Annotated in this window: 52 protein-coding genes, 1 tRNA gene, 1 pseudogene and 1 riboswitch (2 of these 55 only partly in view); of the genes and pseudogenes, 30 read left to right on the top strand and 24 right to left on the bottom strand. The window is 36.8% G+C overall.

Annotated features, from left to right (window positions below; genetic code table 11):
• Both L1994_RS01650 and L1994_RS01645 read left to right on the top strand, forming a co-directional pair.
• Positions 1–629 carry the 3' portion of a glycosyltransferase family 61 protein gene (locus L1994_RS01650; RefSeq protein WP_278099963.1) on the top strand. The gene continues 628 nt to the left of window position 1, outside the view, so 629 of the gene's 1,257 nt are visible here — the last part of the coding sequence; its start codon lies off the left edge, out of view; it ends in the stop codon at positions 627–629.
• Between the two features lie 82 nt (positions 630–711).
• The gene (locus L1994_RS01645; protein WP_278099962.1) at positions 712–1,656 is read left to right on the top strand and encodes a UDP-glucuronic acid decarboxylase family protein; all 945 of its coding nucleotides are present in this window, start codon (positions 712–714) and stop codon (positions 1,654–1,656) included.
• A 337-nt stretch (positions 1,657–1,993) separates the two neighbouring features.
• On the opposite strand, the gene L1994_RS01640 is transcribed toward L1994_RS01645, so the two are convergent.
• The 6 genes from L1994_RS01640 to L1994_RS01615 all read right to left on the bottom strand — a co-directional run bounded on the left by L1994_RS01640 (position 1,994) and on the right by L1994_RS01615 (position 7,823).
• Positions 1,994–2,173: a hypothetical protein gene (locus L1994_RS01640; RefSeq protein WP_479686808.1), complete on the bottom strand. Its 180-nt coding sequence runs from the start codon at positions 2,171–2,173 to the stop codon at positions 1,994–1,996.
• A 33-nt stretch (positions 2,174–2,206) separates the two neighbouring features.
• Positions 2,207–2,989, bottom strand: coding sequence for a class I SAM-dependent methyltransferase (locus tag L1994_RS01635; RefSeq protein ID WP_278099961.1), 783 nt, complete (start codon positions 2,987–2,989; stop codon positions 2,207–2,209).
• Positions 2,967–3,656 (bottom strand): class I SAM-dependent methyltransferase, encoded by a 690-nt coding sequence (locus tag L1994_RS01630; RefSeq protein ID WP_278099960.1) that lies wholly within the window; start codon positions 3,654–3,656, stop codon positions 2,967–2,969. The genes L1994_RS01635 and L1994_RS01630 overlap by 23 nt, the downstream gene beginning before the upstream one ends.
• A gap of 214 nt (positions 3,657–3,870) precedes the next feature.
• The gene (locus tag L1994_RS01625) at positions 3,871–4,809 is read right to left on the bottom strand and encodes a GDP-L-fucose synthase family protein (RefSeq protein ID WP_278099959.1); all 939 of its coding nucleotides are present in this window, start codon (positions 4,807–4,809) and stop codon (positions 3,871–3,873) included.
• A 62-nt stretch (positions 4,810–4,871) separates the two neighbouring features.
• Entirely contained in the window at positions 4,872–5,915 is a 1,044-nt protein-coding gene (gene gmd, locus L1994_RS01620) for a GDP-mannose 4,6-dehydratase (RefSeq protein WP_278099958.1), read from the bottom strand.
• An 81-nt stretch (positions 5,916–5,996) separates the two neighbouring features.
• Complete coding sequence (locus L1994_RS01615) at positions 5,997–7,823, bottom strand: ABC transporter ATP-binding protein (protein ID WP_278099957.1); 1,827 nt, start codon at positions 7,821–7,823, stop codon at positions 5,997–5,999.
• Between the two features lie 114 nt (positions 7,824–7,937).
• On the opposite strand from L1994_RS01615, the gene cfbC reads away from it, so the two are divergent.
• From cfbC to L1994_RS01600, 3 genes are read left to right on the top strand one after another with little or no spacing between them, the layout of a single operon-like run.
• Positions 7,938–8,762 carry a Ni-sirohydrochlorin a,c-diamide reductive cyclase ATP-dependent reductase subunit gene (cfbC, locus tag L1994_RS01610; RefSeq protein ID WP_278099956.1) on the top strand — a complete coding sequence of 275 codons (825 nt, stop codon included), beginning with the start codon at positions 7,938–7,940 and terminating at the stop codon, positions 8,760–8,762.
• Entirely contained in the window at positions 8,737–9,804 is a 1,068-nt protein-coding gene (locus L1994_RS01605) for a nitrogenase component 1 (RefSeq protein ID WP_278099955.1), read from the top strand. The genes cfbC and L1994_RS01605 overlap by 26 nt, the downstream gene beginning before the upstream one ends.
• Positions 9,797–10,912, top strand: a complete 1,116-nt coding sequence (locus tag L1994_RS01600) for a nitrogenase component 1 (protein WP_278099954.1) — start codon at positions 9,797–9,799, stop codon at positions 10,910–10,912. The genes L1994_RS01605 and L1994_RS01600 overlap by 8 nt, the downstream gene beginning before the upstream one ends.
• A gap of 2 nt (positions 10,913–10,914) precedes the next feature.
• Here the strand turns inward: L1994_RS01600 and L1994_RS01595 are convergent, their stop codons facing one another.
• The 8 genes from L1994_RS01595 to L1994_RS01560 form a co-directional block, all read right to left on the bottom strand.
• Positions 10,915–11,457 (bottom strand): NifB/NifX family molybdenum-iron cluster-binding protein, encoded by a 543-nt coding sequence (locus L1994_RS01595; protein ID WP_278099953.1) that lies wholly within the window; start codon positions 11,455–11,457, stop codon positions 10,915–10,917.
• A gap of 29 nt (positions 11,458–11,486) precedes the next feature.
• Entirely contained in the window at positions 11,487–12,086 is a 600-nt protein-coding gene (locus L1994_RS01590; RefSeq protein WP_278099952.1) for a CDP-alcohol phosphatidyltransferase family protein, read from the bottom strand.
• Between the two features lie 12 nt (positions 12,087–12,098).
• Complete coding sequence (locus L1994_RS01585) at positions 12,099–12,599, bottom strand: adenylate kinase family protein (RefSeq protein ID WP_278099951.1); 501 nt, start codon at positions 12,597–12,599, stop codon at positions 12,099–12,101.
• Positions 12,600–12,604: 5 nt separating this feature from the next.
• Positions 12,605–13,678, bottom strand: a complete 1,074-nt coding sequence (gene hisC / locus L1994_RS01580) for a histidinol-phosphate transaminase (RefSeq protein ID WP_278099950.1) — start codon at positions 13,676–13,678, stop codon at positions 12,605–12,607.
• Positions 13,679–13,713: 35 nt separating this feature from the next.
• Positions 13,714–14,865 (bottom strand): aspartate aminotransferase family protein, encoded by a 1,152-nt coding sequence (locus L1994_RS01575; protein ID WP_278099949.1) that lies wholly within the window; start codon positions 14,863–14,865, stop codon positions 13,714–13,716.
• Between the two features lie 55 nt (positions 14,866–14,920).
• Complete coding sequence (guaA, locus tag L1994_RS01570; RefSeq protein WP_278099948.1) at positions 14,921–15,838, bottom strand: glutamine-hydrolyzing GMP synthase; 918 nt, start codon at positions 15,836–15,838, stop codon at positions 14,921–14,923.
• A gap of 84 nt (positions 15,839–15,922) precedes the next feature.
• The gene (pyrG, locus tag L1994_RS01565; protein ID WP_278099947.1) at positions 15,923–17,500 is read right to left on the bottom strand and encodes a glutamine hydrolyzing CTP synthase; all 1,578 of its coding nucleotides are present in this window, start codon (positions 17,498–17,500) and stop codon (positions 15,923–15,925) included.
• 134 nt (positions 17,501–17,634) lie between these two features.
• On the bottom strand, positions 17,635–18,042 hold the full coding sequence (locus L1994_RS01560) for a PaaI family thioesterase (RefSeq protein WP_278099946.1): 408 nt from the start codon (positions 18,040–18,042) through the stop codon (positions 17,635–17,637).
• Positions 18,043–18,164: 122 nt separating this feature from the next.
• Here L1994_RS01560 and L1994_RS01555 point away from each other — a divergent pair, with 122 nt between their 5' ends.
• The 9 genes from L1994_RS01555 to L1994_RS01515 all read left to right on the top strand — a co-directional run bounded on the left by L1994_RS01555 (position 18,165) and on the right by L1994_RS01515 (position 27,991).
• Positions 18,165–18,392, top strand: coding sequence for a hypothetical protein (locus tag L1994_RS01555; protein WP_278099945.1), 228 nt, complete (start codon positions 18,165–18,167; stop codon positions 18,390–18,392).
• Positions 18,393–18,724: 332 nt separating this feature from the next.
• Positions 18,725–19,240, top strand: coding sequence for a DJ-1/PfpI family protein (locus tag L1994_RS01550; RefSeq protein ID WP_278099944.1), 516 nt, complete (start codon positions 18,725–18,727; stop codon positions 19,238–19,240).
• A 33-nt stretch (positions 19,241–19,273) separates the two neighbouring features.
• Positions 19,274–19,996: a glycosyltransferase gene (locus tag L1994_RS01545; RefSeq protein WP_278099943.1), complete on the top strand. Its 723-nt coding sequence runs from the start codon at positions 19,274–19,276 to the stop codon at positions 19,994–19,996.
• Between the two features lie 130 nt (positions 19,997–20,126).
• Positions 20,127–21,170 carry an HD domain-containing protein gene (locus tag L1994_RS01540; protein WP_278099942.1) on the top strand — a complete coding sequence of 348 codons (1,044 nt, stop codon included), beginning with the start codon at positions 20,127–20,129 and terminating at the stop codon, positions 21,168–21,170.
• Between the two features lie 327 nt (positions 21,171–21,497).
• Entirely contained in the window at positions 21,498–22,070 is a 573-nt protein-coding gene (locus L1994_RS01535; protein WP_278099941.1) for a YIP1 family protein, read from the top strand.
• A 637-nt stretch (positions 22,071–22,707) separates the two neighbouring features.
• Positions 22,708–24,729: a beta-propeller domain-containing protein gene (locus L1994_RS01530; RefSeq protein WP_278099940.1), complete on the top strand. Its 2,022-nt coding sequence runs from the start codon at positions 22,708–22,710 to the stop codon at positions 24,727–24,729.
• Positions 24,730–25,047: 318 nt separating this feature from the next.
• A riboswitch (TPP riboswitch) is annotated at positions 25,048–25,162 on the top strand.
• A gap of 42 nt (positions 25,163–25,204) precedes the next feature.
• Positions 25,205–25,993: a sulfide-dependent adenosine diphosphate thiazole synthase gene (locus L1994_RS01525; RefSeq protein ID WP_278099939.1), complete on the top strand. Its 789-nt coding sequence runs from the start codon at positions 25,205–25,207 to the stop codon at positions 25,991–25,993.
• On the top strand, positions 25,980–26,609 hold the full coding sequence (gene thiE / locus L1994_RS01520; protein WP_278099938.1) for a thiamine phosphate synthase: 630 nt from the start codon (positions 25,980–25,982) through the stop codon (positions 26,607–26,609). Before L1994_RS01525 ends, thiE begins: the two co-directional genes overlap by 14 nt.
• A gap of 446 nt (positions 26,610–27,055) precedes the next feature.
• Positions 27,056–27,991 (top strand): hypothetical protein, encoded by a 936-nt coding sequence (locus L1994_RS01515; RefSeq protein ID WP_278099937.1) that lies wholly within the window; start codon positions 27,056–27,058, stop codon positions 27,989–27,991.
• Between the two features lie 194 nt (positions 27,992–28,185).
• Here L1994_RS01515 and hisD read toward each other — a convergent pair whose 3' ends face one another.
• Positions 28,186–29,433, bottom strand: coding sequence for a histidinol dehydrogenase (gene hisD, locus L1994_RS01510; protein WP_278100861.1), 1,248 nt, complete (start codon positions 29,431–29,433; stop codon positions 28,186–28,188).
• A gap of 205 nt (positions 29,434–29,638) precedes the next feature.
• Between hisD and modA the strand changes: the two genes are divergently transcribed.
• Positions 29,639–30,463, top strand: a complete 825-nt coding sequence (modA, locus tag L1994_RS01505) for a molybdate ABC transporter substrate-binding protein (protein ID WP_278099936.1) — start codon at positions 29,639–29,641, stop codon at positions 30,461–30,463.
• Positions 30,464–30,655: 192 nt separating this feature from the next.
• Positions 30,656–30,928, top strand: a pseudogene (locus L1994_RS01500) (DUF4277 domain-containing protein); the annotation flags it as partial.
• Positions 30,929–31,058: 130 nt separating this feature from the next.
• Here L1994_RS01500 and L1994_RS01495 read toward each other — a convergent pair.
• Positions 31,059–31,436 carry a response regulator gene (locus tag L1994_RS01495; RefSeq protein ID WP_278099935.1) on the bottom strand — a complete coding sequence of 126 codons (378 nt, stop codon included), beginning with the start codon at positions 31,434–31,436 and terminating at the stop codon, positions 31,059–31,061.
• 287 nt (positions 31,437–31,723) lie between these two features.
• Between L1994_RS01495 and L1994_RS01490 the strand changes: the two genes are divergently transcribed.
• The 5 genes from L1994_RS01490 (at position 31,724) to L1994_RS01470 (ending at position 35,682) form a co-directional block, all read left to right on the top strand.
• On the top strand, positions 31,724–31,900 hold the full coding sequence (locus tag L1994_RS01490) for a hypothetical protein (RefSeq protein WP_278099934.1): 177 nt from the start codon (positions 31,724–31,726) through the stop codon (positions 31,898–31,900).
• A 26-nt stretch (positions 31,901–31,926) separates the two neighbouring features.
• Positions 31,927–32,109, top strand: a complete 183-nt coding sequence (locus L1994_RS01485) for a hypothetical protein (protein ID WP_278099933.1) — start codon at positions 31,927–31,929, stop codon at positions 32,107–32,109.
• Between the two features lie 179 nt (positions 32,110–32,288).
• Positions 32,289–33,065, top strand: a complete 777-nt coding sequence (locus L1994_RS01480) for an MBL fold metallo-hydrolase (protein ID WP_278099932.1) — start codon at positions 32,289–32,291, stop codon at positions 33,063–33,065.
• Between the two features lie 44 nt (positions 33,066–33,109).
• Positions 33,110–34,744, top strand: a complete 1,635-nt coding sequence (locus L1994_RS01475; RefSeq protein ID WP_278099931.1) for an ATP-dependent DNA ligase — start codon at positions 33,110–33,112, stop codon at positions 34,742–34,744.
• Between the two features lie 101 nt (positions 34,745–34,845).
• Entirely contained in the window at positions 34,846–35,682 is an 837-nt protein-coding gene (locus tag L1994_RS01470; protein ID WP_278099930.1) for a hypothetical protein, read from the top strand.
• 164 nt (positions 35,683–35,846) lie between these two features.
• Here L1994_RS01470 and L1994_RS01465 read toward each other — a convergent pair whose 3' ends face one another.
• The 5 genes from L1994_RS01465 to L1994_RS01445 form a co-directional block, all read right to left on the bottom strand.
• A complete protein-coding gene (locus tag L1994_RS01465; protein WP_278099929.1) occupies positions 35,847–37,010 on the bottom strand; it encodes a hypothetical protein in 1,164 nt (387 codons plus the stop codon).
• A gap of 108 nt (positions 37,011–37,118) precedes the next feature.
• Positions 37,119–37,790 carry a hypothetical protein gene (locus L1994_RS01460; RefSeq protein ID WP_278099928.1) on the bottom strand — a complete coding sequence of 224 codons (672 nt, stop codon included), beginning with the start codon at positions 37,788–37,790 and terminating at the stop codon, positions 37,119–37,121.
• 96 nt (positions 37,791–37,886) lie between these two features.
• Positions 37,887–38,987 carry a glycosyltransferase gene (locus tag L1994_RS01455; protein ID WP_278099927.1) on the bottom strand — a complete coding sequence of 367 codons (1,101 nt, stop codon included), beginning with the start codon at positions 38,985–38,987 and terminating at the stop codon, positions 37,887–37,889.
• Between the two features lie 227 nt (positions 38,988–39,214).
• Positions 39,215–39,288, bottom strand: a tRNA-Val gene (locus L1994_RS01450).
• A 321-nt stretch (positions 39,289–39,609) separates the two neighbouring features.
• Positions 39,610–40,395 carry a winged helix-turn-helix transcriptional regulator gene (locus tag L1994_RS01445; protein ID WP_422656666.1) on the bottom strand — a complete coding sequence of 262 codons (786 nt, stop codon included), beginning with the start codon at positions 40,393–40,395 and terminating at the stop codon, positions 39,610–39,612.
• A 1,138-nt stretch (positions 40,396–41,533) separates the two neighbouring features.
• On the opposite strand from L1994_RS01445, the gene L1994_RS01440 reads away from it, so the two are divergent.
• The 6 genes from L1994_RS01440 (at position 41,534) to L1994_RS01415 (ending at position 46,984) form a co-directional block, all read left to right on the top strand.
• Positions 41,534–42,970, top strand: coding sequence for a hypothetical protein (locus L1994_RS01440; RefSeq protein ID WP_278099925.1), 1,437 nt, complete (start codon positions 41,534–41,536; stop codon positions 42,968–42,970).
• A gap of 2 nt (positions 42,971–42,972) precedes the next feature.
• A complete protein-coding gene (locus L1994_RS01435) occupies positions 42,973–44,145 on the top strand; it encodes a hypothetical protein (RefSeq protein ID WP_278099924.1) in 1,173 nt (390 codons plus the stop codon).
• The gene (locus L1994_RS01430; protein WP_278099923.1) at positions 44,142–45,518 is read left to right on the top strand and encodes a TolB-like translocation protein; all 1,377 of its coding nucleotides are present in this window, start codon (positions 44,142–44,144) and stop codon (positions 45,516–45,518) included. The genes L1994_RS01435 and L1994_RS01430 overlap by 4 nt, the downstream gene beginning before the upstream one ends.
• A gap of 162 nt (positions 45,519–45,680) precedes the next feature.
• Entirely contained in the window at positions 45,681–46,073 is a 393-nt protein-coding gene (locus L1994_RS01425) for a hypothetical protein (protein ID WP_278099922.1), read from the top strand.
• A 62-nt stretch (positions 46,074–46,135) separates the two neighbouring features.
• Complete coding sequence (locus tag L1994_RS01420) at positions 46,136–46,399, top strand: hypothetical protein (RefSeq protein WP_278099921.1); 264 nt, start codon at positions 46,136–46,138, stop codon at positions 46,397–46,399.
• A 12-nt stretch (positions 46,400–46,411) separates the two neighbouring features.
• Positions 46,412–46,984, top strand: a complete 573-nt coding sequence (locus tag L1994_RS01415) for a pentapeptide repeat-containing protein (protein WP_278099920.1) — start codon at positions 46,412–46,414, stop codon at positions 46,982–46,984.
• Positions 46,985–47,012: 28 nt separating this feature from the next.
• On the opposite strand, the gene L1994_RS01410 is transcribed toward L1994_RS01415, so the two are convergent.
• Complete coding sequence (locus tag L1994_RS01410) at positions 47,013–47,807, bottom strand: hypothetical protein (RefSeq protein ID WP_278099919.1); 795 nt, start codon at positions 47,805–47,807, stop codon at positions 47,013–47,015.
• The gene (locus tag L1994_RS01405; protein ID WP_278099918.1) at positions 47,804–48,808 is read right to left on the bottom strand and encodes a TolB family protein; all 1,005 of its coding nucleotides are present in this window, start codon (positions 48,806–48,808) and stop codon (positions 47,804–47,806) included. The genes L1994_RS01410 and L1994_RS01405 overlap by 4 nt, the downstream gene beginning before the upstream one ends.
• 182 nt (positions 48,809–48,990) lie before the next feature.
• Here L1994_RS01405 and L1994_RS01400 point away from each other — a divergent pair, with 182 nt between their 5' ends.
• From L1994_RS01400 to L1994_RS01390, 3 genes are all read left to right on the top strand, one after another.
• Positions 48,991–49,230 carry a hypothetical protein gene (locus L1994_RS01400; protein WP_278099917.1) on the top strand — a complete coding sequence of 80 codons (240 nt, stop codon included), beginning with the start codon at positions 48,991–48,993 and terminating at the stop codon, positions 49,228–49,230.
• 160 nt (positions 49,231–49,390) lie between these two features.
• Positions 49,391–52,342 carry a PAS domain S-box protein gene (locus L1994_RS01395; RefSeq protein ID WP_278099916.1) on the top strand — a complete coding sequence of 984 codons (2,952 nt, stop codon included), beginning with the start codon at positions 49,391–49,393 and terminating at the stop codon, positions 52,340–52,342.
• Positions 52,343–52,507: 165 nt separating this feature from the next.
• Positions 52,508–56,425, top strand: a complete 3,918-nt coding sequence (locus L1994_RS01390; RefSeq protein ID WP_278099915.1) for a PAS domain S-box protein — start codon at positions 52,508–52,510, stop codon at positions 56,423–56,425.
• Between the two features lie 49 nt (positions 56,426–56,474).
• On the opposite strand, the gene L1994_RS01385 is transcribed toward L1994_RS01390, so the two are convergent.
• Positions 56,475–57,671: the 3' portion of a PAS domain S-box protein gene (locus tag L1994_RS01385; RefSeq protein WP_278099914.1), read on the bottom strand. It continues 597 nt past the right edge of the window; the window shows 1,197 of its 1,794 coding nt (coding positions 598–1,794); the start codon falls outside the window, past its right edge — the gene reads right to left on this strand; it ends in the stop codon at positions 56,475–56,477.

Genomic DNA, 57,671 nt, shown 5'->3' with positions numbered 1-57,671 from the left:
ATGAGATAAAAACACAGTTTCAAAAAGAAACTCTTGAAATCCTTAAATACTTAGACATTAGTATAGCTATATCTGAAAAAGATTATTTACAGGCACATGAAATGATTGTGCCATCTCTTCCCGGGAATACAGGGCATATGCCAAAATGGGTTTGTGATTTTTTACGAGATTCTTTTCTTCCTGTCATATCTAAAAATAATAAATCTAAAAAGAAAAGACTGTATATATCACGTGATAAATCTTCAAATGGAAGAAAGGTCTTAAATGAAAAAGAAATAATGAATATCCTAAAACCTCTTGGATTTGAATTGATATTTTCTGAAGAAATCTCATTTAAAGAACAAGTCGAATTATTTCATAATTCTGAAGTGATTATTGCACCACATGGAGCAGGTTTATCAAATATTGTTTTCTGTGATCCAAAAACACAAATACTAGAATTTTTCTCCCCAAATTACGTTAATCCATGCTATTATACATTAGCAAATCAAGTAGATCTTAATTATTATTATTTAATGAGTGAAGGAAAAAGACCTCCAGATTTTTACGATCCTCATATAGGTCATGAAAACATATTCATAAATATTGATTCTTTACTAAAAATGTTAAATTATATGAAACTAACTTAATAAGATATAACAACTATATTTATGAAAGATTTTTTTTATTTTTTAATTCTCAAATTTACACAAAACAAAGGTTGTTGACTTCATGAAAAAACAAATACTTGTAACTGGCGGAGCGGGATTCATAGGTTCACATTTGTGTGATAAACTTCTAAATGAGGGACATTATGTTCTTTGTGTAGATAATTTTTTTACCGGAGGGCGTGAGAATGTTTCACATTTGCTGGGAAATGAAAATTTTGAGCTTATCCGACATGATGTAACTTTTCCATTATATGTTGAAGTTGATGAAATCTATAATCTTGCCTGCCCAGCAAGCCCAGTCCATTATCAATATAATCCTGCACAAACAACAAAAACCTGCGTTGTTGGTGCAATAAATATGTTAGGTTTGGCAAAAAGATTGCACGTACCTATTCTTCAGGCATCGACAAGTGAAGTATATGGCGATCCTACAATCCATCCTCAACCAGAAAATTACCGAGGAAATGTCAATCAAATCGGCCCCAGAGCTTGTTATGACGAAGGAAAACGTTGTGCAGAAACATTATTTTTTGATTATCATCGTCAGCATGGATTGAATATTAAAGTAATTCGTATTTTCAATACATATGGACCAAGAATGCATCCAAATGACGGTCGTGTAATAAGCAATTTTATAGTTCAAGCGCTAAAAAACAAGGATATTACAGTCTATGGCACAGGTTCACAAACACGGAGCTTTTGTTATGTTGATGATCTTATTAAAGGAATGACAATGATGATGAATTCAAAAGAAGGATTTACTGGCCCAGTTAATTTAGGAAATCCATGCGAATTCACAATTTTAGAATTAGCTGAAATAATTATAAAAATGACTGATTCAAAAAGCAAGATTGTTTTTAAACCACTTCCTGAAGACGATCCAAAGCAAAGAAAACCTCAGATAAATTTGGCTGAAGAAAAATTAGGCTGGGTACCACAAATTAAACTTGAAGATGGATTGAAAAAAACAATTAATTACTTTAATGATGTTTTAACTAACGATTAGCAACTTCAGGAATTTCTTCAATTCTAAAAATAGATGAATAAATCAAACAATTTTCGTGATACTACAACAATCTCTTCACATCAGTAATAAGATCATTCACAAGTCTTATTTCAAGTTTGTAATTACGATTTAATCTTGCCTTCTACACTAAACTTAAGTTCAAAACTATCCTAAACCTAAAAAATACTCATTTCAGCACTAGACTTTATGTCACCGCCATCTTATGTATGACTAAATGTCATCTCTATATTCCGTGAATCGCATTCAATTTCATTGGATCCGTAATCGCTAAAATTCGTAATATCAAAATGAATACAGTGGATCCCATATTCATGTTTCATGATCTTTTTATCACGATTGGAATGAATAATTCGGCAGGTTCATATTTCATGGATTCTATTGATAGTTCTTTCCAGTTTACCGTCAGTGAAATGTCCGGATAAATCCCTTTACCAAAGAAATGCTCTGTTGGAACGTCTTTGAAGAACACCGGATGAAGATAAAGCCACCTGTCAATGAATGTCAGGCCATTAATAACAAGTGATACATCTTATTGAATAGTCTCTTTTTGCAATATTCCCAAGTATGTCGCATAATGTGCTTTAGGATTTCTTCCTTCATCCCGAGTTAAAATCTTTTCAAATAGCGGATGATATTTTCCGACAAGTATCTTTTCAATTAATAAATGATCTATTTTTATAGGATGCCCAATATCTTCATATGATTCAGGACAATACATCTGATCTTCTTTATTAGATAAATCCTGACCCAAAACTAATAACCCTCCATTTTTTAATACTCTGAATATTTCCTCCATACATTTTTTAAAATCATTAACATGATCAAGTACATTTATGCAGATTATTAAATCCATCTGCTGATCCTTATATGGCAGGTCTTCAAGTTTTGATGAGGAAAGATCAATCACCATATTTTTGTCAGAATAGAGTTTTAGCAGATAATTTATTGGATTTTTTTTAACATGATTTCTAATTTTTCTTAAATACGAATTTGATCCATTTAAGTTGTGTGTAATATAAAATTGAATCAGTGGATCCTCAAACCATAATTTATCAAAAGTTATGGAAGGTAAAATGTATCTTACATTTGTATGTGGACCACAACCAACTTCTAAAACATTATTATAATGTTTGCTTTTTAGAACTGAATATTCTTCAAATTTTTCGTACCACCATTTATTCCAGTCATCATCTGATCCAATTGCTTGTTCAGCAGATTTAAGTTCAAATTCCTGTGCCTGTTCCCATCTGTTAATATCAACTTTTTGAATAATATGACTCTCGTCCATTTTATTTACTCCATATACTCTCATTTTTAAAAATAAATGGCGATAAAGCCATTGTATTTTTGGATATTTTAGAAGATACTAAAAATGGGCCATCAGAATGTCCATTTATAAAATTCCAATCTACAGAACCAAAATGAGATATTATTTCATCAAATTCCTCAAAATTCCATTCTCTTAAATGCCAATAGTTTTTTGGACTTCCATCCCGGTTTGTATTTTCCGACCGCCTATTTGGGGTGCTTAAGAAAATTCCTTTTTTTGATATTCGTAACATTTCTTTGATAAGCCGATTGTAATCTTCAACATGTTCTATAACATCAACACAAGTAACAATATCAAAAGATTCATCAGAAAATGGCAAATTATAGCCATCGTAAATTTCAAGTGAAATAAGTCTTGGATTTCTCCCTACAACAGTTTCCTGGCAATAATCATAAACTTTCTTGTCAACATCAACACCACTAACTTCCTTTGCTTTTATTGCCAATATATTAAGTCCATAACCCAATCCAAAACCAACATCTAAAATTTTACAATCCTCATCAACATATTTATTTAAAGCTAAAAAATAGGCCTCTATCTGAATAGGAACAATAGATCCTACACCCACAATTGTAGAATAATCAGATGGATTTGGTTTCCTGTAACCTAATTTATGTAATGTATTTACTACAAAATTTGATATATTCACATCAATCAGCTCAGATTACAAATATATAGAATAGTATTTGTATAAATATACTATGTTCTGCAAATTTAATATTCACTTTAAGAAAAATATAATCTAGATCATATCATCTGATAAACTATATATTAAATTTAATATCATATGCATTGTTCTTTATCAGTTGCACATTTATCTTAGACAATATTGATTTTTTTCTCTAATTAAAATATATACATCACTATTTTGTTAAATACCACTCAACAGTCCTCTTCAAACCCTCATCAAATCCCATCTTCGCCTCAAACCCAAACTCACAACGTGCCCGGCTCACATCAAGACATCTCTTCGGCTGACCGTCAGGCTTAGATTTGTCCCAGACAATATCGCCTTCAAATCCTGTAATATCAGATATTTTAGTCACCAGATCGCGGATGGTAATTTCCATACCGGAACCAAGATTTACAGGATCTGATTTTTCAAATTTTTCAGAAGCAAGAACAATCCCGCGGGCTGCATCCTCGACATACAAAAATTCCCGGGAGGCACTGCCGGTACCCCATACTTCAACAGTCTGACTGGAATTTCCAGCCCTAACAGCTTCTGTGAATTTCTTTATAAGAGCCGGAATTACATGTGAGCTTGAGGGATCAAAATTGTCACCCGGCCCATACAGGTTCACCGGCAGAAGATAAATTGAGTTAAACCCGTACTGCTGACGGTAGGCCTGACTCTGCACAAGCATCATCTTCTTTGCAAGACCGTATGGTGCATTAGTCTCTTCAGGATATCCATTCCAGAGTTCATCCTCGCTAAAAGGAACAGGAGTGAATTTTGGATAGGCGCATATTGTCCCGACTGCCACAAATTTACCAACATCAGCCTGCCGGGCCGCTTCCATCAGCTGAATTCCCATAATAGCATTATCATAAAATAGTGATCCCGGAAACTGCTGGTTATAGCCTATGCCTCCTACCTTTGCAGCCAGATGAATAACAATATCAACATCCCCGACAATCTCCACACAGTTTTCCCAGATACGCAAGTCTATATCCCTGCTTCTTGGAACAATAATATTTTCCGGAGATGCTCCTTTTTTTACAAGCTCCTTTGTGACATTACTTCCTAAAAAGCCTGCACCACCTGTGACAAGTACCTTTTTGTCTTTAAAAAAACTCATTTTACACCACTTCTATTTAATAATCTAATATCCGGAGTTCAACCAAAAGAAAGTTTTACCCTTCAGTCCCCTCTCCACCATTTATCAGAGAATTTCTTAGCAAGAATTTCATCACCCTCGCCTGCAACCTCAAGTCCAGCGGCCCTCATATCAGCATCAACCATAATCCTGACAAGATCAGAAAAAGTTACTTTTGGTTTCCATCCTAATTCTTTATCAGATTTAGAGGCATCCCCGATTAAAACCTCAACTTCTGTCGGACGGAAATATTTTGAATCAATTTTAACAAAATCATTCATATGCTTACCGACATACGAGAAAGCCTCTTCTAAAAATTCCTTAACAGAATGTGTCTCTCCTGTTGCAATCACAAAATCATCCGGCTTATCATTCTGAAGAATTCTCCACATAGCCTCAACATATTCAGGTGCAAAACCCCAGTCACGCCTTGCATCAAGATTCCCCATGTAAAGGTACTTTTCTTTTCCTGAAAGAATTGAAGCAATCCCGCGTGTAACCTTTCTTGTAACAAACGTTTCACCGCGGCGCGGAGATTCATGGTTAAATAAAATCCCGTTTGAGGCAAACAAATTATATCCTTCGCGGTAGTTTTTAACCATCCAGTATGAATAAAGTTTTGCACATGCATACGGACTTCTGGGAACAAACTCAGTATTTTCATTCTGCGGCGGTTTTGCTGCGCCAAACATCTCACTGCTTGAAGCTTGGTAAAATTTAATTTTGCTGTCCTTTCTTCTTAAAGCCTCAAGAAGTCTTGTTGTGCCAAGACCTGTAACGTTGCTTGTATATTCAGGTATATCAAAGCTCACCCTCACATGGCTTTGTGCGCCAAGATGGTATATCTCATCAGGGCAGATATTATAGATTATATTTGAAATCTGCTCACAATCTGAGAGATCTCCATAATGGAGAAAGAGCCTTGCTCCGGCATCATGAGGGTCAGAATAAATATTATCAATTCTTCCCGTATTGAAAGTTGAAGCTCTTCTTATAATTCCATGAACCTCATAGCCTTTGTGAAGCAGAAGTTCTGCCAAATATGATCCGTCCTGACCGGTTATGCCGGTAATTAACGCTTTTTTCATTTTTTCCCCAATATTTAATTATAGATTTATGAACTTCATCCAATAAAAAAAGTTCAGCTTAAAAAATAAGACCAATAAATATTATTCCTTTTCCAAAGAGGAAGTCTCCACAAAACCATCTTTCTTCTGACCGAGATACAATCTCTGATACTCTCCCCTCAACTCCATTAATTCATTATGAGAGCCTCTTTCAACAAGCTTCCCGCCCTTCAAAACGAAAATCTGATCCGCATTCTGAACGGTTGACAACCGGTGGGCTATTATAATTACAGTCATATTTTTAGAAAGCTTTTCAACAGACTCCATAATTTTCTGCTCTGAGATATTGTCAAGCGAACTTGTTGCCTCATCAAGGAGCAAAATCTCAGGTTTCCTTAATATAATCCTTGCAATCGCAATCCTCTGCCGCTGTCCTCCGGATAGTTTTAAGCCCTGATCACCAATAACCGTGTCATATCCATCATTCGTTGCCATAATGAATTCATGTGCATCAGCAAGTTTTGCAGCCTCCATTATATCATCTTCAGAACAATCCTGCCCAAACCGGATGTTTTCCCGGATGGTATTGTGATAAACAAATGTCTCCTGGCCAATGTACCCCAAATGAGAAAGGTAATCAGAACTACAAATTTCACTCAGGCTAACCCCGTCTATTAAAATACTCCCCGATACAGGCCTATATAAAAGTGCAAGAAGGTTAGCAACCGTTGTTTTCCCGGCTCCGGAGCTTCCGACAATTGCAATCCTTGAATTTTTGGAAATCTCAAAAGTTATATTGTCAAGAGTCTTTCTTTTGCCCTCTTCATAAAAAAAGGAGACATTATCAAATTCTATTTTTTCTCTAAAAGAAAATTCCTTGCTATCTGAGCCATTTTCTGATGATTCTTCTTCATCAGAATCTTCAATCAGAATTCCGTATACAAGTTCAAGTGAAGGAAGGTACTGAACAAGTAATGAAAGATTGCTCTGAGCAGCTGACAAAGACGGAACAAGTCTGTACAAAGCAAGCATAAATGTTCCAAATATTCCAATATATGGGATAAAATCGCCGCCTGTAAATACATACAGAAGAATTCCTCCAAGAGCAATAATTGAAAACATTATGAAATCATTTGCTATTATTGGAATTTTTCCCAAAGCATAAACATTGGTATAGGCTTTTTTTAATTTTTTTACCGCAGAATCATATTTTTCTGACCAGTAGTCAAGAGAGCCTGTGATAAATATTGTTTTAATTCCGGAGATGAACTCCTGGTAGACAACAGATTTTTCCATCAAAGAAATATTTAAAACACTGCTGTTTCGATAAACACGGGAAAAAAGGGATTTTTTTACAATGAAAGCATAAAATATTCCAAGGATCATTACACAGATTGTCAGCCAGAATGAAAGGTAAAACAAGAGTAAAAGATAAAAAAGAGACATAAAACCGTTTCTTAAAAGCTCAACAAACTGGTTGATGGCATTGCTTGATTCAAGAACAGCACCCTGACCAATATATAACAAATCCCCCTGTTTTTTCCCTGCAAAATACCTATAGGGCCTGCTTTTTATCCTTTCAAATACCTTTCTGTCAAGTGAATCACGAACTGTGGAAAATACATATGAACCTCCATATGCAACTGTACCATATATCCCGGCAATCATAACTGTTATAACAAGAAGCAATAGAGCAGATGCAACAAAGGGATTCATAGAAGAGGGCAGTAAAAAGTCATAAAAAGCATCAAGTAATTTGGGCTGGTTTTCAACGCCAAGACCATAATTAATTATAGGATATACAAGCGAAATTCTGAATACTTCCAAAAAGGACAGAGCAATTACGGATATCAGATACAGTGCTATTAACTTCTTAAAAGGGCTGAAAAGAAAACGCATAATATTAACAGAATCGCTTATTACTGACATTTAAGATATAACCTGAAGAAAATTATAGCTTCTATCATATTTTAAACAACTGACAATCAAAAGAAATTATTCACCAACAATATTTCACTTCCAAAAACAAACTCTATTACAACAATGAAACAAATCGCCCTCTACGGCAAGGGAGGAATAGGAAAATCAACAACATCGGCAAACCTTTCCGCTGCCCTTTCAGAAAAATCCTTAGATATTCTCCAAATAGGATGCGACCCGAAACATGACAGTACGCGCATGTTAATGCACGGTCAATGGATTCCAACAGTCCTTGATCTTGTAAGAGAAAAAGGCGAAGGGAATATTACAACAGAAGATGTTGTCTTTTCAGGCTACAACAATATCCGCTGTGTTGAAGCGGGAGGACCTGAGCCTGGTGTCGGCTGTGCAGGCCGCGGCATCATCGCAACATTTCAGCTTCTGGAAAAGTTAGACGCGCTCTACGGCGATGTAATAGTATATGATGTTTTAGGCGATGTTGTCTGTGGCGGATTCGCAATGCCGATGCGGGAGGGTTACGCTCGCGAAGTCTATCTTGTAACATCGGGGGACTTCATGGCACTTTATGCCGCAAACAACATCTGCAAGGCAATTGCCCGTCTGTCAAAACGCTCAAAACCGTGCTGTACATTAGGTGGTGTTATCTGCAATTCACAAAATATTGAGGGGGAACTTGGGCTTGTATCAGAATTTGCAGAAAAAATCAACTCAGAACTTACAGGTTTTATACCGCGAAGCCAGATTGTAAGAGTATCAGAGGTTAACAAAAAAACAGTCCTTGAATATGCTCCTGAATCTGAACAGGCAGATGTATACAGAAAGCTTGCTGAAAAAATAATGAACACAAACCCTGACCCTGACAAAAAACCAACTCCGCTTTCAATGGATGAACTCGAAACTCTTGCACAAAAATATATCAAGGCATGACGGCTGTACTGTAACAGGCGCTTTAACAGTAACCACATTTTTGCGGGATTCTGCAACAATAGTGCACGGGCCAAAAGGCTGTTGTCATCAGGCAGTTTCAGTCCTGCACTCATCAATGCTTTACAACGAATGCTTTGACATTCCGGATATATTCTCGTCTGCAATGGATGAAAAAAACATTATCTTTGGCGGTGAGGACAGCCTTAATGATGCCATAAAAGAGGCTTTGGATGAGGATTTCAGGTGTATCTTTATAATTGGAACATGCATTAGTGATACAATCGGCGATGACATCGAATCAGTCTGCGCCGGATTTAATGAAAAAGACAGTGTCCCTGTAATTCCGATTAATGCATCCGGATTTCTTGGCGGCTCTTTTGAAGACGGGTTTATATCAGCACTGAAAGGTGCATCGGAAATAATTGGTGAGAACTGCAATTTTTCAGATAAATATTCAGATGAATGCCAAATAAAGCCACTTGTAAATATAATTGGTGAAAAAAACTTAGAATATGAAGTTGATGCCAATTTTTCAGAGATTAAAAGACTTTTGAATCTCCTAGGCGCAGATGTGAATTTAAGATTTATCAGGAATATAACTTTTGATGATATTCAAAATTTCAACTGTGCATCACTAAACATAATCCGTGAAGATACAACAGGAGATATAAAAAGGCATTTTGAAAAGCTTACAAATATCCCCTGCATCTCCTCATATCCATATGGAATTTCAAATACTCTTGAATTTCTAAAAGAAGCAGGAGAATATCTAAACATAAATCCTGATCTTGCAATAAAGCATGAGATTAATTATCAAAAAGAAATGTTTGAGTCATTCAGTGATCTAAGAGGGGAGAAAATTTCATTTGACTCATTCGGCTTTCAAAAGGCTGATTCAAATCTTTTCACTGAAATCGCCAGACATACAGGCATCGTTTTAGATTCAGACGGCGTCACCATCCCAATTCCTTTTTTTACCCCTGTTGGAACAGGCGGTGTCTTTCATATGCTTTCACAGTGGAGGAGATTTATAAATGGCTAAATTATGTGCAAATCCACTATGGCCTTGTGCAATGACAGGTGCGGCATCAGCGCTTGCAGGAATAAAGGATTTAGGCGTTATCATACATGGATCATCAGGGTGCTACATTTATGCCGACATGGCAGTTTCGGACACATTATACAGTACATTTCTTGTCCAGGATGAGGTCATATTTGGAACGTCTGACAGGCTGTTGGAAGTTGTTGAAAGTATTTCAGAGCTTTGCGGCAGAGTTGCAGTAATAAATACATGTGTTCCGTCAGTCATGGGAGAAGATATTTCAGGCACATTATCAGAGTATGACTGCATAACGGTTGATATAGCAGGATTCAAAGGAGACTTTGATTATGGCTGGAAAAGTGCAGTAAGCGCCTTAAAACCAACATGTGATCCGGAAAAAAACGGAGTTAATATAGAAGGCATCTGCTCGCTTGACCCATATTCCCGCGGCAACTTAAACGAAGCCGAAAGGCTTTTGCACGTTTCTGAAATTCCGAAAGCCTCAGTCTTTTTCAAAGATACCTACAACGCCTGTAAAAATCCTTCCTGCACATCAATTTCTGCAAATCCGGATTACAATACAGACGTTTCAAAAGTGACTTATTCAATTCTAGGCCTTAAAGAAACAGAAGATGCATTTGAAAAGCTCTCAAATCAGTTTCCGGAAGCAAACACAGAGCCAGTATTTAATTTAACTGAAGAAGCAGAAGAGATTATGAGAAAGGCTGGTGAGAAATTCCTGAGAAGAAATGACTCACCCCGTGCGGCTGTCTTTTCAACAAAGAGCTATTCAAAATTCGCATGTGATATCTTAAAGAATTATCTGGATGCGGAAATTGTGACAGTTAACACCAGAAACGATAATAATAACAGTGATAATTCAGATTCAAATAATTTAAGAGAGATTGTAAAAAAAATTGATGCAGAAAAGCCTGACATCATTTTAGGCTCATCATTTGAATATGCAAAATTTCCAAAAAAACCGTTTTTTGGACTTACATTTCCAATAAGGCATCAGAAGATGCTCTGGCACAGACCACTTTGCGGGGTGGAAGGAAGTCTTTATTTTATGGATTCAGTTCTAAATTCCCTTGAATCAAAAAGATAAAATCACAATTCCATCATATTCCCGCAGTTGGGGCAGTGAATCTGCATAAGACCTTCCTTTCTTGGCATTGTGCAACCGCAGTTTCTGCAGATATATGAATTATTGTTTTGAAGATTGTTTGTATTTTTGAGTGTAATGCTTCTCCTACCATAAAGAGGTTTATTTGACTCAATATAGTTTTTTGAATCAACACAGGCAGTCTCACCCGAAATCATCTTTTCAAGAGCATCTTTTATTGTAGTATCTTTTACAATGTACTGCTTAACTCCGGATTTGTAGAAGATTTCTGTAGAAGCAACACCAAAATCTCCGGCAACAACAGCGTCAGCGCCAAGCTTAACAACAGAATCAGCGGCAACAACCCCTGCACTTCCAGGAAGATCTATTGCCGGATTTGAAATAATTTTACTTTCTGATACATTTCCGTCTGCCAAATCAAATACGCAAAATCCCCCACACCTTCCAAAAACAGGAGAGATCTCATCATCTAAATTTCCCTTCAATTTCCCCGCAACAACCACTCGCTTAAATGCCACAACAATCACTTACAATCTGTATTTTATTTTTTTCCCATTTATCTTTTGAGTTCTTTCCAAACATGATTGAACCGCTGGAGAGCTGTAAAATGACCCAGTATTCCAAAGATTACAAGCACCCAGCCAAGAATGCTCATGCCGAAAATTCCGGCGGGAAGCAAAGCTGTAAAAATTCCGGCCGCAATTATCAAAACCAGCCTGTCTGCACGCCCTAAAAGTCCGCCATAAAACCTTCCTGCCCCCACAGCCTGTGCCTGCGTTCCAAGATATGATGACATCAAAACACCTGTAAGTGCAAAGACTCCAATAGGCCATGTAGCAAGACTGCCTGCAAAGATACCGCAGATTATGAAAATGTCTGCATATCTGTCAAGGACATGATCCAAAAAATCACCCCGCGGACTTGCAGAATTAAGCTCGCGTGCGACTGCACCGTCAATTGCATCAAAAAATGCATTCAGAAATACAAATAAAACTCCGGCAAAAACCAACGACTTGAAAAACAAATAGCCGGCAAAAACCGCCGCTAAAAATGCAAGAATTGTGCAGATATTTGGTGTCAGTCCTATCCTGACACATCCCCTTGCAACAGGAGTTATAATAAACGATACGTTTTTTCTGTAGCTGTCAAGAGTCATATAAATCATCACCTAAAGAAACAAAGACCAGTCAGTATCTCCAAAATGACCTGGAATATCTCCTTTCATAAATTTAGAGATTTCATCAGCAGTCTGCTCAGGAGATTTTTCTGTTGTGTCAATTTCAAGTAAAGAATCCTGGGAGTGTTCTTCAAGTGCTTCAATTAATACAACATCCAAAGCTTCAGCCATCACATTTTCCAAGACCTTCTCAGGCCCGTATCCTCTTTTTATGAGACGCTCTTTTAAAATATCAGGTCTGCAACGAAGGACAACGACACTGTCACAGGGCAGATAGTGAGTTATGTGGCCTTCTATTATACCCTCGAATGGTTCAAAATCCTCTATCCACTTGTCCTCATCGACAATATCAGTATCACGGCTAAAATCAGAACAGATGATATATTTTTTTGCAGTTTCGTTTTGAGAGTCAACCCTGTATCCTTTATCTCTTAATATTTCTGAAACCGCAGACTTTCCTGTTCCAGGCGTTCCTGTAATGCAGACCATCATAATTTTCAAATCTCTTTTAATGCCTTTAATTCTTTTATCGCTTTTAAGAAAAGTTCATTCTCCCAGGATTCTCCAACACTTACTCTGATGAAACTGTCATTTAGTGTTGGAAAACTCGCACAGGATCTGACAATAACTCCCCTTTTTGCCAGCTGTAATACGGCATCATCGCTTTTTAAGGGCGATACATCCATCATTACAAAGTTGGCGCCTGAAGGATACACTAAAAAGCCTGATTCAAGGCTAAAACGCCTTCTCCATTCTTCAACATGACTTTTGTAGCTTTCAAAATATTCCTTATCCAATAGCGCACCGGATGCGGCTTCGATTGCAACCGAATTCAAGGCAAAGGGAGTCTGTGCACGATGATAATATTCTTCATACCATTCCGGAACAAAAGCATACCCAACCCTCATTCCGGCAAGTCCAAATGCCTTTGACATTGTTCTTCCAATTATGAGATTATCGTATTTTTTTACAAGCTCTTTGTAGTCGGTATCGCAAAAATCCACATAAGCATTGTCCAAAAAAAGAATGCAATCAATATTCTTCAGAATGTATTCAATATCAGAGACTTTTGTTACAGTTCCTGTCGGGTTGTTTGGCGAACACAAAAAGGCAAGCTTCGCTCCTTTACACCCCTTTATGAAACTGTCACAATCAACTGTGAAATCATCAGTTCGTCTGATATTTGAAACCACTCCTCCCTGGGCGGCTATTGCAATTCCATAAAAAGAAAATGTCGGAGTGCTGACGCATACCTTGTCGCCTGCTTCAACAAGGGTTCTGATTGTGTTTTCAATAACTCCGTCCATGCCGACTCCTGTTACTATTCTATAATCGCCATGATAGTCACGAAGAGCCTGAACAAGTTTTTTTGCATTTTCATCAGGATAGCGGTTTAGATCCTCAAGTGATTTTTTGGCACATTCCATTGCCTTAAAAGAAGGTCCTTTTGGGTTTTCATTGCTTGCAAGGCGGGCAGGATTTAAAAAACCTGCATCTTTTGCAATATCTGATGCTTTTGTTGCAAATACATAGCCCTCTTCTTCGAAAATATTCCTGATTAAATGCTTCATCAAATTACCCTCAGTATTAAACAGCACTGATTATTTTATGCAGTCTCTTTGAATGCACCGTCAATTACTGACACTGCCTCTTTTATTTCTTCCTTTGATATTGTAAGCGGCGGCACAATACGGATTGTTGCGTGGGATGCACAGTTTACTAAAACTCCGTTTTTGCGGCATATTTCTGCAATTTTATGTGAGCGTTCCTCATCTCCTGCAGGAATACCTATCATAAGACCCATACCACGCGGAGAGTATGCACTAAGACCGTCCATAAACATTTTTCCCTTTTCTGATATCAAAGGGAGATTTTCTTCTATAATCTTTATTGTAGTAAGCGCCGCCGCACAGAGAATCGGACCGCCGGCAAATGTGCTTCCGTGCTCTCCGGGGTTAAATGTGAGACCGTCACGTGCTACTATAGCACCCATTGGAAGTCCGCTAGCGATTCCTTTTGCAATGGATACAATATCAGGTGTTATGCCGGTGTGCTGGTAATAAAACCACTTTCCTGTCCTTCCCATTCCGCTCTGGACTTCGTCACAGATCATTAGTGCACCTTTCTCATCGCAGATTTTTCTGACACCCTCATAAAATCCTTCTGGTGCCGGAACAATTCCTGCTTCTCCCTGAATTCCCTCGACAAAGACACCGGCAGTATTCTCATCAACTGCTTTTTCAAGGGCATTCAGATCTCCGTATCTGACAAATGTGCACTTTGGCTCAAGCGGATCAAAAGGCTCTCTTATTGCAGGTTTATGTGTCACTGCAAGTGATCCAAGTGTTCTCCCGTGGAATCCGTCAACGAATGCAACAAAATTTTTTCTGCCGGTTCTTATTCTTGCAAGCTTTATTGCACCGTCATTTGCCTCAGCGCCGGAGTTTGAGAAAAACGCCCTTGCGCCTTTGATTCCTGTCATTTCAACAACCTTTTTTGCAAGCTCTCCCTGGTTTGGAACATAATAAAGATTTGATATGTGTATTAGCTCTTTTGCCTGGTTGCATATTGCATCAACAACTTCAGGGTTGCAGTGCCCTGTCACACATACTGCAATTCCTGCAACACAGTCAAGATATTTCTTCCCGTTCTCGTCCCAGACATAGCTTCCGCTTCCCTTAACAATCTTTAAGTCGCGTCCGAAGGCTTTCATGAAATACAAGTCTTCAAGTTCTTTTGAGCTCATTTTTTCTTCCATTTTTCCCTGTCCTTTTTTGTTAATTTTTTTTGTTTTTTTTTATTTTGTTTTTAATTCACTCATACTCTATTGTTGCAGGAGGTTTTGGTGTTATATCATATACAACCCTTGCAACTTCAGGAATTTCTGCCGTTATTCTGGTTGCAATCTTATGCATTGTCTCCCATGAGATTTCAACCGGCTCTGCTGTCATTGCATCGCGGGAATATACAGCCCTTACAGAAACAATCCATCCGTGAAGGCGGACATCACCCTTTACACCTGTTCCAAGTCCGATAACTGCGGCAAAACACTGCCAGGGAGAATATTTCTCAACAATTTCCTCTTCTGCAATTGCATTTGCCTCTCTTACAACTGCAATCTTCTCTTTTGTAACCTCACCAATACAGCGGACCGAAAGTCCGGGTCCGGGGAAGGGCATTCTGTGCTGAATTTCAACGGGAAGTTCAAGCGCTCCTGCAACCTCTCTTACCTCATCCTTGTAGAGATCAATTAACGGCTCAATTAAACCTTCAAAGTCGATGTCATAAGGAAGTCCTCCGACATTGTGATGGCTTTTGATTCCCCCTTCGCTTTCAATAATGTCAGGATATATTGTGCCCTGCAAAAGATAAGCGGCGCCGGTCTTTTTTGCCTCACGCTCAAAGATTCTTATGAATTTTGCACCAATAACCTTTCTTTTCTCTTCAGGGTCTGTGACACCGGAGAGAGCCTCGAAGAACTCATCGCCGGCATCTATTGTCAGGAGATTTAAATCAGAGAAGAGCTCTTTTATCCTCTTAGTCTCTCCTTTTCTCATAAGACCTGTGTCAACATAGATTGGCATTAAGTTTTCACCGATTGCACGCTTTGCAAGTTCGGCACATACTGATGAGTCAACACCGCCGGAAAGCGCCATTACAACCTTTTTGCCGTTTGATTTCTCTTTTATATCCTCTATTGCCTTTGCAATAAATTTCTCAGCATTTACCATTTTTTTCAATTCTCCCTGTTTTTTATTCTGACTTTTTTATTCTGACATTTAATTCATAATTTTTTGATTTCTGAATTTTTTCTCTCATTCACCCTTTCTTTTATTAGCGCACGCCTCCACAAATCCAAGATACGGCGGGGAAGGATGTGTGGGTGTAGACTTAAATTCAGGATGGAACTGTGTTGCAAGGAAGAAATCATCTCCTGAAAGTTCACAGGATTCCATTCTCGGCCCGCATTTTCCTGAAAAGATAAGTCCTGCAGATTCTATTTCAGGGATATACTCAGGATTTACCTCATACCTGTGGCGGTGGCGTTCAACAACCTCATTTTTGCCATAAAGTTTCTCAATCCTTGTTCCGGGCTTAATGTCAATTGTGCAGTCTCCAAGTCTCATTGTTCCGCCAAGGTCTACAACATCCTCCTGTTCGGGAAGAATTGCAATTACATGCTTTCCTTCGCCCATTTCTTCAGAGGTTGCATTCTCCCAGCCAAGGACACTTCTGCAGTATTCAATTACTGCAAGCTGAAAACCAAGACATAATCCAAGGAATGGAATTTTGTTCTCACGGGCGTATTTTATGGCATTGATCTTTCCTTCAATTCCACGCGGCCCAAATCCTCCCGGTATTAAAATTCCGTCAACCTCTGATAACTCGCTATCCTCGTAGTTTTCGGCATCAACCCATTTTATGTCAACTTCGGTTGAAAGGCTTCTTCCGGCATGCCTCAAAGCCTCTTTGATTGACATATAAACATCTTCAACACCATACTTTGTAACGATTGCAACCGATGCCCGTCTTGTATACTCCCGGCAGACTGTTCTGTACCACTTGTTATCAGCAGGACGCTCCTCCAAATGAAGAAGATCTCTTATTACAGATGCCATTCCTTCCTTTTCCATCTCAACAGGAACTTCGTAGATATCTTTTGCAGTTGCCGCTGATATAACAGCCTTTTGTGCAACGCCGCAGAAGTCGGAGATTTTCTTCTTTGTTGAACTGCTCATAACAGTCTCGCTTCTTCCGACAATTGCATCAGGATGAAGACCAAGTTCGCGCAGGACTTTTACAGAGTGCTGGGTGGGCTTTGTTTTGTGATCTCCCATGTTGTCTTCAGGAACAAGGGTTACATGAACAAGTATTATGTCTTCTTCAGGAAGCTCTCCAACCATTTGCCTTATTGCTTCCAAAAACGGCATGCTTTCGATGTCACCAACCGTTCCTCCGACCTCAACAAGACAAATTTCTGCTTTTCCGTCACCGTTTGAATTTTCAGCAGCAGTTTTGATAAATTCCTTTATCTGATCAGTGATATGGGGAATTATCTGAACAGTTGCTCCAAGATAATCTCCATGCCTTTCCTTGTCAATTACAGTCTGGTATACTTTTCCTGTTGTTATGTTGTGATCAGAAGTTAGGCTGATGTCCAAAAATCTCTCGTAATTACCAAGGTCGAGATCTGCTTCACCGCCGTCTTTTAATACAAAAACTTCTCCGTGCTGAGCAGGATTCATTGTTCCGGCGTCAATGTTAAGATACGGATCTATCTTTACAGCAGTGACCCTGTATCCTCTGTTTTTCAGTATTCTGCCAATAGATGCGGTTGTGATCCCTTTTCCAAGACCACTCATCACACCTCCGGTAACGATTATGTATTTCAAAACACCCTCTCCAAATATAAATATACCAAATAATTTGTTTTTGAAAGAAAATAAAATGGCTGATTGACTGAGAAAAATCTCACACTATGAGATGAATAAATGGATGAAAAAAGCTTTGGATATTTATTTTAATATCAAAGTGCCGCGAATGATGCGGTTGTTTTGGCAAGAATGTTTTTTTCATCGTTTTCAAAGAAACAAAATCCTTCAGCAAAAATTATCCTCCTGCCGCGCCGGACAACACGCGCTTTTGCATATATTTTTCCTTCACGTACGCCTTTGTAGAAGTTTGTATTTTCAGAGATTGTTGCAATTCCCTCGTCTTCTTTTAATATAGTGTAAATTGCAAGCGCCATTGCCTCGTCAATTAAGGAGACATAAACTCCGCCCTGAAGCCATCCGGCACCATTAAGCATGTCAGGGCGAACTTCCATTGACAAAACAGCAGAACCATCGCCGAAGCTTTCCGCATCTATTCCCATCAGGCCAAAGTATGGATTTGCTCCTCTCCCAAGTCTGGACAATTCTTCAGGATATGTCATGTCTGTAAATATTTTTGGCTTGGAGAATAAATATACATTCAGTTGTTTTTTTGATTTTTGGCTCAGGGGAGCAGTTTTTAAATTAACAAAAAGATTATCTTCTTTATTTTCAAATGTCCTTTATGGATGAGGAATTAAAAGAGATGTTTTCAGATCTCTTATGGCTAAACTCAGTTATCGCAACCGAACTTATACAAATTACAGAGAACACATCGCAGATTCTAAGAAAAGAGGATATCCCGGAAACATGCAGAATTGATCACGTTGAGCTTAGAAAAGTTGCAATGGATATTGCCGACAGATACAGGCCGGGAACAAAACTTAGAGAACATCTGGAAAAACACCAGTGAAAACTGACAAATTAACTCTGATACTGATGCCTGATATATTGGTTGATATTTTAACTTTTTATTTTGACTTTTACATGAAAGTTACTTCGTAACTTACATGAAATCGTGCATGAAAAAAATTATCATGGACGTTTTTATTGATGAAAAATAATTGAATAATTCATCATAATTTCAGGTATTAATAGAATCCACTATTTACAATTAAAAATATACAATTCTTAAAAGAACACTTCCAAATTAAAATTTAAAAATTCCAACATTAAAAAGAACAACCTAAAAATAAGTACAACCTTAAAAAGTTGTACAGTCTTAAATATTAGAAGGTGAAAAAATTGAAAATTCTGATGGTTATTGCCCCAAAAAGGTACAGGGAAGAAGAGTTTGAAATTCCGGCAAAAGCATTTCTAAATGCCGGAGTCTCATTTGATGTTGCATCGACAAAAACAGGTATATGCGAAGGAATGGTTGGTGGTGAACAGGAAGCTTCGCTTTTAATTTCAGATGCATCAGAAGAAAATTACGATGGAATTGTAATTGTCGGCGGACTTGGTGCAAGCGACTTTTTATGGAAAGAAGAACCCTTAGTAGAGCTTGTAAAACAGTTTTATGAGAAGGACAAGGTTGTTGGCGCAATATGTCTTGCTCCTGTTGTTCTTGCAAGAGCAGGAATTCTAAAAGATAAACAGGCTACTGTTTTTGAGACACCTGCATCAGTTGAACTTCTAAAGCAGGGTGGCGCAAATATTGTAAAAGTTCCGGTGGTCTCAGACAATAATATAATAACTGCAAATCATCCGACAGCGGCTGAAGGTTTTGCAGACATTGTTCTTGAAAAACTCGGCTGTTAAAAGATGACAATAAAACGATTAGCGAAACTTTAAATGAACAAAATATCCGGCGAAAACTGCACTTTAATAGTGCCGGCCTACAATGAAGAGAGAAGAATCAGGTCATTTCTCTCAGAAATTAAATCATACAGTGGACCTTTAATTTTTGTATGTGATGGCAGTGATAAAACAGCAGAGATAGTTAAGAACTTCGCAGAAAAAGAGGATTTTCTGAAAATAAAAATTATTGACTTTCAAAGCCGCCTTGGAAAGGGAGGCGGAATCATTGAAGGTATAAAAGCATGCGATACAGATTATGTCGGGTTTACAGACGCTGACGGTTCTACTCCGGTTTCAGAAATAAACCGTCTTTTTTCATATCTTTTGAATTATGATTGTGTAATAGGTTCAAGATGGCTCAAAGGGGCTGAAATCAAAAAAAAGCAACCTTTTGCAAGACTCTTTCAAAGCAGACTTTTTAACATATATGTCAGACTGCTCTTTGGGCTGAAATTTTATGATACGCAATGTGGCGCAAAAGTATTCAGAAAAAATGCAGTTGATGCTGTTTTGCCGGATATAACATCTTATGGTTTTGAATTTGATGTCGAGGTTTTGCATCTTCTTCTAAAGAGGGGGTTTTTGGTAGAGGAAGTTCCAATCAAATGGAATGACACAGATGAATCGCATGTAAAAAGCCGGGATGGCATAGGAATGCTTTTAAATCTGTTGAAAATAAGATTTAATCAAAAAAGAAATGATAAAACAACCAGATAATCATAAACTGTATCTGAATCAACTAAAAAAACAACATAAATCAAAAAAAAATCATGTAAGTAAAATCCCAATTTTCATAGCAGATGAAAAGAAAAATGAAATCAAACCTAATCAGAAAGGGGTGTGTGGATTGATAAAAAAAATATATGTAAACTCTATAATCCCAAAGATGGCTGTTGATTCAGCTTTTTTAATTGAAAATCCGACACTTAGGACAGGAAAGAACAATAAATACATTGCATGCAGTATCTCAGACAATACCGGAAAAATATCGTGCAAAATCTGGGGGCAGTATAATTCAGGAGCATGTGACATAGAAGAGGTCTTTAATGCACTTGCAGAAAACGAAGGGCAGATATTCAGAATATCAGGAAAGGCTGACAAATACAACAACGACTTAAATATCAATGTAAATGACGGGATAGAATACCTGAAAAATCCGGTTGACATAAAAAAAATTACACCTTCTGATTACATCTATTCTCCTGCCAATATTAAGGAAAACCGGGATAAAATTTTAAAGCTTTGTGAATCGGTAAAGAACCGGGGGTTAAAAGATCTTTTACAGACAGTAATTAAAAAATCAGAAGGCTTTTTTGAAAAACCTGCGGCAAAGTCAAGGCACCATGACTATACAGGAGGTCTTTGTGAACACACCCTGGAAGTTGCAGAGATTTCACTTTCGATTGGAAGAAACCTTGCAGGTATAAATTTAAATTATGATATTTTAATTGCAGGCGCAATTTTGCATGATATTGGCAAATGCCAGTCCTTTGATAAAAAAGGTCTTTATTATGCACCAAATCCATCATACTCACTATTAGGACATATTACTCCTGCCATGCAGACACTTTCGAGATATAGAGCATTTGTTGACGAAGGCACCTATCTTGAACTTTTACATATTATTCAGTCACATCACGGTGAACATGGTGAAACAAGGCCTCAGACACCTGAAGCATGGATTGTTCATTTCGCAGACAATATCAGCGCAACACTCCATGAGATTTCAGAAGATTTAAAACCGGCTGAAAGGGGTGAACTTTTATGGGGAAAAAGAATGGATGGTTTTGTTTTTAAGTCAGATTCATATGAGGAAAACTCTGAAAAGGTTAATTCTTCTGAAAGCTCCAAAAAAGACATGACAACTCTGGACTGCTTCAATAGTGAATAATATTTAGAAGAAATACTAAAATCTCTGTTTTTTCCGGAAAAATCGCCCTGAAAATTTATTCTTTAAAAAAACGTCCATGAAATTCTATTTCATGCACGGTTTCATGTAAGTTACGAAGTAACTTTCATGTGAAACGCACATGATGAGCTTTTTTCATCACACAAAAATTGATGAAAGTCTATCAGGGATTTTAGACTTTCATAACAAATCACATTTCAATGATAACTATTGAATGATAATGCAATCAGGTAAACGCTCCAGGTCAGAATTTCCGATTTAAAACTGATGTAATATATAGTCCTGAAAAAGATAATTATGCAGATTCATATGGATTTTTTTGAGGCAGGAAAAATAAGTTTTTCATACATTTCTTCCGATGTCATGGGAATTATTAAAAGACCTGTTAAAACACTTCGTGAAATTCGCAACCGGAAAATTTCAGACGTTCTTGTATTTATTTTTTCAACGGGAATATTTTATTCAGTACTTTTAAGCATCGTTATATTCTGTAATCTGGATATATTCTACTCTTATGAATTTCTAAACTTTGCAAAACCATATCTTTGGATTCTAATAATTTATGGACTTGTTATTGCAGATGTTTTCTTAAACACCTTATTCATTCACGTTTTTGTAATAATTGTCGAGGGCAAAAACGGTCTTTTTGAAACACTGAAATCTGTTTCATATTCATCTGTACCAACACTCATTCTGGGCTGGATTCCGATAATCGGAATAATAACAACAGTATGGGCACTTGTTTTGCAGACGATTGCAATAAGAGAACTTCATGAAATATCAACAGGACGTGCAGTTATTGCAATGATACTTCCATATATCATATTCATTTGCCTGTTTGTTTCACTCTTTTTCATACCTGCACCTTTTCCAATTTTTTAGCTGGAAAAAAAGAGATTTTAAATTTCTTCAGGGTCAATTTTAGGGCATATCAAGGAGCCTGATTTAATATTCAGGAAAAATTCTTTACTTTTTTCTTTTATTCAGTCTAATTACTACGATTTCTTTTTCATTCTTATTTTTCATTCTTATTTTTCATTCTTATTTTTCATTCTTATTTTTCATTCTTATTTTTCATTCTTATTTTTCATTCTTATTTTTCATTCTTATTTTTCATTCTTATTTTTCATTCTTATTTTTCATTCTTATTTTTCATTCTTATTTTTCATTCTTATTTTTCATTCTTATTTTTCATTCTTATTTTTCATTCTTATTTTTCATTCTTATTTTTCATTCCTTTTTTCCCATTCTTCTTATATTCATTGTTTTTTATAACTTCAAAAAATTCCGCAGTTAAAGCAGTCATTATAATCATTCAGAACAAAAAACAACCATTTGATAATTTATAACAGCCTGCTGTTAACAGGAGTTTAAACTAAGATTATACTGGTCATACTAAGGTTATACTAAGGTTATACTAAGGTTATACTAAGGTCATACTAAGGTTATACTAAGGTTATACTAAGGTTATACTAAGGTCAAACTAACGCAGGGAATAAATTATTCAGGATGTGGTAAAATGAAATTTGACGGCATAAATATACTTATTTTTCTTATTGCGGCAGGATGTATTGTAGTTTTAGGAATATTTGCATACACTATTATGACAGGTTTTTTTGATGAACAAAAACAGCCTGACGGGATAATAAAGATAACGTCCGGTGATGAACTGAAAAGTTTTCTCAAAGCACATCAAAAAACCTACGAATATTCTGTTGTAGATGAAGCAATGGATTTGGTCTTCGGCCTTGGAATGAGTAAATCTGCAGATCGGGAGAATATATTCTCGCCGGAAACAGGTCTGACAGGGCAGATGCCTCAAATGCCGATGCCGACAGCGGTACCGACCTCTGCATCTTCTGCATCTGACTACTCAGAGACAAATATACAGGTGAAAGGCGTTGATGAGGCAGATTTTGTTAAAAATGATGGAAAATACATATACATGGTAAAAGGCAATAATCTGATGATTATCGATGCATACCCGGCAGAAGAGGCAGAAATTATCTTCGAAGATAAAATAGAGGGATACAGCACTTCAGCACTTTTTTTATACAATAACAGACTTGTAGTTTTTTCCACAGGCTATGAAGACGAATGGACAACACCTGAAATTAGTTCAGCACCGGTTCCGGTAACAATTCAGATTACTTATGCAAAGGTGTATGACATCTCCGACAGGAAAAATCCTGAACTTATAAGAACGCTAAAACTCCCCGGCTTTTATGAGGACTCCAGGATGATTGACAATTATATTTATGCAATCTCAAAAAACTCAGTTTCAAGCGACAGTGACGTAATAATGCCGGTTGTCAGGCAAAACGGAGATGTTATTTCAAAGCCTGAAATCTGGTGTCCGCCTGTTTACGAATACAACTTTGTTCTTCATACAGTGACATCCTTTAATATCAATTCTGACGACGATTTACAATCAGAGGCATTTCTGACAGGAAGAGATAACACCCTCTATGTATCAAAGGACAACATCTTCATGGCATATGAAAGATACCTCCCTTCAAACAACAGATATTCAATAACAAAAGATAGTGAAATATCATCTGATAATGAAAGGCAAAATACCGTTATACACCGCTTTTCAATAGACAGAGGAGATATAAAATATAAAGCTACAGGAACAGTTCCGGGAAGTCTTTTGAATCAGTGGTCGCTTGATGAATACAACAAAAATTTAAGGGTTGCAACGACAATCAACAGTTATTCAGCCAATGAATATTACATGTACAACTGCGTTTATGTGCTTGACGATTCTTTAAACATCATCGGAAGACTTGAGCACATCGCACCTGATGAGAAGATTTACTCTGCAAGATTCACAGGCAGTCTCCTCTATCTTGTAACTTTCAAGCAGATTGATCCGTTCTTTGTTATCGATCTTTCAAACCCGAAACAGCCGGGAATTTTAGGTGAATTAAAGATTCCGGGATACTCTGATTATCTGCATCCTTACGATGAAAACCACATAATAGGTATTGGAAAATCAACATCGGAAAACAAGTGGGGCGGAGTTACAACAGAAGGATTAAAAATTGCCCTCTTTGATGTGACTGATTTAAACAATCCTGTTCTTAATGATGAGTTAATTATTGGAGAAGCTGGAACAGACTCTGAAGTTTTATCAGATCACAAGGCGTTTTTGTTTGACTATGAAAAAAATATACTCGTTTTGCCTGTAGATGAAATAACAAAAATTCCTGTAGAAGACAGTCGTTATGAAAACTCATATTCAAGGGGAAGATGGAACGGCGTTTATGTTTTGGGCATAAATTCTGATTATTCCTTCACAATTAAGGGAAAGGTCAAACATGAGGGATTTGATTCCGACAGGTACTGGTACCCTTCAGATTCTGTTAAACGCTCGATTTTTATGGACGATAATTTATACACAATATCAGACTACAAAATAGTGATATCTAATCTAAGTAACTTAGGCGATGCAATAAAATCGATTGAAATACAGAAAAAACCAACAGAACCCCCTTATTACCCCTACAATCATCCTGAATTAATGATTGGTATATGAGACAGATTCTAAATTAATAATCAAAGCTGAATAATAAAATACAAGCTGTTTTTTTATTTTTTGGTTTTTGTAAATATATCTTATTTTGCTATAAAAATCACTTTGCTATAAAAATCACTTTGTGATTTACATGAAACTGTTGCATGAAACCTTAGTTTCATTAACGTTTTTTTTATTTTTTGGTTAATTTTTTTAATTTTGCTTAATTTCTTAATTTTTTCCTGTTTCCTGTTTTTTTTCTGTTTTCTTTTTTCTGTTTTCTTTTTTCATTTCTACCTGACACTTTTTCCTTCGCAGATTCAATATATTATGAAGACTGAAACTATAACGGGGTGCTGTTAAATCTGAATTATTTCAGATGAAAACGGCTGAGATTATACCCATTAACCTGATCCGGGTAATGCCGGCGTAGGGATTTATTTTTCCTGATTTGCCAGTAAGCATTATCCACCCGGTTTCGGGAGGATTACTTAAAATGGAGTTAAACACAACAAAAGCAATCACAGATTCCTGGTTTTACAGACTAAGGGAAAATCTTTCTATTGACGTTGCAATTGCAGGAACAGGACCTTCAGGACTTATTGCCGCACTAAGAATTGCACAGGCGGGATTTAAGGTTTCAATGTTTGAGAGCAAACTTGCACCTGGAGGCGGAATGTGGGGCGGCGCTATGCTTTTTTCATCAGTTGCAATCCAGACAGATGCTGTCAGAATCTTAGATGAACTTGAAATAAAATACCAAAGTTATGAAAACAATGACTATGAAGGACTTGTTACATGCGATAGTGTTCTTGCAACATCTGCTCTTATTTATCACGCTTCAAAGGCAGGAGTGGTTATACATAATGGAATGAGCGTTGAAGATGTGGTCTTCAAAAACAATCAGGTAGCAGGAGTTGTTGTAAACTGGGGATCAGTTGTAAGAGAAGGGCTTCATGTAGACCCTCTTTCAGTCAGATCAAAAATTGTTGTTGATGCAACAGGCCATCCCTGTGAGATTGCAGAAACGGTTGCAAACAAAAACAACATAAAACTCAATACACCTTCAGGAAAAGTATTGGGAGAGCGTTCCATGGATGCAGACAAAGGTGAGGCTGAAACTGTTGAAAATACAAAAGAGATATTCCCCGGTCTTTATGTCTGCGGAATGGCCGCCAACGGAGTTTCAGGCTCGCCACGAATGGGTCCTATATTTGGGGGCATGCTTCTTTCAGGCGAAAAGGCGGCTAAATTAATTATTGAGGAGCTTAATGACAAAAAATAATTTTGGACTTTATCTTATAATCACAAACCCTTCTTTACCATATAAAGAGATTGCAAAAACGGCTGTCAAATACAAAATAAAATATCTTCAGCTTCGTGAAAAAGATTTGTCAGACAGAGAAATTCTAAAAGCGGCCGCTGAAATAATCTCTGTAACAAGAGGCACAGATACAAAATTTGTCATGAATGATCGTGCAGATCTTGCATTTTTGTCCGGCGCGGACTGTCTGCATCTGGGGCAGGATGATGTATGCCTATCTGATGCAAAAAAAATATGCAAAGGAAAAGTTTGTGAATTTGGTCTTTCGACACATAACATAGAACAGGTCAAAGATGCAGTGAAACAAAACCCGGACTATATCGGATTTGGCCCAATTTTTAAGACACCAACTAAAAAAAAGCCTGACCCTGTTACAGGTACTGAAAAAATAAAAGATGTTTTGGCAATTGCAGGGGATATTCCGGTTGTTGCAATCGGCGGTATAAATAAGGAAAATATCCAATCTGTCCTTAATGCCGGTGCAAAAAATGTCTGCATGGTCAGATATTTTATGGATACTTCTGATTTGGATGAGAGAATTTCAGATACTCTTTCAATTCTTAGAAAACATTCATGATAATTTTTTTCATGAAAACACTTTCATGTAAATTAGAAATTAATTTTCATGTAAATAACAATTATTTTGAAAATACCAGAGAGATAAGGATTATTTCCAAAATTATATCAGGAGTGTTTTCTGAAACTTTGACTTTCATGTCAAACCCTCATGATGAATGCGTTTTTTATCACACAAAAGGAATGAAAATCTTTCTGGAATCTGACTTTCATGTCAAACCCTCATGATGAATGCGTTTTTTATCACACAAAAGGAATGAAAATCTTTCTGGAATCTGACTTTCATGTTAAACGCACATGATGAGCTTTTTTAATCACACAAAAAAGTGATGAAATTTTATCAGGAATTTTGACTTTCATAACAAATCAGATTTGATTTTTCACAATATATTCCAGATTTACATTTTAGAACAATTTATACTTCTTTGAAACAAGTAACTTTTAACAATGCCATCTGTTTCAGATTATATCAAACTGTCTGCCGATGAGACCATAATTAAGGAATACAGAGGTTTTGAGATGCTTAAACCGCAAAAAGCCTCGCTACATATCGCGGTCACCTCAAAGCGCCTTATATTTTACGGCCTTACAAAAGCGGCATCAAAGATGAACAGGCCGTCTCTGACACAGGAGATAAAAATTGAGGACATTCGCGGTCTTGAAATCTATGAGAAGAGAACAGGAAACAAAATTCTTTTTGCTTTTGGAGCACTTGTATTTCTGGCAGGCCTTTTTGGAATTTACAGCCCGACAACATCCCTGTTCTTCAAAATTAATCAGGCTCTTGGAAATCAGCTTTACGGAGGACTTTTAGTCTCGCTTGCAGGTCTGATTTTTATTTTAATTTCATTTGTTGCAGGCCCAAAAGTGACTGCAATCCTTCTCAAAGGCAAAAATGAAAATTTAAATGCCGGACTTTTGCAGGAAAAAACCATAATTAAATGGGGAAGAGAATCCCAGCGGATTCTCTGCGAGCTTGGATCAGTAATTCTTGACATCCAGGATAAAGGAAAGGTAAGGGGAGTTTTAACCGGCGTTTACAATTCAGACACTGATTATGACTCTTATGAAAACACATCATATGAAAAATCAGCAGGATATGATGATTATCAGGATAATGACTATGATGAGGTTTTTGAAGAAAAAGATGATTTTAAATCTGATAATACAACTGAAAATAAAACTGAAACTTCTGTAAAAGAAGAAATAGTGATAGAAGAAATGGAAGAAAAAACTGTAAAAGAAGAGAAAGATTACTCTGATGTTTCAGACATTTCTGATATTTCAAACGATATTTCAAATATTCCTGCTACCCCGATAGAAGAACAGGAGATTGGAAAAGCTCTTGGTACGGGAAATAAACGGGATGATTATCTCTTCTAATAAATTAATTTATATTTTTCTAATCTGAATAATTTTTCTAATCTGAAGAAAATAAACCTAAAAAATTGTTTTTTTTTGTGATTTTTTGATTTTGTGATTGCTTCTCTTGTCCTTTTGTTAATTGTAATTTTATTCCCGCTAGCTCATTATGGTTATTTTATTACCATTAGCTTATTACCGGCATCTTATTATCGTTATCTTCTTCTGATTCTGACCGATTCTGCATGTGCAAAAAGACCCTCGGCTTCGGCAAGAGTCTCAACAATATCTCCAATCTCTTCAAGTCCGTCTCTGTCAATTATCTGAACGGTAGATGTCTTTGTAAAATGGCTCACATTAAGGCCGGAGTAAACTTTTGAGTATCCGGCTGTTGGAAGAACATGATTTGTACCTGAGGCATAATCGCCGCATGCAACCGGCGCATACGGCCCGACAAATATCGACCCTGCGTTTTTTACCTTGTTTAAGACATAAAGAGAGTCATATACCTGAATTGACAAATGTTCCGGTGCGATTTCATCAGTTACAGAGATTGCATCCTCTAATGTATCGCAGATAATAAAACCTGAGTTTAAAAGTGCTTTTTGTATAATTTCCTTTCTTGGCGCTTTTTCAAACTGTTTTTTTACCTCTTCAGACACCTTTTCTGCAAGACTCTTTTTGGTGGTAACAAGTACACATGCGGCGTTTGGATCATGTTCTGCCTGCGCTAAAATATCAGCGGCAATAAAGGCAGGATTTGCGGATGAATCAGCAATTATTCCAATCTCAGACGGGCCTGCCGGAAAGTCAATCTCTGCGTATTCACGAAGCATCATCTTGGCTGCTGTAACAAATACATTGCCCGGGCCTACAATTTTATCAACCGGCTTTACTGATTCTGTTCCAAGCGCCATTGCGGCAACTGCCTGTGCTCCTCCTGTTTTGTATATTTCAGAAACTCCTGCAATATCAAAGCCTACAAGTGTCAAAGGGTTTACAGGCGGAGGTGTGCATGCACATATTTCAGAAACACCTGCAACTCTTGCAGGAATTACAGTCATTAGTGCAGTTGAAGGATAAGATGCACGCCCGCCTGGGATATAGCATCCAACCCTGAAAAGAGGTGTTGTCTTTACACCCAGAGTAAGGCCAAAGGCAACATTTCTAAGCCATAGATCATCTTTCTTCTGATATTCATGAAATTCTGTTATTCTGGCCTCTGCCTCTATTAAACTTTCAACAAGCCTCATGTCAACATTTTCATAAGAATCCTCTATCTCATCTTCTGTTACACGAAGTTCTGAAAGCTCAACGTTATCAAACTTTTTTGCATATTCAAAAAGCGCAGAATCACCATTTTCCCTGACATTATTGATTATTTCAGAGACACTGTCAGATACATCTGAAAATCCACTTCTCCGTTTGGCAACCCAATTCCTGACATCCAGCTCTTTTAACATATAAACCTGTAGATTCTTTTGAGCCAAAACAGAATTAAAGTTTGCAAAAACATCAGATACCAATAACAAAAAAAACTTCATGCATAATTTCCCTGTTGCCTGAATTTTCCCAGAGATGGTGTTAACTATACTTAGTTAATATAATGATATATTCATCACATAAAATATAAAACCTCAATAATAGAGATAGTTAAACATACATTTTATGAAAACTGGTGGTTATCTCTCATTACTATTAATTCTGTTATTTGCAGTCTTTTTATGCGGATGTGTTGCAGAGGACGGCAATACAGGTAAAACAACAAATGAAAACGGCATAGTCTCTGAAAATGAAGAATTAATTATCTACTGCGGTGCAGGGATGAAAAAGCCAATGGAAGATATAGGAAAGGGCTTTACAGAAAAAACAGGCATTCCTGTAACATACAATTATGCAGGCTCAGGACAGCTTTTGGCTCAGATGGAACTTTCCCAAAAAGGCGATATCTACATGCCCGGTGCAACAACTGACTTTGAAGTGGCAAAAGAGAAAGGCTACATCTTAGATGAGGCTCTTGTTGCATATCACGTGCCTGTCATTGCAACTCCAAAAGGAAATCCGGCAGGCATAAACTCTCTTGAGGACATGGGAAAAGCAGGAGTCAGAGTTTCAATGGGTGAACCTGACAGTATGGCTCTTGGAATAATTGCAAAAAAAATATTTGAAAAAAATGGCGTTAAAGATAAAATTCTGCCAAATGTTGTTGTGGAAAGAGCAACTGTCAACGAAATTGTAACAGATATCGTTCTTGAAAATGCAGACGCCGCAATTATATGGGAGGATCTCTACAACCCTGAAAAAATGGATATAGTATATATTCCTGAAAAAGACAATCTGATTAAAATAATTCCAATAGGATCATTATCCTTCTCCAAAAACCCTGACTCCGCAAAGGAATTTGTCGAATATGTCTCATCCAGTAACGGTGGAAAAGCAATCTTTAAAAATTGTGGATTTACTCCCTATAATGATGAGAAAACCGATAACTAACATTTTTAGTTTTTTCGAATTTTTACAGGCAAATAATTATCCGGTTGTGCACATTTCGATTCTTATGTGTACAATCAATAATGTAAATTAAAATCGATTTAAACAATATACTCTCACCATCCGCACCATTTCAAACCATATTTTTAAATTTCGACCGCAAGATCTTTGTACTTTGAGGAAATAACGTATAATATGCCTTCAATAGATGGATTCATAGAGGGTTCAAACACATCACTTGCTCATTATGGTCTTGTTGCCGGTGCTTATGACAAGCTTGAAATCGGTGAGCTCATCGACGAACTTATTCCTAAAACAAAATCACACATTGTCACTCATGGTCAGATTGTAAAATCACTTGTTATTAACGGTCTGGCATTCATTGACAGGCGGCTTTATCTTCATCCTGTGTTCTTCAAAGACGTTCCAACAGAGCGTTTCTTTGGTAAAGGGATTGAACCCGGGCATTCATGAAAAAAACCGCATGATGAGCGTTTTCATACTAAAATGATGAAAAACTTATTTTTGGAATCCTAAATTTCATAGCAGTCACAGCTTTATTATAATAAAAACTCAGGGATTTCCGGCCCTCTTTTTATTAGCGCCTGCTTATTGCACCCATAACAGCACTTTTAAGTTCATTCTCATGAAAAGGCTTGACAAGATATCCAGAAGGATTTATCTTTTTGCAACGGTCAATTGTTGCAGAATCACTATATGCTGTTACAAAAATTACAGAAGCGTTGCAGATTTCTTTTATTGCCGATGCGGTTTCAATTCCGTCACGTGTTCCGTTTATTCTTATATCCATCAAAACCAGATCAGGAGATTTTTCGCCTGCAATTTTTACGGCATCATTGTAATTAGAGGCTGTACCTAAGACATCACAGCCATATCTTATCATAAGCTCCCGCACAGACATTGCAAGAACAGCTTCATCCTCAACAATGAGAACTTTTGGTTTATCAGGATTCATACTGTTTAACAAAAATTTTAAAAACTCAAAGATGCTGTTTAAATAAAAATATTCCATTGAAATTTGATAACTATATGAAATAGTGCATCAGCATATAAATTATGAACATTTTTTTTATAATATCCTATTTGCTTAACCGGATATATAATCTATTGCCGTTATTTTGCAGGCAGTCATATTTTAGTTTTATTGCTGTCATTTTTTTGATTATTGCTTTAAATTTCGCAATTCATGTATTATGAAAAGGTTTTTATAAACAAATGCCATATTAAAAGACAGGGGAATTTATGCTTGATGTGCTGCTTGGAGTGGTAATTGTTCTTTTCTGCTCGATAATCGGTATTGTTTCAGGCTATACTGTTATGAATTTTTACTTTAGAAAGCGCTTCATGACAGCCGCAGAAAAATGCCGTGACGACGACTCATTTGAACCGTTTATTATGGAAATGGAGGAGATTTCCTAATAATTTATTGGGGGAGGCTTGGTAAAATGACTGATCTTATAGGAATTGTTTTTCTTGCAATTGTGACATTGTGCTTTGGCTTTTTAGTCGGATTTCAGATGGCACATATAAGATACAACAAAAGACTTGCAAAATATATCAGAAGGTGCATTCATTCAGGAACAATTGCGCCTATACTTGTTGCAATTGAGAAATACGGAAAAAAATAATTCTTTTAATTACGTTTCTAAACGAAAATCCGGTAGTGGTTTAATTAATTTCATCTGATTTCTTTCATGAATTAAACTCTTATCAGCCGGTATTAAATCATCTTTTACTTATATTTTAATAAAGCCCGCCTCCGGCAGAGAGTAAATACATTTACTTATAAAAGCCTAACATATCTGCAATGAAAGTAACAGTCCTTGCAAGCGGAAGCAAGGGAAACTGCACATATATAGAGGGCGACAGTGGTGCTCTTTTAATTGACGCAGGTCTGAGTGGAAAAGAAACTTTGAAGAGACTGGAGATTGCCGGTGGAAATCCCGACCTTATCTCAGGAATTTTAGTTACGCATGAACACACTGATCACATAAAAGGTCTTGATGTTCTTGCAAGAAAGCTCGATGTTCCGATTTTTGCAACTCAGGGAACATTATGGCAGTTTGAAGAGAAAAGAACGTCAGATAAAGAGATTAAGATGTGTGTATGCAAAAAAGGGGAGGTTTTTGAAGTCGCAGGTTTTCTAAGCGAACCTTTTTCAACATATCATGACGCATGCGATCCCTGTGGATTTATAATATCTGAGAACGGCTCAAAGCTCGGATTTTGTACAGATACCGGCCAGATTTCAGAGAAGATGGCATCTGCATTAAGATGCTGTGATGGGGTAATTCTTGAAAGTAACCACTGCCCGCATATGCTTGAGACAGGGCCATATCCACAATTTTTAAAAGAGAGGATAAGAGACATAAAACGCGGTCACCTGTCAAACACTTCTGCGTCTGAATTCATTCAAAAAACAGACGGAGATGTTGAAAAAATCATTCTTGCCCACTTAAGCGAAGAGAACAACACTCCTGAAAAAGCGCTTTCGTCAGCAAGAAACAGTGCAGGTCTTTTCTCAAAAAAAACAACAATTGAAGTCTCTTTACAATGCACTGCCTGTAATACAATGACGATATAAAAACCATAAAATGAGGATATAAAAACCATAAAATGAGGATATAAATGCTTTTTAACGAATTTTCAGAGATCTGTGAAAACATAGAGGAGACATCAGGAAGGCTTGACTCAATAGACATAATCGCAGGAGTGCTTCCCGGCTTAAGCGTGGAGGAACTGCCTGTTTTTGTCAGATTTTTAATGGGCAGAATTTTCCCGGATTATAGTCCGGAAAAGATTGGAATCGGGCCTAATCTTGTTTATGAGGCGGTCGCATATGTTGTCGGGCGAAACAGAGACGCCGTTATTAAAAAAATTAACTCCGGTGGTGACGCAGGACGGGCAATTGAAAACCTTCTTGCAAAGAAAGAACAGACATCATTTTTCTCCGAGTCTTTGGATCTTTTGGAAGTCTTCAGAGACTTTCACTACATATCAGGGGTTTTGGGAAACAGCTCGCAAAAAGAGAAGCTCAAAGTCTTAAAGAGATTGTTTTCAAATGCAAATCCAAAAGAGGCAAGGTATATATCAAGACTAATATTAGGAGAGCTTCGAATCGGAGTTGGTGAGGGAAACATAAGAGATGCAATTGCAAAAGCTTTTTCAGTTTCTTCAAATGCGGTAGAACACGCATATCAGGCATCAAATGATCTGGGAAACGTTGCAGTTCTTGCAGGAAAAGGCGAGGTGGCTTTGTGGAAGGTCAAAGTAGAACTCTTCCGGCCTGTCAAAATGATGCTTGCAAAACAGGGCACAATTGCAGATATGATCGCAGAAAACGGACATATTGCCGCAGAATACAAATATGACGGAACAAGATTTCAGTTTCACAAAAAGGGAAATGAGTGCAGGATTTACTCAAGAAAACTTGAGGATGTAACCAATGCAATCCCGGATGTTGCTGAAATGCTAATTAACGCATCAGAACACGACATAATTCTTGACGGAGAAGTAATTGCAGTTGACGGTGAAAGACCACTTCCGTTTCAGTACGTTTTAAGAAGATTTCGCAGGAAGCATGATATTGCAAGCCATGTTGAAAGCATAAAGCTTGTTCCAAACATATTTGACATTATTTCAATTGATAATGAAACACTGATAGATGAACCCTTCTCAAAAAGAAGAGAAATCCTCGAAGAGTCAATTGAAAGCTATGTTGCACCGCAGATTGTCTCAGACGATATTGATTATATTGAATCATTCTACAAAAAGGCATTAGAAGACGGGCATGAAGGAATAATGGTTAAGTCTTTAACTGCACATTACACTCCGGGTGTTCGCGGAAAGGAATGGATTAAGATAAAACCCGCTGTTGATACAATAGACTTAGCAGTAATCGGTGCCGAATGGGGAGAAGGAAAAAGAGCTAAGATGTTTGGATCGTTTCTTCTTGCATGTCAGGATGAGACCGGCACATTACTTCCTGTCTCAAAGGTTGCAACGGGAATTTCAGATGAGATGCTCTCAGTATTATACAGTCTTTTAAAAGACTCGGTCATATTAGAGGCGAAAAACACAGTTTCTTTTGAACCGGAGTTAGTATTTGAAGTGGGATATGCCGAGATTCAAAAAAGCCCTACATACAAGGCAGGCTATGCCCTTCGATTCCCAAGATTCATCAGGCTTCGTGATGACAAAAGAATAGATGAAATTGAGACTATATCTTCAATTGAAGAAAGGTTCAAAAACCAGTCTTCCTGATAACAAAAAACCTGATAAGTTTATCAGGAATCTCAACTTTTATAGCAAATAAGCGCTTTTATATACAATCATCATCTTCTTTCTATTCAGGAGTAATATCCATGGACATGAGAAATAATTTATTTCCGGCGGCAATTTTTTTTACAGCTCTTTTATTTATTTTTTCGCCGGCAGGCGCAGTAATATTAGAGGCTAATGGTATGGGAAAGATCTCTGATATTAACGTTTCAGAAAAAACAATCACTGTTTATTCAGAGTATCAGTTTGCAACATCTTATTCGGGCTCAACTCCTCTTTCCGAGTGGATAGCGTCTGATGCAGGCAATGTTACAGGCGTTGTTCCTGACATCTCCGCTTTTGATACATTCAGTGTCGGAGATCCTGTAAGATTCATTATCCTTGGTGGTAGCGGAGGAACATATCTTGGCATTGCAAAGATTACAGAACTATCAGGAAAAGCAAAAGTTACAGATTTAACAGGCGATCCTGAAAGAGAAGTATTCAAACCGCTTGCAGGGGATTATATCCTTAAAACAAGCCCGGTTCCAAACTGTGCAGAATGTCTCGGAACGGTATGCACTGCAAGTTCGGCAGATGTAACTGTTATCAGGTCAGGAGAAACACTGACAAATTCTGGCCTTCTTCCGGGAGAATCTTATGAATACACTACACAAAATCCAAAAGACTTTGACATCTCTGTTAAATTTATAAAAGGTGAATCTCCGTCAGACATCTGCAAATCAACAGGCTCTTTTGGAAAAATGACAGGTCCTCAGGCAGTTTCTGTCTATGAAATCCACATCTCACCAGGTGTGTTGCCGACAGCTGAAGAGACAAAACAGCCATCACCGTCTGCAACAGAGGCCACACCGGGTTTTGGTTTTGTTACAGCTCTTTTTGCCGCACTTGGAACAGCTTTTTTTATTAGAAGAAGCTGAAGAAGAAGCTTACAAAAAAACGTCCATGAAATTATATTTCATGCACGGTTTCATGTAAGTTACGAAGTAACTTTCATGTAAAATCAATTTTTTTAATATTAGAGTTGGAATTTTTTATTTACAGTCGAAATTTATATAGTGGAAATTATCATTATCAAAGATTATTAAAAGTCGAAAATGGTTTTTTGTGTCTTTATTTCGTTTAGAAGAGCTCCGTGCGAGAGCCAGTTGTCACTTCCAAGAAGTTTTGTAACATATGCACAGGCCTCGTCTGCATTTTCAAATTTAACATGCGGATTTTTCATTGCAAGACGGGTTGCCTCTCTTATCACCCATGTACCTAAAGGCGCCCAGTAATCTTTGGTCACTCTTCTTACAAGAATTATCCTGGCTGAACGGCGGATTCCATGCAGGTACTCCAAAACTCCAAGCCTTGCGGAGTAGTATGCACCGGATATTGGTGAATACTTGGATTTTCTCTTCTCACTCTCACCATCTGCAACAATTACATCACAATCTCCTGACCAGAGACTGTTCTTCTCCCACATCTCAATCATCTCGTATTTGTAGCTTCCGGGAATCATCATACATATAATCTGGTTTGCATGAAGAATTCCTGAAAAAACCATAACATCAGAGATGTGAGGGTACTTTGAAACCTCTTTTTTAAGAAGGTTTGAAATTGTGTCGTCAATTGCTGTAATTCCCCATTTTGTCGGAACATATCTTCTTTTCTTTTCAGTTCCTATGAGACCTGCAGAAAGAACATTTTGTATGTGATGAACGTCAATTCCACCCCTGTAAAGCTCAAACATCCCCTCTGTTGCACAAAGATCTGTATCAGATGTAATTTTATCAACAATTCTTGGAACAAAAGCGTTATCCAAAACATCCATCTTTTTGATGTCCCCCGAAAGTCCGACAGGTGCAAGTGTTCCGTCAAACCGGAGAGAAAAATTTACAGGTTTTTGAAATGATACCTCAACATCAACCGGCTTTTGGGATAATGCAATCTCCTGAACAGAATCTGCTTTTTTGGAAAGAATTTTTGCGCCTCTGATAGTCCTTGACCGAAGAGATACAATATCATCAATTGAGTAATTACTCTTTATCCAGTCTTCAGGATTGTCGTTTTCACTTATCATCAAAGGTCCGCCTGACATATTCGGATAATTATAGCTTCCAACAAAAACAGACGGACTTTCTCCCATATAGCTGTCAACCGGCTTTGTTTTGGTTTTGGCATAAAAGCGGCTTATAACAGGGCACCTTTTAAGACCGCAAAAACCTCTTCCTTTGCACTCAACACATAAATTTGCCCTGTTCATTTCAAGCCCTCTTTTTAAAATAATAATCGTCTGTTTGAATTTACTGTTATTTTTGCATTCTTAAGCTATATTAAAAAAATATTTTATCTGATTCCTTCCTAGAGCTTATCACAGTGTTATTGTATAATCACCAATACTGTATTTGAGATCAGCACCGGCAGTCTGCCAGCCTGACTGCGGACCCTTCAGCATGAGCTTAACTGTATTTGTATAGCTGTTGCTTTTCGATGTCAGAAAAGACCATTTATTCTCACCCTTAGCAGAAATTATTATCTCAACAATGGCATCTTCCCGGGCATCATATTTTGCATAGATGTAAGTATCATATACTGCACTGTCCATTCCCGTTGAAATACTGTTTACAGGTGAAAGTATCGCTGAATTTTTAAGAGGCTCTCTTGTATCAATAAGGCTGCCTGCCCCCGCAACTCCGCCAAAAATTGCATTTTCAAGCGTTTCCGCTGAAACTTTAAGCATCATGCTTTCTTTTGCACCAAACAATTCATATTTCAGGTTCTCAGGCCCGTACCCGTTTTTGTCAATAATACTTACACCAACAAGAGAATCCTCCTTATATGACGGAATCGGTAAAAATAAAGTTAGATTTGATATCTCTGATGATGCCTTTATTCCGACATCATAACTGTAAGTGCTGTCCGGGACAATTCCAAGAACAGTAAATCCGGCAGGATATAAAAATCCGGCGATTGTCATGAATGCGAATATAAATACCACAAGTCCTGCGATAATAAGACCTAAAACTTTAGCTGTACTTTGCATAATTAAAACCTGCAATTCAATTTTTGTTATTGTAAGCAAAAAGCCTTCCATAGAAAAATTAAAAGTTATATATTTAGGGAGGTTTTCAGGTCTTTATCAGGCCCTTTTTTGTCCAATTTCTTCAATTAATTTAAGGGCATTGAGCCTTCCATCCTCTTCCTTAAAAAGAGGTGTCATGTTAGGAGGCTTTAATGTCAGTGCTTCGTCTATTGCATCGCTTAAGCGTTTTTTTGTCACCCGGTCACCCGGAATCATGATACCGGCGCCGATTTCCTCAATTTTACGCCCGTTGTTCCACTGTTCCGGATGATATGGATCAATTATCATAACGCATGGTTTGTTGAAGATTAATGATTCATGAAGAGATGTAAGACCGCCGTGCATTATAGTGAGCCTTGAGTTTGCCATGTGATTTAATATATCAGGCACATATCCGTGTGGTTTGAAGTTTTTTGTCTCTGAAGGAAGGCCTGATGTTGTTGAAAAAACCTCAAACTTTTGAAACGGCCTTTCGTCAGCAATTTCTTTTAGCATCTCATACATAGGAAGCTTAAAAGGCTCACCTCCAAAGCTTGCAAAGATTGTTTCTGATACAAAATTATACTCTGCCGGGTTTACATCCATTATCGGGCCAATAAATTTGTATCTGTCCCTGTCTTCATGCTTTATATCAAGATTGTATCCGCTTACAGTATTAGGAGGAGAAAAATCAGGTACTAAAACATTATCAGGAAGTGAGAGATATTTTTCAACAACACTGCTTAAAATATTCCAGTGCTTTGAATTCTGATCACTTGCAGACGCAAATTTGTTCTGGTTTGTAATAAAAAGAGAAGAGACACCCTGTATTTTTGCGGCAGAAACTGCGGCATACATTGTATCTGAAATTACCAGGTCAATTGAATTTTCAACAATCAGACTTCTGATATGTTTAAGTGATCTTGCAAGAGCGACCATTATTCCCTTTGATGACCACATCGTCCTGGAAAGGCTGAAATAACCTCCGTCACCCTCAAGCATGACTTCCCTGTATGTTTCAGTCACGCTGAATATGCCCTGATTTTTTATGAACTCATATGCCTTACCATATGATGCGAAAAGACATACATGACCAAATCTTTCAAGGTAACGTGCAAGTTTGGTTGAGCGGGAGGCATGACCCAGCCCTTCTCCGCATACTACTAAAAGTATTCTCATACGAGTCCTCACTTAAGAACAGAATATCGGTATTCAAATTATATTCAGATATATCTGCTCTTATCTTCATTATATCTTTAGAACTATTCAGGCATTAGTCTTTTTTGTTATTTCTCTGCAGAGAGGTGAAAAAAAAGGCCAGATTATAAAGAACATATCCGGCTGCGCAAAAATCAGCAACTAAAAAACAAACAACTTACTTAAATATATTAAATTAATCAGAATAGTGGGCTCGTTGAGATTTGAACTCAAGACCTCCGCCGTGTCAAGGCGACGTCATAACCAGCTAGACCACAAGCCCCTTTATTATCACCGTAGTGCTCTATTAGATATGTTGTTTGACTTATAAAAACAATTCTCTTTGACATCGGGTTGTCCGATTTTTTACGATCATTCAGCCCTGTTTCCAGATGAAAATTCGGATTAAACGCCGGAAGATAAAGAGGATATTATCACTTATGAGGTAGGGGATATTAAAAACTAATCAGGGGTTTAATAAAAAATCCTTTGATTACTGTTTTTCAACAAGCCTTCCAAAAATTTTGAATTTCAGCCTTTTATCATGTTTTTGCATTTTACATCTTTATAATAGACTTTATCCCATCTTAAATTATTAAATAATTTATTTTGAAGAGCTTTTAGCCCTGCCCAAATCATACTGGCATACAGTCTGCCGGCAGGCATACATATCGTTTGCATATGCAGAGAAACTTTCAGTAGTTAATTTATCCATCATTTTTACAGCAGACGGTGAAAGACGGTAACTGGCAACACGACCGCATTTTGTTGAAAGAAGCACTCCTGCAACAGATAATCTTCCCATGTGCCATGAAACCGTAGAACACGTTGTTTGCACTTTCTCCGCGATATCATTTCTGGATGCACCGGGAGTCTTTAAAAGATATTCACAGATTGTGTAACTGGTTTCGCTTTTAAGACTGACAATTATTACCATCTCAGAATGTGTGTAGCAACCGGAATTTTCAAAATAAAAATTCCTGCCATTTTTTAATAAAGATACAATTAAATGCTCCTGTTTAAGTATTCTGATATGGTAGTTAAGAGTCCCTCTGTTTATCTGCAATGCATTTTCGATTTCTGTAAAGTACGCTCCAGGATTCTGAACAATATAGACATATATTTCATTTCGAAAATTGTTGTTAAGAATACTCTTTTTATCAATTCTCCGAAAATTAAGAGCTGTCAGCCCAAAACCGGCAAAAAATATTTCAGCCGCCAATAAAAATGCAGGGGATATCAGCGCAAGTGAAACAAACAGAATTGCCAGAGGAGGAATTTCCAGGAATTCAGCAGGAACAGGTGCTTTTGGTTCACTTACAGGAGGTGCCTCATCCCACCCGTTTACAGAATATGAAAACGGATTTGCGCATACAGGATAAACAAACATCAAAAATGCGATAATTATTGCTGTAATTATTAGAGAATATCTACATATTGTCAGAATATTTCCTCCGTTAGTTTTAATGTTTTTATTTATTTTATATAAGAATTCTGTGAGAAAAATTGAAACATTTTGTTTTTTAATCTTATTATTGGTTAAAAATCCTTTTTGTTATTTTTTTAATTTGCTAAACCAGTTAGAAAAAAGTATTGAGAATATTTTGCATGTGAAATGATATTCACCTTTTTCATCAGGACCTGGCATGAAAACTGTTGTTTTCATACATGCCTCTTTAATTTTATCTGGTTGTGCTAATTTTTATCTGGTTGTGCTAATTTTTATCTGGTTGTGCTAATTTTTATCTGGTTGTGCTAATTTTTATCTGGTTGTGCTAATTTCAGATGGTTTTACTGGATTGGCAATATTTTTCTGGTGATTTATGATTTTATATTTTATTATGTCTTTTTTAAATTTCTAAAAATCCGGTTGTGAAACCGGAAATGTCACATTGAATTCAGTATTATTTTTGATTCTTTCTGGTCAATTGCCTGACTGTAAGATTTGCTATGAAAGTCAAAATCCCTGATAGACTTATCATCACTTTTTGTGTGATGAAAAAAGCTCATCATGTACGTTTGCTATGAAAGTCAAAATTCCTGATAAACTTTCATCACTTTTTGTGTGATGAAAAACGCTCATCATGGGGCCTTTACATGAAAGTTACTCTGTAACTTACATGAAACTGTTGCATGAAAAAAATTATCATGGACGTTTTTATGGACAATCTCTCATATATTTCCAGATCAGGACTTTTTTTAAAATCATCATTTTAATTTCCCCCGCCTTTATCTGCACCTCCTTTTTTTAAAAAATATTCTCATAATATAATAAGTGATTTCTGTGAGAAAGCTCTCCATAAATACAGAAAATTCACCTGATGAAAAATAATCCTGTGAAAAAAACCAAAAAAACACCACAGGATAAGATAAATCAACTCAAAATCAGAATTCATTTATATGCATAAATTAATTTTCTGTTTGAAATAAAGACTACCAATCTGTCAGGCAAACAGGTATTTTGCACAGACAAATATATTCACGACGAACAATCTCACAGAAATCACTTACATAGGTGACTCAAAAGAATGCTTTGCAAAAAAAATAAAAAAGAGATTGAGAAAATGAACAGAATAAAAATATGGATAACAAGCATTCTTTTGATATCAGTGTGTCTGCTGATTTGTGGTTTTCCGGCATCAGCGGATGATAAAATAACCTTGATGCGCCCCATACCGGATGAATTATCACAAAACGACACACTGGAAATTTTTTATAAATCATCCTACTCGGAAGGATCATTTATAAGTTATAATTTTACCCTTGACACTCCATATCCTCACAGAGGCAAAATAAGTGGAAAGGTAAGCACAGGAAGCGGTAGCACTAGTGGCGGCAGTACATTTGCACATTATACTAAAATATCTCTGGGAAATTTTATCCCCGGAGACTGGAATCTGACAATATGGGAGGAGAGCAACTCTGACAAGGCATATTCAAAGATAATTCATATTTATCCGGCCGGGATGGAGCCCAAAGATGAGCCGGTCCCGCCTGACTTCTGCAACAGCGGATACAAAAATCTCCGCCAGAATTTCAAACTGAGTCCTGAACCGGATGCAACAGGAGGTATTTTTGCTAAAGGCCAGCCACTTTATCTTGCCGGTACAGGACTTTCAGGCACAAAAACAGGAGTCTGGATATACCAGGAAACTGACGAAAACAAAGAGGCACATTTCAAAGCCCTTTCTACAGACTGCAATGGGGAAATTATGGGCAACGGAGAGATATTGTCGGCCTTTAACTCATACAATATGCCATCAGGCAGATACTGTGTATATACAGTCTCCGGAGATTTTGAATATACAGACAAAGAAATAATTCCTTCAACTTATACTGAGCTTGAAAATGCAATATTGCAGGACAGAGATCTGCAGTACCAGAAATTTACTTTCTTTGCAGAAGAGCCTGAAATTTCAATTACTAATAACATTCCAAAAGAAATTCAAATTGGCACACAACTTAAAATTGACGGAAAAACGAATCTTAAATCAGGCGCAATTCTTGAAATTGTTGTAAGCTCATCAGCTGTTGATTATGATTCATACCAGGGAATAATTGTTCTTCAAACAGAAGTATTCCCATACAATAACAAAAACAGATGGGAATCTGTGATTGATACATCTCTTCTCGGACCCGGAGAATATACAATATCAATTGAGAGTCCTGAAGGTCTTGGTCAGGACAGCATAACAGTGAATACTTATAATCAGGTTTACAGCGTTTCAGATTCATCAAAAGATGTGTTATCAAAGATTACTTACGATGTCGATAAAAGTACTAAAAGCCTGAAAGATAAAACACAGATTCAAAACATTAAGGATTATTCAGCTGATCATAGCTACGATTTTGCACAGGATTATATTAGAATATTAACATGCAATGAAATCCCAAAAACAACATTTTCTGGTCTAAAAGAAAACATCTTGCCATCAATATCACTGATTATGACAGGAGGGCTGTAAATATGGCACTTTCAGTATACAAAGAACCAAAGTATTACAGTGAAATCCATCTGCAAATTATACAAACAATCAAAAAATACTACATAAATAAAGATAACAAAAAACCGGTCTTCAAAAAAAGCTGCTCACTTCAGATTATTGCTATCGCAGTATTAATACTCTTTATTTTTTCAGCATCACCTGTTTTGGCAGGAAATGCTTCAGAAAATTCAGATTACTTTGCAAAAGAACGGTATGTATCTCCCAGTTTTGATATGGATCTGGAATTATCCCCAGTCTCAATATATGGAGGAACTCTTGCAAAGGATCAGCCGCTTTATCTTTCAGGAACAGGAGCGCCTGATTCAGAAATAGGTGTGTGGTTCTATAAGGAAAGTATGGGGGTCGTTGATAAAAACCGGTTTGTTAAATTTCAGACAGATGAAAACGGAGATATTTTAGGTGACGGTGTCATCCTTGACAAAACAAAATCGCACAAACTCTTCTCCGGCAAATATTATACATACATTGTCGGAGGTGATTCTGAATTTATAAACAGCGGATATTTTCCCGACACAAATACAGAATTTGAAATAGAACTGGCAAAAAAAGAGGCCAAAAACCCGTATATGAAAATAATGCTCCTTGCAGAAGTCCCGTGGATACGGTTTGACACTAAAACATTCCCGGATATTACAACCGGCACATCCCTGAAACTTTCAGGAACAACAAATCTTGGAGAAAATACAAGGCTTATTATTTCAATTGAGCCCACAGCTCCAGATGAGCCGTTCTTTAAGGATCAGATTATTGAAGATACAAAGGTTGAAAGCGGCGGTGATTATTATGCATGGAAAAAGGAGATTTTTACAGACGAACTTGCCCCTGGCGAATACTTAATCACAGTAGAGGCTGCTGATGCAGATGCATCTGCTTTCAATACATTTTCAGTTTACGATGAGGCATATTCTGCAAATACAGCAGATGACAGCCTTTTGGTAAAATCATATATGGTTGATGACGAAACAAAAAGCCTTTTGGAAGATGCCGGATCTCAAGAAGAAGACACAATAAAAACGGACGTATCAGCCCCTGTAAATCAAAGCCCGCCAAGCACAGGCCTTTTGATACTTGAAACAGCCCTGATTACAGGGGTACTTGGCTTTGCAATTAAAAAAAGGGAGAATAAAAAATGAAATTATATTTATTGCCCCTTTTTCTGGCAGTTTCATTAATTGCTACGCCATGTTTTGCGCAGGATATACCAGATGCCGAATTTATTGCCAAGGGTGATGCGGCAAGATATGATGCAATCGCCTTTAAGGACAATGTTGTTGCCTGGATAGAATATGAACAGGATGAAAACAACATGCTTGCAAGTTCAATTCACAAATACAATATCTCAACAGGTATGCAGGAAATTGTAATTGCTGATCCTTCAGGTAAATTCAGTCTTGACTTCTCAGGTGACAGTTATGTATGGTCTGATAATCGTGCAGTCTATCTTTATGACGAGTCTGATGGCAAAATAACCTTTTTATATACCAAAAATCCTCAGCATTCACCAGTGATTGACGGAGATATTATTGTATGGGTTGAGGATATTGATGAGAAGAGATCTACTCTTAAGATGTATGACATAAAAACGGGCGAATACTCAGCTCTTCGTAGAAACACATTTTATGACTCATACTCCCATCCGGCAATATCAAATGGAAAAATTGTGTATATCTGGGAAGACATCATTGAAAATAAACGGGAATTACGCCTTTATGATAATACCCAAAAAAATACCCTAGAGTTTTCTGTAGATGTTCCTGACGTTCATTACTCACCTGTAATAGACAAAGACACCATAGTCTGGACCGGAATGCATGAAGGGTATTATACAACATTCATGTATGATATTAATACTAAAGAATCCAGACCTGTCGATTTTACAGAATCTGCCCAGCTATGCCCGGATGTTTCAGGAGATAATATTGTATGGCTTGATTTTGGACCTTATCCTTCTAACCTGCCATGGGGAGGAAATGTATATTTGCACAACACAAAAACCGGAACAACAGAGAAAATATCAAAAGACCATAAACAGGATTACCCAAAGGTTTCCGGAGATTATGTTGTCTGGCTCGACAATTGGGGAAAAGGACATGACATTTACCTCTATAATTTTTTAAATAAAGGGAGAGATTTTTTGAGTCACGGCAATGCAGATGACAACAGTTCTGCACCAACTCCTCTCCCCCCTCCTGAAACCAAGGTTCGTTTTTACAGCACAATATTAAATGGTGAAACTGACTGGTATTCACTTACTCCTTCAGGCAGTTCACAACTATCTTTTGAACTCCGGTGGGATAATAATGATACAGAATTATCAATGTCGGTTGTAAGTCCGTCAGGAACATTCTGGCACTTTTCTGATATGGACGATGAAAAAGATGACAGTGCAGTCAGAATGACTATTTTAAAAGCAGAAAGTAATTTTATGGACAACGGCAAATGGACCATTGCCGTATCCGGAGCAGATGTAAAATCCGAAACAGACTATGATATCTGCTGGTACTAAAAAACAACAAATATATTATCTGAATTGTAATGTCAGATTAAGATAGTCAGTATCTTAAATATTGCAGGAAAAATAATTGTCGGAATACTTATCCTGGCAGTTCTGGTTTTTATCAGTCTTCTTATAGCAATAGGAATCCTTGGCATTTATGCAGCTGACAATGTGAATTCAGTTTATTCCTGTGATCTTTATCTTTCCACAACAGAACCAATATATAACGCAACACTGCTAATACCGCTGCCATCTGCCCCGGATTTTGATTCAGGAGATTATAGGACGTTTTTAAACATATCAGAAGTTACATTTACAAATTTTGATACGAATAATATCTCTGCAAAAATTGAGATTCAAAGCAACTATCCTATGCTCAATTTATCAGCAGAAAAAATAACTCCTGTTTATAAAAGCCATATTGAACCAATTGCAATTTTTCCCGGTCAAAACGAATCAGAGCTTCCTTCGGTGCCTGCAATCATCTATTCAGAAAGTTATTCAACTAAAACTCCTGAACTTGTGCAGATGGAAATTCACAGGTATTATCTAAAGATGATTTAGAGATCAATACAAAACAACCATTTGATACAGAACCCCTGTTCAGACCACACAGTTTTTTAAGCATGACAGAAATAGAGGAATTCACCATAAAGAAAAGCAACGCTTATTCAAAGTCACAGATAGAAGTTCCCATATATCTTTCATACGAAGCTGACTATGACAATACTTTAAGCATATCCTGTTATCTCAGGGGCTCAAATGAATGGCACGTGCTTGGGTGGCAGTGGGATTTATATGAAGAAATGTTTGAAAATGACTTTAAAGGCTCTAAAAATGGTACATATTTGATGGAAGGTTTTTTAACAGCAGGAGATGGCATTTACTAAAAAGAGGAACCAATGATAAACGAGTCCCAGAACAATATAATTTTTGAAAACTGTGATTATTCACAGACAGAATTTACAGGAAATGAATTTGATTCATGTGAATTTCTAAACTGCAATTTTTCAGAGACTGATTTGTCAGACTGTGATTTTATTGACTGCAAATTTGAAAACTGCAACTTGGGACTTACAAAACTTAACGGAACAGGCTTAAAAAATGTCAGATTTAATAAATGCAAGTTAACAGGGGTTGACTTCAGCTATTGCAGCGATTTTCTCTTTGATGTCGGATTTATTGGATGCATCTTTAGTTATGCTATTTTTTTTAAAAACAGTCTTGTAAAATCTGTGTTTGATGACTGCACATTAAATGAAGCCCAGTTTACTGAATCAGATCTAAGAGAAGCTGAATTTAAGAACTGCAGCCTGTCAGGAACTGTTTTTATCAGAAATAATATGGAGGGTGCGGACTTTAGAACAGCTGAAAATTACATTATAGATCCTGAACTAAACAGGATGAAAAATGCCTTATTTTCATTGCAGGGTGTTTCAGGGCTTCTTTTTAAATATGATATTGTAATAGAATAAGTTTTGAACAAGTTATAATTATACAAAATTATCCGGCTACTTCCGGCAATATATGTGGAGGATAACTATACCCTTTTATGACAACTCCGCCTGACATATTTAAATATGGAATTACCATTCCATGCGGATAACCGTCTTTATACATCTGAATCTGCACCTGATATAAAGACTCACCATTATTTTCAGTAATGCAGACTCCTGAGACTTCATAGTCCAAATCACCTATTGAATATCTGACATCTTTATCAGCAAGAGCAAGTGATAAAACTTCATCTGCAGTAAATTTTAGATTTTTATAATCTTTTGGATAACAGATGTCATTTGAACACGAACCTTCTCTGACAACTGCAACGTAATAACTTCCCGAATATTCAAAATATTTATTGCTGTAATGCAGAAGGGCATAATCATTCTCTTCAGGTGTTAATTCCACACCTCCATGCTTCTTTTCAAGGGCGCTTAAAAGCAGAGGATTATCTTCAAATGATAAATATTCAGAAGAAAGTGGTTCATTTCCATAAAGCTCAAGATTCATTACAATCTCGTTTTTATTGCTGTAATTCTGTATCATGGAATATCCTTCTCCGGCACTAATATTCTCAACAATTAAAAGCCTGCATATGCATGAACATAACCTAATTCTCTCATCACTTCCGGGATAAAACCTGTTTTCATCCAAATCGCTTAAATTATCTTCTGTTATTGAATTATTGATGATATTTACACCAGAATCATCAGGAATCATACCTGTGCATCCCGCAAGAATAGCAGTTAATAATGCAACAGAGGTTAATAATCCTTTTAGGAGACAGAAATTGTTCAATATAATCCTCCTCTTTTAGTCGCCATAATCAAAATTGCAGTTGAAATTGCAAATATCAGAATAACTGTATCAATATCGGATTCTTCTGATCCGGATACGGGTTCATAGCTGTTTTCAGAGGATTTCTCATCAATCAGTCCTGAAATATTTGTGTAATATAAATCCCCGCCATATGTTGTCCATGCAACAATATCGCCGTCAAACGAGCAGTCATACTGGGAGAAATACTGTGGTGCTATCTGATATTCACGACCGGTTTTAAGTGAATATACATAAAGCTGTGAATAACCGCTGCGGCAGTCCTCCCAGAAAATTCTATCCCCATAAAGCTGCGGACTTGCATAACACAGATAGGGGCCGGATGCAATCAGGGTTTTATTGCCAATATCCGGGTCTGTATAATACATAAAAAGATCAGATGTTTTGTCATTACTATGTACAACTTCAATTAAATCCGAAGAAAACATGGGTCTTTTTCTTTCTGAATAATTATATCCTGATTTCCGGGAGAGAGTTACATTAGGATTTAGCATGGAATAATTTTCTGCTGCCTGATAATTTATCCTCTCAATAGGTACAGAATACAAAAAAATGTCAAGAGGGTTTGGATCATCTGAATCAAAATACGCAGGAGATAGTCTGTTCTCATACCAATATACTGTATCATCTTTTATCCAGGGTGAAATGCTCCTGCATACGCTTTTATAAACCGGAGTTGTTGTGTTTGAGGATATATTGAACAGATATGTATTCCCTATTGGAAGATCTTTAAAAAAATTTGGTTTTCCCCTGACAATTCCGTATCTGTACCATTCAGGCTCCCTTCCAAAAGGGTCATCCTTAAAGTCCGTATATACAATATAATTACCGGATACATATGAATCATATGAATCCCCTTCACTAAACATAACTGGATCACCTGCTGATACGAAGGGAACTATTGATGACAAAATAATAATGAAAGCCACAAAAATTAATTTAAACTTTACTGATATTTCCATAAATTGCACCCCACAAGACTTAGCCCCAGATGATTATATTTTAATATCAGGCCTAAAAGACCATAAACACCTCTCACGATATATCCATACCATTTCTATTTGCATTGCTACCTGTAAAGAATTTCAGGAAATTCTGATAAGAAAAAATATTGATAAATGTAATTTTTATTTTTGCTTTGTTTTTGGGAGGAGAAGTATGGCAGGGGAGATTATATGGTTCTTTTTTCACAGCGAAACTTCCTCTCATTGGATTTATTATTGATATATTTACAAAAAACCGGGTTTTTGGGGATTTAAAAACACAATTCTGGTCAGGACTAATCCTGTATGTGGGATTTTTCATCGAAATGACTTTGGTTATGCTTATAATTTATTGGTACTTAAAAGCCTGCACAAATTCAAATGCAGAAAAATACGATTGAGACAAATAAACCGATGGAAACAAGAAAATGGTTTCTTTTTTAACACTGCTATTTTTTAATGCTAAATTTTTGCCTTTCATACCTCTATAACGCCTTATAAAATTAAAAATTATCCTGATACAAGATTATATATCCTTTTAAGAAAAAGGGGATATACATTATGCCATTTGAAGAGTGGGATTTACCTGAAATATCACTTCTTTATGTTGATGATGAACCAGCTCTTCTTGATATTGGCAAAATGTTTCTTGAAAGAACAGGAAATTTTTCTGTAACAACAGCAGAAAGCGTAAAAGAAGCGCTAAAAATACTCTCAACACAATCCTTTGATGCGATAGTATCAGATTATCAGATGCCTGAATTGAGCGGGATTGATTTTTTAAAATATCTACGAGACACTAATAATTCTACGCCATTTTTGATTTTTACGGGAAAGAGCAGGGAAGAGGTAGTAATTGAGGCCTTAAACGAAGGAGCTGATTTTTATGTCCAGAAAGGCGGCGATCCAAAATCACAGTTTGCTGAACTTGCTCATAAAATAAAAAAGTCAATATCAGGAAAAAAAGCTGAGGATATTTTAAAACAACGCCTGTTCTCTCTTACCCGGCCGGAACAGGAATTACAATTTTCTTTTGAAAATTTATTTGACCCTGATGAAATACAAAAAATTCAGGATGAATTTTCTGAATTGACAGGTGTTGCTTCACTAATCACACTTCCTGACGGAACACCTGTTACAAAACCAAGCAGATTCACACGTCTGTGCAAAGATATAATAAGAAAAACAAAAACCGGATGCCAAAACTGTCATAAATCAGATGCAGCAATTGGAAAACCAAATCCTGACGGTCCGACAGTTCAGATTTGCCTGAGCGGAGGGCTGTGGGACGCAGGAGTAAGCATAATCATAAACGGACAACACATCGCAAACTGGCTTGCAGGACAGATCAGAAACGAAGCTCAAAGTGAAGATAAAATGCGTGAGTATGCAAGGAAGATAGGTGCTGATGAAGAAGAGTTTATGAAAGCTTACTATGAAGTTCCTTCGATGTCATATGAAGAGTTCTTATCTGTTGGCAAAATACTGCATACAGTTGCAAACCTGATTTCTAAAACTGCCTATCAAAATTTTATGCAGGCAAGAACAATTGCTGAAAAAGAAAAAACAGAACAGGAACTGTACAGAAAAACAGAAGAACTTCATGCCGCATATGAGGAATTAACTGTCTCTGAAGAAGAGCTCCAAAACAGCCTTAATGAGATGATATCAAAAGAAAAAGAGCTTCAAAAATCAAAACAGGAGCTTTCCGACATCATTGAATTTCTACCGGATGCAACATTTGTAATTGACAGAGAAGGAAAAGTAATCGCCTGGAATCGTGCAACTGAAATAATGACAGGCGTTAATAAAAAAGACATAATCGGAAAGGGCAACTATGAAACAGGCCTGGTATTTTTCAATGAAAGAGTTCCGATTTTAATTGATCTTGTAATAAACTACGATGAAAAAGCAGTCAGTAAATACTCAAAAATCAGATGGGAAGATGACAAGCTGGTTGCAGAAATCTTCAAACCCGAATATAATACAGGAATGGGCACATATTTTTGGTTTACCGCATCACCCCTTTATGATTCTGACAAAAAATTAATTGGTTCAATCGAATGTATCAGAGATATAACAGACAGAAAAAGGGCAGAGATTATTCTAAAAGAGTCAGAAAACTTATACAGAACAATATTTGAAACTACAGGTGCGGCAACAATAATTATTGAGGACGATACAACAATTTCAATGGCAAACTCCGGATTTGAAGAACTTTCAGGTTTTTCAAAAGAAGAAATCGAAAACAAAATGTCCTGGACGGATTTTGTTTTAAAAGATGATCTCGATTTAATGCTTAATTATCACAAAAAGCGCCGCAATCCTGATAATGAGGGAAAACAGGTCACAGGAACATATGAATTTCGTTTTATAGACAGAGATGGAAGAATTCATTACTGTCTAAATAATGTAAAACTAATTCCAAAATCCAGACGAAGTGTTGCATCATTCATAGACATAACAGACCGGAAACAATCAGAAGAAACTCTACTGGAAAGTGAAAAACGATACAGAAATCTTATAGAAAACCTGCATGACATTGTGTATACACTCACAAAAGAAGGGGAATTTACATTTGTATCCCCGGCCGCTTCATCACTGCTTGGTTTCCCGCAGGGTTATTCCAAAGGAAAATCTTTTCTGGATTATATCCATCCTGATGACGTTTCAAAAAGCCTGGAATTCTTAGAAAAGGTCTTGAAATCCGGAGAAAGACTGGAGGGAATTGAATACAGAATAAAAGATGCAGAAGGTTCATGGCACTGGCACACATCCGGAATTGTACCTATTAAGAATGAATCAGGAGAAGTTCTTGGATTTGAAGGAATTGCAAGAGATATAACAGACAGAAAAATCGCTGAAGAGTCTCTTTGTCTTGCAAACAGAAAACTTCAGATTCTCTCCGGCATTACAAGGCATGATATTTTAAATCTCATAACAATAGTCAGAGGAGCACTTGAGATTACTAAGGATTATGCAAAAGATCCCGTTCAGATTGATTACCTGGATAAAATTGATACTGCTGTACAAAAAATCCAGCGACAGATTGAGTTCACCCGCGAATATGAAAATCTCGGGGTTGAAAGAGCAGTCTGGCTTAATATCAGAAAGCTGATAGATAAATCAGCGGATGACAGAATAAAACTCTATAACAACTGCGAAAACATTCTCATAAAAGCAGATCCAATGCTTGAAAAGGTCTTTGCAAACTTAATGGATAATACAATACGGCATGGAGTAAGTGCAACAGAAGTCCATACAACCTGCATAATATCTGACAGTGAGCTTAAAATTATCTGGGAAGACAACGGTGAAGGTGTAGCTGAGTCTGAAAAAGAGAAAATATTTGACAGAGGCGTTGGTAAAAATACCGGCTTCGGACTATTTTTAACACGTGAAATTTTATCAACAACAGGAATTACAATTAAAGAAACAGGAAAAGAAGGGCAGGGTGCAAGATTTGAGATAATTGTTCCAAACGGCGCCTGGCGCTTTTCTGCCCGGCAATAAAAACATTATTTTGTAAATTCCAAGATAAATAATCTAATATGACTGATTTTTAACTGTCCTGTCAAACAAGTACCTGATTGAAATCTTCATATGGACAGGATTAGACAGAAATAATACTTTTCACCATCAGTAAGAATTATCAAATCTAAAAAGATATGATAAATAATGCCTGAAATAATAAATCTCATCTACGTTGATGACGAGCCTGCTCTTTTAGAGATTGCAAAAATATTTCTTGAAAGAACCGGTGAATTTCAGGTTAATACTTACACATCTGTACAGGAAGCTCTGGACTCTGCATCAATTGGTGAATGTGACGTCATAATATCCGATTACCAGATGCCCGGAATGAACGGCATTGCTTTTTTAAAAGAGGTCAGAAATAAATTTGGCGACATTCCCTTTATTCTTTTCACAGGTCACGGACGTGAGGAGGTTGTAATTGATGCAATCAACAATGGAGCTGATTTTTACCTTCAGAAAGGCGGAGAGCCAAAATCACAGTTTGCAGAGCTCTCACATAAAATAAAACAGGCATACAGAAGAAGTCACGCTGAAGATGAACTTTCAGACTCAAAAAGACGCCTCCTTGACATCATAGATTTTCTTCCTGATGCAACCTTTGCAATTGATACCAACGGAGTTGTCATTGCATGGAACCGCTCAATAGAAGATCTTACAGGGGTCTCTGCCACATCAATCCTTGGAAAAGGAAATTTTGAATATTCAAAGGCAGTATACGGCGAAAAACGCCCAATGATGATAGATCTTCTTAATGAATCCAATGAAACAATTCTTCAGTATTATTCAAATGTATTCAGAAACGGAAGCACAATCACCGGTGAGACCGTACTTAAAATTCCGAACGGAAAAAACCTGTCCGTTCTTGGAAAGGCATGTCTTCTTTATAATCAGAAAGGAGAAGTCACAGGTGCAATTGAATCAATCAGGGATATTACTGAACTTAAAGAAGCAGAAAGTGAGCTTTTAAGGAGCAGGGAAAGATACCATGATCTCTTAAATGCAACCGACCTTATTCAAAGCGTTGACCCAAAAGGGCGTTTTCTATTTGTAAATAACACGTGGCTTGAAACACTCGGATATAAAGAGTATGAATTAGAAGATATTACCTTATTTGATGTAATTCATCCTGAAAGCCTCAAACACTGCAAAGAGACATTTTCACGTGTAATGTCAGGAGAGACTATTGAATTAATAGATGCGGTCTTTAAGAAAAAGACTGGTGAGAAAGTATTCGTTCAGGGAATGGCGACATGCAAAATTTCAAACAACATCCCGCAGTATACAAGAGGTATCTTTAAAGATGTAACCCACATCAAAGAAACAGAAACAGCTCTTATTGAGAGTGAGCAAAAATTCAGGGGAATTTTTGAACACAGCCCTTATCCGATTGCAATAAACAATCACCCGGACAATAAATTCATTGAAGTAAATAAATCATTTTTAGAATTAAGCGGATATTCAAAAGAAGATATTATTGGAAAAGATCCAATAAGATTAGGACTCATTTCAATGTCTGATGCATTAAAACTTGTCTCAAAACGAATATTTGCAGGAAAAGTGGAAAATGTACCCCTTGCAATTAATTTAAAAGACGGAAGAAAAATTCATGTTGTCTTCTCATCAGTCTCATTAAAATTAGGCGATAAGACTGTAGTATTGACACTTGCGGCAGAAACAACAAAATTAAAAAGAGTTGAAGAAGAGCTTTTAAAAATAAACGAAGAGCTTAGCGCCGCATATGAAGAACTGACTGCAACTGAAGAAGAATTAAGAAAAAAATATATTGAACTTGCAAAAAGTGAAGATGAATTAAGGGCAAGTGAAGAAAAATTCAGAAGTCTTGTAGAATATTCCTTAGACGGCATTATTATAGCTGATTTCTCAGGAAATGTGCTTTTCATTAATAAGGCAATTGCCGATATAGTTAAAATCCCATATCCGGATTCAACCGGATATGATTTGAATTTAATTGATTATGTATCTCCGGATTCTTTGCAGGAAGTTTTAAATGACTTAAAAAATGTAAGAACAGGAAATGATGCCTATCCTGTATCTTACAAAATACTAACAAAAAACAAAGATGAAATCTGGGTTGAATGCATCGGAAAAAAGATCTCTTATCTGAATACTGACGCAATATTTGTCTCAGTTCGCGATGTAACTGACCGAAAAATTGCAGAAGAAAAGCTTCAGAATTCAGAGAACAAATTTGTAACTTTATTTGACAAAAGTCCACTGCCTTTGACTCTTGTTGAAGCAAAAACCGGAATTTTCTCAGATGTCAGCGATGTTTTCCTAAGAAATACCGGATATTGCCGTGAAGAACTTGTTGGGAAAAAAAACGAAGATATTGGTTTGTTTGTCGATCCGGCTGAGGCCGAAGCCTTTACCACTTCTGTCAGAGAAAAGGGCTTTGTCAACGGTATGGTAATTAAATGCCGGATAAAAAACGGAAATATTGCTACATGTAAATTCCATTCAGCAATTGTTTTGATGAACCAACAACCCTACCTCCTTTCATCAGTTGAGGATATAACAGAAAAAAGAAAAGAAGAGGAAGCATTTGAAGCACTTGTCAGAAGTATGATTGGCACAACCGGCCTTGATTCATTAAAGATAATTACAAAAAACATAAATTCACTGCTTGATGCAGACCTTGTTGGTATCGGAAAATTTCAGCCTGACGGTAATACTGTTAAATTAAAGTCCATTACATCTGACATTAAAGATTTTGAGTATTCATTCAATTCAGCCGGGAATCCGTGTGAAAATTTAAAAAATAATGGTTTTACCTTTTACCAGGACAATATATCTGAAATTTTCCCGGAATCCCGGTTTTTGAAAATACACAACATACGCGGATACATTGGAACGCCGCTTAAAAATTCCCATGGAGATACAATCGGTGTTCTAGAAATACTTTCCAAAAAACCGCTTTTAATAAATAAATCCATCAGGGATATAATTGAGATTATTGCAGTTAAAGCCGCATCTGAACTTGAAAGAACAGCAATAGAGAATGAACTTTCTGAAAGTGAAAAAAAATATCACACCATTGTAGACCGTTCATCAGACATGATTGGAATTATTGATAAGGATAAAAGGCTTGTTTATGCATCACCTGCTTCTCTTGAAATCTTTGGTTATACTCCAGAGGAATTCACAGGAAAAACAGAGATTTTTGCCGCTAAAAATATTTTTTCTGATTCATTCAAAGACTTTATGAAGACTGTTGCAATCTCTGAGGAGGGTATTTCTTCAGAAAATGAATTTGAAGTCCAAAGAAAAGATAAAAGCAAAGCATATGTAAACCTTAAAGTTTTGCCAATCATTAAAGACGGCGTATTTAATGGAGCACAGATAAGAATTCAGGACATAACAGAGAAAAAAATCTCTGAAAAGGCTTTAAAAGCGGCAAACAAAAAATTAAAACTGCTTTCAGGAATAACCCGCCACGATATTAAAAATCAGCTTATGGCAATGAAAGGCTATGTTCAGATAATAGAGATGAAAAATAATGAATCTTCGGATAACAAATTTTTATCAGGCATAATATCTTCAATTGACAATATAAGAGACATGATTGATTTTACAAAGGAATATGAGGATATCGGAGTTAATATTCCTTCATGGTTTAATATAGAAGATATCGTCTGGAAATCGGCAGAGACATTTTCAAACGCTGATTTTTCAATTAAAAATAACATTCCAAAAGATTTAAGGATCTTTTCAGACCCGCTTATTGAAAAGGTGTTCTATAACTTAATTGACAATGCCGTAAGGCATGAAACAGGAGCATCCGAAATTGAATTTTTTGTCGAAGAAGCAGATGAAGATTTAATAATCGTTTGTTCAGATAATGGAAAAGGCATCTCAACTGAAGACAAAGAGAGAATTTTTGAATCAGGATACGGAAAAAATACAGGATTTGGACTTTATATATCACGTGATATTCTTGAAATCACAGATCTTTCAATTAAAGAGACAGGAGAAGAGGGAAGCGGTGCAAGGTTTGAAATTCATGTGCCTCATAACCAGTATTATTTCGTGCAGGAGTAAATACCAGTTTAAACCAGACAGTATTACTTATTCTCTCAGAATACTTTTTTTATTTTTTCGTAACTCTTCCTTTTTCTTCAAAATAATATCCACCCTTAGGAACAGATAGTTCAAATGTGGCACCTTTTCCAAAAACACCAACCTCAGATATTTTAATTTTTGTTATATCAAGTATTTCCCTTGCCAAAAACAGACCAAAACCGGTGTTTTGACCATATCCTGATTCAAAAATTTTTTCCTTTTTCGAGTCCTCAATTCCGGGTCCGTTGTCTTCCCATGAAATTATAAGAGTTGAATCACCACCAATTCTGCATCTGATGTTTATCAAAACCAAACCTTTTGTATGACGAAGAGTGTTGTCGAAGAGGTTATAAAATACCTTTTCAAGCATAGCATCGGCATAAACATAAATGCCTTTGCATTCAAAATTAAGCTCTGCACGAACATCAGAAAGTTCTTTTGTTATTTCTTCGAGAGAAAGCCATAAGGGTTCATTTACACCAACCTTTCCATACTCACGGGCAAACTCAATCTGGCTCATAATCAGATTAACTGCATCTACCGCTTCACCCAGATATGGCTGAATATCAGGGTTTAAATCCTTTTTATCCAGCAAAGAAATGAAAATTTCAAGTGCATTTGCCTTGTTTAAAATATCATGGCATGTGATGTATGATAAAAGGCTCAATTTTTTGTTTAAATTGATAAGAGCTTTTTCAGAGTTCTTCCAGGCAGTTATGTCACGGCAGATGCAAAGGATTAATTTTTCTCCTGAAAAATTAGCGGCAGTTGTGCTGATATCAACATCAATTTCTGTTCCGTCTTTTCTTAGATGGCGGGTTTCAAAGTGATCCCCCTTTTCATCAACGGTTTTAAGCATTTTAGAGATAATTTCGCGTGGTACTGATTGATTCCACTCCCAGATATGCATTTTTTTGACATCATCGACACTATAGTAAAGCATATCTGCAAAACTTTTGTTAACTTCAAAAACACTCCCATCTTCTCTTATTATTATAATTCCATCACGCGACTGATCCTGCAGGATTCTTCTTCTTGTTATCTCATCCTTAAGAGCCATCTCAATTTTTTTGCGGTCAGTAATATCTCTTACAACAGACAGAACAAGACATCCCTGAGAATCTGTCCGAATCAGATGACAATTTACCTCTACAGGAAATTCTGTCCCGTCTTTTCTAACCTGTGATGACTCAAATTTATGAGAGCCTTTTTTGTATAAAATTTC

This window comes from Methanomicrobium antiquum (assembly GCF_029633915.1).
Taxonomy (GTDB): Archaea; Halobacteriota; Methanomicrobia; order Methanomicrobiales; family Methanomicrobiaceae; genus Methanomicrobium; species Methanomicrobium antiquum.
Note: the sequence above shows the minus strand (reverse complement) of the source record. Positions and strands in the feature narration are given on the sequence as shown.

Bases quoted from the DNA above. Each gene is read 5' to 3' on its own strand.
- L1994_RS01470 (WP_278099930.1), top strand. From the start codon at position 34,846: ATGGACATGAGAAATAATTTATTTCCGGCGGCAATTTTTTTTACAGCT.
- L1994_RS01430 (WP_278099923.1), top strand. From the start codon at position 44,142: ATGAAATTATATTTATTGCCCCTTTTTCTGGCAGTTTCATTAATTGCT.
- gmd (WP_278099958.1), bottom strand. From the start codon at position 5,915: ATGAAAAAAGCGTTAATTACCGGCATAACCGGTCAGGACGGATCATAT.
- L1994_RS01645 (WP_278099962.1), top strand. From the start codon at position 712: ATGAAAAAACAAATACTTGTAACTGGCGGAGCGGGATTCATAGGTTCA.
- guaA (WP_278099948.1), bottom strand. From the start codon at position 15,838: ATGGTAAATGCTGAGAAATTTATTGCAAAGGCAATAGAGGATATAAAA.
- L1994_RS01575 (WP_278099949.1), bottom strand. From the start codon at position 14,865: ATGGAAGAAAAAATGAGCTCAAAAGAACTTGAAGACTTGTATTTCATG.
- L1994_RS01585 (WP_278099951.1), bottom strand. From the start codon at position 12,599: ATGATGGTCTGCATTACAGGAACGCCTGGAACAGGAAAGTCTGCGGTT.
- L1994_RS01590 (WP_278099952.1), bottom strand. From the start codon at position 12,086: ATGACTCTTGACAGCTACAGAAAAAACGTATCGTTTATTATAACTCCT.
- thiE (WP_278099938.1), top strand. From the start codon at position 25,980: ATGACAAAAAATAATTTTGGACTTTATCTTATAATCACAAACCCTTCT.
- L1994_RS01415 (WP_278099920.1), top strand. From the start codon at position 46,412: ATGATAAACGAGTCCCAGAACAATATAATTTTTGAAAACTGTGATTAT.
- L1994_RS01395 (WP_278099916.1), top strand. From the start codon at position 49,391: ATGCCATTTGAAGAGTGGGATTTACCTGAAATATCACTTCTTTATGTT.
- L1994_RS01405 (WP_278099918.1), bottom strand. From the start codon at position 48,808: ATGGAAATATCAGTAAAGTTTAAATTAATTTTTGTGGCTTTCATTATT.
- L1994_RS01560 (WP_278099946.1), bottom strand. From the start codon at position 18,042: ATGACATATCCTGAAGAATTGTCCAGACTTGGGAGAGGAGCAAATCCA.
- L1994_RS01530 (WP_278099940.1), top strand. From the start codon at position 22,708: ATGAAATTTGACGGCATAAATATACTTATTTTTCTTATTGCGGCAGGA.
- L1994_RS01445 (WP_422656666.1), bottom strand. From the start codon at position 40,395: ATGTTTGTTTATCCTGTATGCGCAAATCCGTTTTCATATTCTGTAAAC.
- L1994_RS01490 (WP_278099934.1), top strand. From the start codon at position 31,724: ATGCTTGATGTGCTGCTTGGAGTGGTAATTGTTCTTTTCTGCTCGATA.
- L1994_RS01495 (WP_278099935.1), bottom strand. From the start codon at position 31,436: ATGAATCCTGATAAACCAAAAGTTCTCATTGTTGAGGATGAAGCTGTT.
- L1994_RS01420 (WP_278099921.1), top strand. From the start codon at position 46,136: ATGACAGAAATAGAGGAATTCACCATAAAGAAAAGCAACGCTTATTCA.
- L1994_RS01480 (WP_278099932.1), top strand. From the start codon at position 32,289: ATGAAAGTAACAGTCCTTGCAAGCGGAAGCAAGGGAAACTGCACATAT.
- L1994_RS01525 (WP_278099939.1), top strand. From the start codon at position 25,205: ATGGAGTTAAACACAACAAAAGCAATCACAGATTCCTGGTTTTACAGA.
- L1994_RS01465 (WP_278099929.1), bottom strand. From the start codon at position 37,010: ATGAACAGGGCAAATTTATGTGTTGAGTGCAAAGGAAGAGGTTTTTGC.
- L1994_RS01475 (WP_278099931.1), top strand. From the start codon at position 33,110: ATGCTTTTTAACGAATTTTCAGAGATCTGTGAAAACATAGAGGAGACA.
- L1994_RS01635 (WP_278099961.1), bottom strand. From the start codon at position 2,989: ATGAGAGTATATGGAGTAAATAAAATGGACGAGAGTCATATTATTCAA.
- L1994_RS01555 (WP_278099945.1), top strand. From the start codon at position 18,165: ATGGATGAGGAATTAAAAGAGATGTTTTCAGATCTCTTATGGCTAAAC.
- L1994_RS01515 (WP_278099937.1), top strand. From the start codon at position 27,056: ATGCCATCTGTTTCAGATTATATCAAACTGTCTGCCGATGAGACCATA.
- L1994_RS01460 (WP_278099928.1), bottom strand. From the start codon at position 37,790: ATGCAAAGTACAGCTAAAGTTTTAGGTCTTATTATCGCAGGACTTGTG.
- L1994_RS01435 (WP_278099924.1), top strand. From the start codon at position 42,973: ATGGCACTTTCAGTATACAAAGAACCAAAGTATTACAGTGAAATCCAT.
- hisC (WP_278099950.1), bottom strand. From the start codon at position 13,678: ATGAAGCATTTAATCAGGAATATTTTCGAAGAAGAGGGCTATGTATTT.
- L1994_RS01440 (WP_278099925.1), top strand. From the start codon at position 41,534: ATGCTTTGCAAAAAAAATAAAAAAGAGATTGAGAAAATGAACAGAATA.
- hisD (WP_278100861.1), bottom strand. From the start codon at position 29,433: ATGTTAAAAGAGCTGGATGTCAGGAATTGGGTTGCCAAACGGAGAAGT.
- L1994_RS01625 (WP_278099959.1), bottom strand. From the start codon at position 4,809: ATGAGTTTTTTTAAAGACAAAAAGGTACTTGTCACAGGTGGTGCAGGC.
- L1994_RS01600 (WP_278099954.1), top strand. From the start codon at position 9,797: ATGGCTAAATTATGTGCAAATCCACTATGGCCTTGTGCAATGACAGGT.
- L1994_RS01455 (WP_278099927.1), bottom strand. From the start codon at position 38,987: ATGAGAATACTTTTAGTAGTATGCGGAGAAGGGCTGGGTCATGCCTCC.
- L1994_RS01615 (WP_278099957.1), bottom strand. From the start codon at position 7,823: ATGTCAGTAATAAGCGATTCTGTTAATATTATGCGTTTTCTTTTCAGC.
- L1994_RS01545 (WP_278099943.1), top strand. From the start codon at position 19,274: ATGAACAAAATATCCGGCGAAAACTGCACTTTAATAGTGCCGGCCTAC.
- L1994_RS01485 (WP_278099933.1), top strand. From the start codon at position 31,927: ATGACTGATCTTATAGGAATTGTTTTTCTTGCAATTGTGACATTGTGC.
- L1994_RS01390 (WP_278099915.1), top strand. From the start codon at position 52,508: ATGCCTGAAATAATAAATCTCATCTACGTTGATGACGAGCCTGCTCTT.
- modA (WP_278099936.1), top strand. From the start codon at position 29,639: ATGAAAACTGGTGGTTATCTCTCATTACTATTAATTCTGTTATTTGCA.
- cfbC (WP_278099956.1), top strand. From the start codon at position 7,938: ATGAAACAAATCGCCCTCTACGGCAAGGGAGGAATAGGAAAATCAACA.
- L1994_RS01535 (WP_278099941.1), top strand. From the start codon at position 21,498: ATGGATTTTTTTGAGGCAGGAAAAATAAGTTTTTCATACATTTCTTCC.